The 57,671-nt window shown below is 71.7% G+C and carries 44 protein-coding genes (1 of these 44 cut by a window edge); 17 read left to right on the forward strand and 27 right to left on the reverse strand.

Annotation, left to right across the window (positions count from 1 at the left end):
• Positions 1–5: 5 nt before the first annotated feature.
• The 5 genes from argE to K8638_RS02160 all read right to left on the reverse strand — a co-directional run bounded on the left by argE (position 6) and on the right by K8638_RS02160 (position 6,279).
• Complete coding sequence (argE, locus tag K8638_RS02140) at positions 6–1,142, reverse strand: acetylornithine deacetylase (RefSeq protein WP_223752686.1); 1,137 nt, start codon at positions 1,140–1,142, stop codon at positions 6–8.
• A gap of 86 nt (positions 1,143–1,228) precedes the next feature.
• Positions 1,229–2,737 (reverse strand): hypothetical protein, encoded by a 1,509-nt coding sequence (locus tag K8638_RS02145; RefSeq protein WP_223752687.1) that lies wholly within the window; start codon positions 2,735–2,737, stop codon positions 1,229–1,231.
• A 79-nt stretch (positions 2,738–2,816) separates the two neighbouring features.
• Positions 2,817–4,205: a formimidoylglutamate deiminase gene (hutF, locus tag K8638_RS02150; RefSeq protein ID WP_223752688.1), complete on the reverse strand. Its 1,389-nt coding sequence runs from the start codon at positions 4,203–4,205 to the stop codon at positions 2,817–2,819.
• Between the two features lie 46 nt (positions 4,206–4,251).
• On the reverse strand, positions 4,252–5,721 hold the full coding sequence (locus tag K8638_RS02155; protein ID WP_223752689.1) for a hypothetical protein: 1,470 nt from the start codon (positions 5,719–5,721) through the stop codon (positions 4,252–4,254).
• Between the two features lie 72 nt (positions 5,722–5,793).
• The gene (locus K8638_RS02160; protein WP_223752690.1) at positions 5,794–6,279 is read right to left on the reverse strand and encodes a demethoxyubiquinone hydroxylase family protein; all 486 of its coding nucleotides are present in this window, start codon (positions 6,277–6,279) and stop codon (positions 5,794–5,796) included.
• A gap of 171 nt (positions 6,280–6,450) precedes the next feature.
• Here K8638_RS02160 and K8638_RS02165 point away from each other — a divergent pair, with 171 nt between their 5' ends.
• Positions 6,451–6,765: a hypothetical protein gene (locus K8638_RS02165; RefSeq protein WP_223752691.1), complete on the forward strand. Its 315-nt coding sequence runs from the start codon at positions 6,451–6,453 to the stop codon at positions 6,763–6,765.
• A gap of 60 nt (positions 6,766–6,825) precedes the next feature.
• Here K8638_RS02165 and K8638_RS02170 read toward each other — a convergent pair whose 3' ends face one another.
• The 7 genes from K8638_RS02170 to K8638_RS02200 all read right to left on the reverse strand — a co-directional run bounded on the left by K8638_RS02170 (position 6,826) and on the right by K8638_RS02200 (position 17,432).
• Positions 6,826–7,149 (reverse strand): hypothetical protein, encoded by a 324-nt coding sequence (locus K8638_RS02170; RefSeq protein ID WP_223752692.1) that lies wholly within the window; start codon positions 7,147–7,149, stop codon positions 6,826–6,828.
• A 348-nt stretch (positions 7,150–7,497) separates the two neighbouring features.
• Complete coding sequence (locus K8638_RS02175) at positions 7,498–7,911, reverse strand: hypothetical protein (protein WP_223752693.1); 414 nt, start codon at positions 7,909–7,911, stop codon at positions 7,498–7,500.
• Positions 7,912–7,985: 74 nt separating this feature from the next.
• A complete protein-coding gene (locus K8638_RS02180) occupies positions 7,986–11,717 on the reverse strand; it encodes a VCBS repeat-containing protein (protein WP_223752694.1) in 3,732 nt (1,243 codons plus the stop codon).
• Between the two features lie 35 nt (positions 11,718–11,752).
• The gene (locus K8638_RS02185) at positions 11,753–13,276 is read right to left on the reverse strand and encodes a hypothetical protein (protein WP_223752695.1); all 1,524 of its coding nucleotides are present in this window, start codon (positions 13,274–13,276) and stop codon (positions 11,753–11,755) included.
• Positions 13,277–13,288: 12 nt separating this feature from the next.
• Positions 13,289–14,695: a DUF1501 domain-containing protein gene (locus tag K8638_RS02190; protein WP_223752696.1), complete on the reverse strand. Its 1,407-nt coding sequence runs from the start codon at positions 14,693–14,695 to the stop codon at positions 13,289–13,291.
• Positions 14,696–14,712: 17 nt separating this feature from the next.
• Positions 14,713–15,405 carry a hypothetical protein gene (locus tag K8638_RS02195; RefSeq protein ID WP_223752697.1) on the reverse strand — a complete coding sequence of 231 codons (693 nt, stop codon included), beginning with the start codon at positions 15,403–15,405 and terminating at the stop codon, positions 14,713–14,715.
• A complete protein-coding gene (locus tag K8638_RS02200) occupies positions 15,405–17,432 on the reverse strand; it encodes a DUF1585 domain-containing protein (protein ID WP_223752698.1) in 2,028 nt (675 codons plus the stop codon). The genes K8638_RS02195 and K8638_RS02200 overlap by 1 nt, the downstream gene beginning before the upstream one ends.
• A 171-nt stretch (positions 17,433–17,603) precedes the next feature.
• On the opposite strand from K8638_RS02200, the gene K8638_RS02205 reads away from it, so the two are divergent.
• Entirely contained in the window at positions 17,604–18,167 is a 564-nt protein-coding gene (locus K8638_RS02205; RefSeq protein WP_223752699.1) for a DUF420 domain-containing protein, read from the forward strand.
• 9 nt (positions 18,168–18,176) lie between these two features.
• Here K8638_RS02205 and K8638_RS02210 read toward each other — a convergent pair whose 3' ends face one another.
• Genes K8638_RS02210 through K8638_RS02220 form a run of 4 tightly spaced genes read right to left on the reverse strand, consistent with a single transcriptional unit; the run spans position 18,177 to position 22,351 of the window.
• On the reverse strand, positions 18,177–19,373 hold the full coding sequence (locus K8638_RS02210; protein WP_223752700.1) for a hybrid sensor histidine kinase/response regulator: 1,197 nt from the start codon (positions 19,371–19,373) through the stop codon (positions 18,177–18,179).
• Positions 19,370–19,492 carry a hypothetical protein gene (locus tag K8638_RS44470; RefSeq protein WP_255662323.1) on the reverse strand — a complete coding sequence of 41 codons (123 nt, stop codon included), beginning with the start codon at positions 19,490–19,492 and terminating at the stop codon, positions 19,370–19,372. Before K8638_RS44470 ends, K8638_RS02210 begins: the two co-directional genes overlap by 4 nt.
• Entirely contained in the window at positions 19,492–21,762 is a 2,271-nt protein-coding gene (locus tag K8638_RS02215) for an ATP-binding protein (RefSeq protein ID WP_223752701.1), read from the reverse strand. Before K8638_RS02215 ends, K8638_RS44470 begins: the two co-directional genes overlap by 1 nt.
• Positions 21,743–22,351, reverse strand: coding sequence for a biliverdin-producing heme oxygenase (locus K8638_RS02220; protein WP_223752702.1), 609 nt, complete (start codon positions 22,349–22,351; stop codon positions 21,743–21,745). The genes K8638_RS02215 and K8638_RS02220 overlap by 20 nt, the downstream gene beginning before the upstream one ends.
• Positions 22,352–22,531: 180 nt before the next feature.
• On the opposite strand from K8638_RS02220, the gene K8638_RS02225 reads away from it, so the two are divergent.
• Positions 22,532–23,254, forward strand: a complete 723-nt coding sequence (locus K8638_RS02225) for a double-CXXCG motif protein (RefSeq protein WP_223752703.1) — start codon at positions 22,532–22,534, stop codon at positions 23,252–23,254.
• Between the two features lie 51 nt (positions 23,255–23,305).
• Here the strand turns inward: K8638_RS02225 and K8638_RS02230 are convergent, their stop codons facing one another.
• Positions 23,306–25,855, reverse strand: coding sequence for a S8 family peptidase (locus K8638_RS02230; RefSeq protein WP_223752704.1), 2,550 nt, complete (start codon positions 25,853–25,855; stop codon positions 23,306–23,308).
• Between the two features lie 71 nt (positions 25,856–25,926).
• Positions 25,927–30,279 (reverse strand): DEAD/DEAH box helicase, encoded by a 4,353-nt coding sequence (locus K8638_RS02235; protein WP_223752705.1) that lies wholly within the window; start codon positions 30,277–30,279, stop codon positions 25,927–25,929.
• Between the two features lie 212 nt (positions 30,280–30,491).
• Between K8638_RS02235 and K8638_RS02240 the strand changes: the two genes are divergently transcribed.
• From K8638_RS02240 to K8638_RS02255, 4 genes are all read left to right on the forward strand, one after another.
• Entirely contained in the window at positions 30,492–31,982 is a 1,491-nt protein-coding gene (locus K8638_RS02240; protein WP_223752706.1) for a PAS domain-containing protein, read from the forward strand.
• 604 nt (positions 31,983–32,586) lie between these two features.
• Positions 32,587–33,012, forward strand: coding sequence for a hypothetical protein (locus K8638_RS02245; RefSeq protein ID WP_223752707.1), 426 nt, complete (start codon positions 32,587–32,589; stop codon positions 33,010–33,012).
• Positions 33,009–33,896: a hypothetical protein gene (locus tag K8638_RS02250; RefSeq protein WP_223752708.1), complete on the forward strand. Its 888-nt coding sequence runs from the start codon at positions 33,009–33,011 to the stop codon at positions 33,894–33,896. Before K8638_RS02245 ends, K8638_RS02250 begins: the two co-directional genes overlap by 4 nt.
• Positions 33,893–35,407, forward strand: a complete 1,515-nt coding sequence (locus K8638_RS02255) for an AAA family ATPase (RefSeq protein ID WP_223752709.1) — start codon at positions 33,893–33,895, stop codon at positions 35,405–35,407. Before K8638_RS02250 ends, K8638_RS02255 begins: the two co-directional genes overlap by 4 nt.
• A 33-nt stretch (positions 35,408–35,440) precedes the next feature.
• Here the strand turns inward: K8638_RS02255 and K8638_RS02260 are convergent, their stop codons facing one another.
• Together K8638_RS02260 and K8638_RS02265 are read right to left on the reverse strand one after the other, a co-directional pair.
• On the reverse strand, positions 35,441–36,034 hold the full coding sequence (locus K8638_RS02260; RefSeq protein ID WP_223752710.1) for a DUF2378 family protein: 594 nt from the start codon (positions 36,032–36,034) through the stop codon (positions 35,441–35,443).
• Between the two features lie 66 nt (positions 36,035–36,100).
• The gene (locus K8638_RS02265) at positions 36,101–37,561 is read right to left on the reverse strand and encodes an ATP-binding protein (protein ID WP_223752711.1); all 1,461 of its coding nucleotides are present in this window, start codon (positions 37,559–37,561) and stop codon (positions 36,101–36,103) included.
• Positions 37,562–37,821: 260 nt separating this feature from the next.
• Between K8638_RS02265 and K8638_RS02270 the strand changes: the two genes are divergently transcribed.
• The 6 genes from K8638_RS02270 (at position 37,822) to K8638_RS02295 (ending at position 46,319) form a co-directional block, all read left to right on the forward strand.
• On the forward strand, positions 37,822–38,682 hold the full coding sequence (locus K8638_RS02270; protein WP_223752712.1) for an N-acetylmuramoyl-L-alanine amidase: 861 nt from the start codon (positions 37,822–37,824) through the stop codon (positions 38,680–38,682).
• Positions 38,683–38,808: 126 nt separating this feature from the next.
• Positions 38,809–39,123 carry a hypothetical protein gene (locus K8638_RS02275; protein WP_223752713.1) on the forward strand — a complete coding sequence of 105 codons (315 nt, stop codon included), beginning with the start codon at positions 38,809–38,811 and terminating at the stop codon, positions 39,121–39,123.
• A 107-nt stretch (positions 39,124–39,230) separates the two neighbouring features.
• Positions 39,231–40,460: a TolC family protein gene (locus tag K8638_RS02280; RefSeq protein WP_223752714.1), complete on the forward strand. Its 1,230-nt coding sequence runs from the start codon at positions 39,231–39,233 to the stop codon at positions 40,458–40,460.
• Complete coding sequence (locus tag K8638_RS02285; protein WP_223752715.1) at positions 40,457–41,659, forward strand: efflux RND transporter periplasmic adaptor subunit; 1,203 nt, start codon at positions 40,457–40,459, stop codon at positions 41,657–41,659. The genes K8638_RS02280 and K8638_RS02285 overlap by 4 nt, the downstream gene beginning before the upstream one ends.
• Positions 41,649–44,783, forward strand: a complete 3,135-nt coding sequence (locus K8638_RS02290; protein WP_223752716.1) for an efflux RND transporter permease subunit — start codon at positions 41,649–41,651, stop codon at positions 44,781–44,783. The genes K8638_RS02285 and K8638_RS02290 overlap by 11 nt, the downstream gene beginning before the upstream one ends.
• A 177-nt stretch (positions 44,784–44,960) precedes the next feature.
• Positions 44,961–46,319, forward strand: a complete 1,359-nt coding sequence (locus K8638_RS02295) for a hypothetical protein (protein WP_223752717.1) — start codon at positions 44,961–44,963, stop codon at positions 46,317–46,319.
• 279 nt (positions 46,320–46,598) lie between these two features.
• On the opposite strand, the gene K8638_RS02300 is transcribed toward K8638_RS02295, so the two are convergent.
• The 4 genes from K8638_RS02300 to K8638_RS02325 form a co-directional block, all read right to left on the reverse strand.
• Positions 46,599–47,216, reverse strand: coding sequence for a TetR/AcrR family transcriptional regulator (locus tag K8638_RS02300; RefSeq protein WP_223752718.1), 618 nt, complete (start codon positions 47,214–47,216; stop codon positions 46,599–46,601).
• 91 nt (positions 47,217–47,307) lie between these two features.
• Entirely contained in the window at positions 47,308–48,375 is a 1,068-nt protein-coding gene (locus K8638_RS44800; RefSeq protein ID WP_305071137.1) for an HlyD family secretion protein, read from the reverse strand.
• Positions 48,372–49,094 carry an ABC transporter ATP-binding protein gene (locus tag K8638_RS02320; RefSeq protein ID WP_223752720.1) on the reverse strand — a complete coding sequence of 241 codons (723 nt, stop codon included), beginning with the start codon at positions 49,092–49,094 and terminating at the stop codon, positions 48,372–48,374. Before K8638_RS02320 ends, K8638_RS44800 begins: the two co-directional genes overlap by 4 nt.
• A 4-nt stretch (positions 49,095–49,098) precedes the next feature.
• Positions 49,099–50,226: an ABC transporter permease gene (locus K8638_RS02325; protein ID WP_223752721.1), complete on the reverse strand. Its 1,128-nt coding sequence runs from the start codon at positions 50,224–50,226 to the stop codon at positions 49,099–49,101.
• Positions 50,227–50,540: 314 nt separating this feature from the next.
• On the opposite strand from K8638_RS02325, the gene K8638_RS44475 reads away from it, so the two are divergent.
• From K8638_RS44475 to K8638_RS02345, 4 genes are all read left to right on the forward strand, one after another.
• A complete protein-coding gene (locus tag K8638_RS44475; RefSeq protein ID WP_255662324.1) occupies positions 50,541–51,035 on the forward strand; it encodes a heavy metal-binding domain-containing protein in 495 nt (164 codons plus the stop codon).
• Positions 51,032–52,474 carry a TolC family protein gene (locus K8638_RS02335; RefSeq protein ID WP_223752722.1) on the forward strand — a complete coding sequence of 481 codons (1,443 nt, stop codon included), beginning with the start codon at positions 51,032–51,034 and terminating at the stop codon, positions 52,472–52,474. The genes K8638_RS44475 and K8638_RS02335 overlap by 4 nt, the downstream gene beginning before the upstream one ends.
• A 76-nt stretch (positions 52,475–52,550) precedes the next feature.
• A complete protein-coding gene (locus K8638_RS02340) occupies positions 52,551–53,951 on the forward strand; it encodes a multicopper oxidase family protein (RefSeq protein WP_370643905.1) in 1,401 nt (466 codons plus the stop codon).
• Positions 53,952–54,037: 86 nt separating this feature from the next.
• Entirely contained in the window at positions 54,038–54,262 is a 225-nt protein-coding gene (locus tag K8638_RS02345; RefSeq protein WP_223752723.1) for a heavy-metal-associated domain-containing protein, read from the forward strand.
• A gap of 248 nt (positions 54,263–54,510) precedes the next feature.
• Here the strand turns inward: K8638_RS02345 and K8638_RS02350 are convergent, their stop codons facing one another.
• The 3 genes in view from K8638_RS02350 to K8638_RS02360 are tightly spaced (at most 43 nt apart) and all read right to left on the reverse strand, a layout consistent with a single transcriptional unit that may run on beyond the window.
• Positions 54,511–55,833, reverse strand: coding sequence for a multicopper oxidase family protein (locus K8638_RS02350; RefSeq protein ID WP_223752724.1), 1,323 nt, complete (start codon positions 55,831–55,833; stop codon positions 54,511–54,513).
• 43 nt (positions 55,834–55,876) lie between these two features.
• Positions 55,877–57,334: a TolC family protein gene (locus K8638_RS02355; RefSeq protein WP_223752725.1), complete on the reverse strand. Its 1,458-nt coding sequence runs from the start codon at positions 57,332–57,334 to the stop codon at positions 55,877–55,879.
• Positions 57,335–57,368: 34 nt separating this feature from the next.
• Positions 57,369–57,671 carry the 3' portion of a hypothetical protein gene (locus K8638_RS02360; protein ID WP_223752726.1) on the reverse strand. Its footprint extends 159 nt past the window's final position, so 303 of the gene's 462 nt are visible here — the last part of the coding sequence; its start codon lies beyond the right edge, outside the window; its stop codon occupies positions 57,369–57,371.

Consider the following 57,671-nt stretch of genomic DNA (forward strand, 5'->3'; position numbering starts at 1 on the left):
CCGCCTCACCGCGCGCCGCAGAAGTGCGCCACGGCGCGCGACAGCACGGCCTCGCAGCGCACCAGGTCGTCCACGGGAACGTACTCCCCCGTCTGGTGCGCCACGCGGATGTCGCCGGGGCCGAACACCACCGCCTCGGCGCCCAGCTCCGTCATCTGCGGCGCCTCCGTGCCGAAGGACACCGTGGTGGGCGCGTTGCCGCTGGCCTCCGCCAGGAAGCGCACCACCTCCGCGTCCGCCTTCGTATTCACGCCCCGGTCCGTGCGGAGCACGCGGATGTGCGCCTCGTACGCCGGCTCGTCGCGCACCAGCTCCTGGCGGAGGGTCTCCAGCAGCTGTGGCACCCGCTCCGGCGGCTGACCGGGGATGGGGCGCCACTCCACGATGAAGCGGCACGCGCCGGGGATGATGTTCTTCGCCTTGCCGCCCTGGATGACGCCCACGTTCACCGTGGTGAAGGGCGGCTGGAAGCCCTCGTCGCGCTCGTCGCGCAGCACCGTGGTGGCCAGGTGCTCCAGGCGCTGGAGGAAGCGGCCCGCTCGGAAGATGGCCGACGCGCCCGACTCCGGATACGCGCTGTGCCCCTCCTTCCCCAGCACCTCCACCTCCGCCAGGCAGTAGCCCTTGTTGGCGCGCACCGGCGTCAGGCGCGTGGGCTCGCCGACAATCGCGTGCCGCGCGCGGCCCAGGCCCGCCTCCACCAGCTTCTTGGCGCCCACCAGGCCCACTTCCTCGTCCGCGGTGAGCACCACCATCAGCGGGGCCCGCACGCGCTCCGCCTTCAGGGCCGCGTGCAGCGCGCAGGCGATGAAGCCCTTGGTGTCACACGCGCCGCGCGCGTAGAGCTTCCCGTCCTTCTCCGTCAGCCGCAGCGCGTCCGTCCACGCCGGGTCATACGGCACGCAGTCGGTGTGGCCCACCAGCGCCAGCTCGGCGCGGCCGGAGCCGCCCTTCACCGCGACGAGGTTCACCTTCTCCACACCCGCGTCGTCGGTGTAGCGCTGGCGCTCGGCGGTGAAGCCCGCGGCCTCCAGCCTCGCCTGCGCGTAGTCGACCAGCGGGGCATTGGGACGGGCGGACGTGGTGTCCATCGCCACCAGCTCCGTCAGGGTGGCGCGCAGCGCGGGCAACGTGTCGCTCATGGGGACGACCTCCAGGGGCCGCGTCATGCCACCGCCGGGCACGCCGCGCCAGCCCCCTGGAGGCCCTTCCCGCGGGGCAGGCCCCCTCAGTGGACGGAAGCCACCGTGCGGCCCGACTCGCTCGGCGGGTGCACGGAGTTGTCATTCTCCCCCGGGCGCCCCAGCCCCTTGTGCACCGCGGGCGCCGACGCGTTCACCGGCCCCACGTAGAAGACACCGTGGAAGCCCTCATCATTCACCCCACCCCACGTGTGGACGAAGAAGCGGTCCCCGTTGTCCTTGCCCTTCGCCTCGCGCACGCCGCAGTCCAGCGTGTTCACCCGGCCCTTGCTGTCCACCGCGCAGATCCACGCCGAGCCGCTGTCGTACGCCATGTCCAGCGCCACCACGTCCTTGACGTGCTTGGACAGCAGCAGGCCCATGGGCTGGTACTTGCCGTCCCACGGCAGCCCCGCCTTCGTGCGCGGGTGGACGTTGCCGCTAATCACCAGGAAGAAGCGGTCGGGCGCGTGCTTCACGCGCGACATCACCGTGGCCGCCATCGCCTCCTCGCGGACCTGCCCCTGCAGCTTCGGGTGGTCGAAGACGAAGGCCTCCACGTCCAGCCCGCGAGCCCGGAGCTGCCGGAGCTGCTCCAGCATGTTCGCCATGGCCTCGCTGCTGCGCCCGTCCGGGTACGGGCTGCGCCAGAAGGGCGCGTCCATCAGCTTCAGCCAGTCCTCCTCCTTGCCCTCGCTGGTGAGGAAGGCCGCCATGCGCTCCTGGCTCTCCACCGGCAGCTCCAGGCCCACCGTCACGGGGATGCCGGCCACCACCGACTGACACGCGGCCTGCGCCACGAAGCGCGGCACCTCCTGCGTGCCGTGCAGCTCGCCCAGCAGCAGCACCCCACCCTTCTTCACCTGCTTGCCCAGGCCGACGATGGGCAGCCCGCACTCCATGGACACGGCGCTGGGGGCCGCCTTCGCCTCGGGCGCCCTGGCCACCACCTGCACGGGCTGGGGCGCGTTCTTCGCCAGCCGGGGCTCCACCGCGCGGAACACCCGCCACTCCATCGTCAGGTCGCGCGTCCCCTGCCCCGACTCCGCGAAGTAGGAGTTCTCCCCGCGCGGCGCGTCGAAGCGCGCCTCGAAGTCCTCGACGTCCAGGAACGGCTCTCCGTCCGTGTTGAAGGTGTTGCCATGATAGGTCGAGCCCCCCGAGCCATTCGTGCCGATGGTGCGAGTGACACCCCAGTCGATTTCCTTGCCGGCCTGGGACAGCGCCTTGTTGGCGCTCTTGGTGATGCGGATGACCCACAGCTTGCTCTGCGTGGGGGACTCGCGCTTGCCCAGCACCAGGTAGCGGTGCCAGTAGCCCGACACCTTCGAGCCGCCGAACTCCTCCCGCCACTCCGTCTGGAGCACCATGCTGCCCTTGTCCTCGCGGAAGGGCAGGTCGTTCTCCGTGAAGAACTGGCGCACCTCCGGCCAGACCTCCTCCAGGGGCCTGTCGTAGACGGCCTCCCGGTCCGGAATGTCCCAGGCCCCCTGCCGGGCCGCACAGCCCGCCAGGAAACACATCAACGTCACCACCGCGTAGACCTTCGAGCGCATCGGCCCTCCCACAAAGCAGCCCTGGGAGGAAACGAGGCGCCACCCGGCGGCATATCGAGCGGAACGAGAAAAAATCCGCTCAGGAATACAGCGTGCGAGAGAGCCCCTGGAAGGCGCGGCCGCTCTCCTCCGCCAGGGGGTGACGCCCGTCCCGCACCACCACGCGCCCGGCCACCGCCACCTCCCGCACCGCCCCCTTCTCCGAGCCGAGGACGATGGCGGCCAGCAGCGACTCGGGGCTGGCGCCGACGAGGGACGGGTGGTTCAGGTCCACCGTGAAGAAGTCCGCGGGCGCCCCCGGCTCCAGGCCCCCCGTGGACAGCCCCAGGCTGCGCGCGCCCTCCACCGTGGCCATCTCCAGCAGCCGCCCCGCCAGCCCGCTCATGTCGCCGCGCCCCGGGTCCAGCACCGCGCGCCGCAGCCGCGCCAGCCGCAGGTGGCCCTCGAGCTGGCGGGCCTCGTCCAGCAGGTCCACCGTGGCCTGGCTGTCCGAGCCCAGGCTGATGCGAGCCCCCGCGCGGACCAGCGCGTCCGCGGGGACGATGCCGTCGCCCAGGTTGCGCTCGGTGGACGGGCACGCGCATACCGTCGCCTTCGCCCCGCCCAGCAGCGACACCTCCGCGTCCGACAGGTGGACGCCGTGGACGGCGGTGAAGCCCGGCCCGAGCAGCCCCAGGTCCGCCAGCAGCGCCACCGGCCGCAGCCCGTGCTCGGCGAGGCAGGCCTCGATTTCCTTCGGCTGCTCCGCCACGTGCATGTGCACGGGCATGCTCCGCGCGGGGGAGCCGGCGAGCGCGGCCAGCCACTCCCGCGGCACCGCGCGCACGCTGTGCGGCGCCAGGCCCACGCTGACCGCCGCGTCGCCCCTCACCTCGCGGGCGAGCGACTCCGCCGAGGCGACGAAGGCGTCCACGTCCCTGTCGATGAAGCGGCGCTGGCGCGGGTTCTCCGGCACCTGGAAGCCGGCGCGCGCGTAGCCCACGCGCAGCAGGCAGATGCGCAGGCCCACGTCCCGCGCGGCGCGGATGACGGCGTGCGCCAGCGTGTTGCGGTCCGCGTACGGCGTGCCGTCCGGCTGGTGGTGCAGGTAGTGGAACTCGCCCACGGTGGTGATGCCGGCCAGGGCCATCTCCAGGAAGGCCTGCCGCGAGGCGGCGTACACGTCGTCCGGGCCCAGCGCCTCCGCGGCGCGGTACATGGCCTCGCGCCAGCTCCAGAAGTCGTCCGCTTCGCGGCCCGCCGCCACGTACTCCGTGCGCCCGCGAATGAGGCGCTGGAAGGCATGCGAGTGGCCGTTGACGAGCCCCGGCAGCAGGGCGCGCCCCGGCAGCCGGACGATGCGCGCTCCGGCGGGGATGGAGCCCTGTTGAAGGACCACTCCCTCCGCGCTCACGCCGAGGGAGTGCCCTTCGTGGAGCCGGCCCTTCACGTAGAGGAAGTCCGGCTGGTAGACGGTGATATCAGTCACGCCGGCAGCGTATGCCAGCGGACCGGAGGACGCAGCAGCGGCGGAGTCAGGGAACGGACGCGACTCTCGAGCCCTGCTCGGGCGCGGGGTGCACCGAGTTGTCGTCCGCCCCCGGCCGGCCCAGCCCCCTGTGCACCGCGGGCGCCGACGCGTTCACCGGGCCCACGTAGAAGACGCCGTTGTAGCCCGCCCTCACGCTGCTCCACTGGTGCATGAAGAAGCGGTCCCCGTTGTCCCGGCCCTTCGCGTCGCGGATGCCGCAGTCCAGCTTGTTGCGCACCCCCTTGCTGTCCACCGCGCAGATCCACGCCGAGCCGCTGTCATACGCCATGTCCAGCGCCACCACGCTGTCCAGCGCCCCCTTCAGCAGCAGGCCCATGGGCCGGTACTTCGCGTCCCACGGCAGCCCCTGCTCCGTGCGCGCGTGGATGTTGCCCGAGAGCACCACGTAGAAGCGCCCGGGCGCGGACTCCACCTGGTGCTTCACCGTGGCCGCCATCGCGTCCTCCCGAGCCTGCCCCTGCGCCTTCGGGTGGTCGAAGACGAAGGCCTCCACGTCCAGTCCGCGCGAGCGGAGCTGGCGCAGCTGCTCCAGCATGTTGGCCACCGCCTCGCTGCTGCGGCCATCCGGGTACGGGCTGCGCCAGAAGGGCGCCTCCATCAGCTTCAGCCAGTCGTCCTCGGTGCCCGCGCTCTCCAGGAAGGTGTCCACGCGCGTCTGGTTCTCCAGCGGCAGCTCCAGGCCCACCGTCACCGGGATGCCCGCCACCATCGCCTGGCACGCGGCCTGCGCCACGAAGCGCGGCACCTCCTGCGTCCCGTGCAGCTCCCCCAGCAGCAGCACCCCGCCCTTCTTCGCCTGCTTGCCCAGGCCGATGATGGGCAGCCCGCACTCCATGGACATGGCGCTCGGGGCCTCCTTCGCCTCCGGCGCCCTGGCCACCTGCACCGGCTTCGGCACGTTCTCCTCCCTGGCCAACCGGGGCGCCACCGCATTGAACACCCGCCACTCCATCACCAGGTCGCGCGAGCCCTGCCCGGACTCCACGTAGAAGGAGTTCTCCCCCTGCGGCTCGTCCAGGCGGTCCTCATAGTCCTCGGGACTGAGGCCCGGAGTATCCTCGGTCCCCCCCATCAGGTTCCTGTTGACGCCCCAGTCGATTTCCTTGCCCGCCAGGGAGAGCGTTTTGTTGGAGCTCTTGGTGATGCGGATGATCCACAGCTTGCTCTGGGTGGGGGACTCGCGCTTGCCCAGCACCATGTAACGGTGCCAGAAGCCCGAAATCTTCGAGCCGCCGAACTCCTGCCGCCAGTCGGTCTCCAGCACCATGCTGCCCTTGTCCTCGCGGAAGGGCAGGTTGTTCTCCGTGAAGAACTGGCGCACCTCCGGCCACATCTCCTCCAGGGGCCTGTCGTAGACGGCCTCCCGGTCGGGGATGTCCAGGTCCCCCATGCGGGCCGCGCAGCCCGTTACCATGCACGCCAGTACTACCGCCGCGTATGACCATGAACGCATTCGTCACCCCTCCGCGAGAGCAGGTCCCGGGTGCGAGAACGAAGGCTCGGTCCTGGCATATCGTGCGAAGCGTCAGGCCTGGACTTCGGACCCTTCGTGGGCGGCGGCGCGCTCGCGCTCCCAGGGACGGGTCCGGACGGCCTCACGGACCCACATGACGTGACGCCGCTCGTCCTCGCGGTGCTTCTCGATGAGGGTGCGCACCTCCGGGCGCCAGTCGAACCGGAGGGCCAGGTCGTAGGAGCGGTTGGTGTACTCCTCGTTGCCGAGCATCGCCACCAGCGCGGCCTCGGTGCCCATCAGGCTCGTCATCGCGGTCAGCCCCTTCATCGCGGCGCCCTTGAGGTCCGGGCGCAGCTCCACCGGCTGGCCTCCAAACTGGTGGATGAGGGTGTTGAGGTCCTGCACATGCCGCACGTGGTCGATGCGGAATTCGTTGAGCCGCTCACGAACCAGGGGCTCCTGGATGCGAGCGAGGGCGGCGTCGTACGCGCCCACCGCATCCGCGTCGAGCTGGGCCAGGCTGCGCAGCCGGGCGACTTCGGAGTTCTCGGCCATGGGGACCTCCTCTGACGGGGCCCGGCCAATGTGCGATGGCTCTTCCCGCCGGCCAACCCACCCTCCGGGAGCAACTCCCGCCCGGCCCGAGGGCAGGCAGGCAGGCCCCCGGGGGAGACCGGACGCGGCATGCGCACTTTTGACGCGCAACCCTTCCGCCGGAGGAACGACATGAAGAACGAGGACCTCGCCACCACCCGTTTCGAGAGCGCGACCAGGCACATCCCGTCCATCGGCCTGCTCGGGCTCGCGCTGGGCTCCGTGTTGGCCAGTGCGACGCTGATGGCGCTGGGCCGCAAGCAGGCGGCGCTCTTCGTGGGCCAGTGGGCTCCGACCGTGGTGGCGTTCGCCATCTACAACAAAATCGTGAAGACCTTCTCCGCGCCGTACGACGAGGAGCAGCGCGTGAAACACGGCGACCACGCCTCCGTCATCAAGTCCGCGGACGAGCTGCGCCGGCAGGAGAACCTGCGTCCGCTGAGCTGAAGTCCTCCCCCTCCCCTCTTCCTTCCGGAGGGGCGGGCGCCGCGCGGGAGAGCCGGGGCCTCACGCATGGGCGGGCTGGGCGGCCCCGGGGCCCCCGGCCCTCGAGCCCGACACCCCGCGCCGGCGCTCCGCTCGGCGGTGCTTGAAGACGATGAGGATGCCCAGGAAGGCACTCAGCAACAGCAGGGCGTTGGTCACCACGAAGACCCAGTTGCGGACCAGGAAGCTGTAGATGGTGAAGCCCGTGGAGGCCGTAATCTGCCCCACGAAGAGCCACTTGGACACGCCCTGGCTGGAGCCGGACTTCCACTGCTTGTGGACCTGCTTGCCGATGGTCAGCACCAGGACGAACGAGCTGAACCAGCCGATGGCTTCGGACCCCATGCACCCTCCGGGCAGAGACGATGCTCACGCGCGCGCCCGGGGGCAGCCGGCCTGCCCGCATCCCCTCCCGGCGGCCCCGGACGTGTGACATGCAATGCGCGACAGAGCCCCTACCCTTGAGAATGAGGGGTGTGCAGCAAGGCACAGACACGCGTCCCGAGCCCGGTCTCAGTGGGGCCCGGTTGGCTGGCGGCTCTCCGGACAGTGGGTGGGGGCCCGGGGCGCGTGCCTCTCATCCCTGCCTCCCAGCACGGGATTCGCCGGTGGCACGCTGGATGCCAGACGTTCAGGGGCCCTGCCGCTGGAGGAGCCGCGGCGCCCACGGGTGAAGCCAACGCGCGCTGAGCGTCAGCGGGAGCGCTCCGGATTCAAGGCGCGGTGCTGCGCAATCCACTCGCGGGCCTGCTCCGGCGAGTCCACGTACAACACGTCCAGCGGCTTCCCGCCGCTGAGGATGGAGCCCACCATCAGGCTCTTGGTGGACGCCTTCTGGTCCAGCCCCGCGCCGATGTAGACGATGCCGCGGAACCAGTCCGCCTTCGCGTGCTCCACGAGGTAGCGGCGCGACTCCGGGCTCAGGTGTGAGCCGGTGATTTCCGCCGCCAGGTAGAAGCGCCCGGCCTCGGACATCTCCCGGTAGACGCCGCAGGACCACTGCGACGTCTCCAGCGTGACGGCGCCCCGGAACCGCGCCCAGAGGATGTCCGGGAGCTCTACCCACGCCCGCTGCTCGCCGAACTCCCACTGTTTTTCCCGTGACATGGCACTCCTACGCTTGGAACGGAATGATGATAGGCCCGTTCCACCGCGGAGACCACCGAGTCACTCTCGCCCTGTTAGAAGCCGAGCGGCAGGGCGAAGGCCGTGCCGTTCTGCGTCCCGGTGCGGTAGCTGCGAGGCGCGCCGATGAGGAGCATGGGGAGCGAGCCTCCACTCCCGGACATCAGCGCCATGTCTTGTCCGAGAGCGCTGCGCTCCGTTCCATCTCCCACCACCATGAGGAATGGGGAAAGCGCGCCCTCCTGGCCGCGCCCCCCGGCATACAGGAAAACCGCGCCTCCGCCGTCCGAGGCCGCCGAGGCGCCCGGCGCGCCCACCAGCAGGTCCGGCACGCTGTCGCCCGTCAAATCCCGGCCGCCCGCCAGGGACGCGCCGAAGCTCACCGCGCGGGTGCGGTGGACCAGCGTCACCGGCTCCAGCCCATCACCGAGCGCGCCAATCACCAGCGGCTCTCCCGCCGTCTGCCGCTTCTGCATCTCCGCCAGCAGCTCGGCCTTGTCGAAGAGGAGCACCACCGGCTGCGTCACCCCGTTGAAGGGGAGGCTGGTGGCGCTGATGGCCACGAAGTCGCGCGTGTCGTTCAGGAACCGGCCGGCCCGGGCAATGGCCACGCCCAGGCCGAGGTTGCTCAGGTTCCGCTCGCTGTCCCCGGCCACCCGCAGCACGGTGCCCGTGGTGCGCCCGCCGCAGCGCGCGCCGCCCGTGTCGAAGCCGAAGAGGATGGCCACGCCGGAGCGGGTGCCCTCCGCGTAGCGCCACGCCACCTCGTCACAGCCGTCGCCGTTCAGGTCCTCCAGCGATGCGGGCACGGACGTCTGGATGTTCATCGACTCCCACGAGTAGGCGGGGTCGCAGCCCATGGTCAGCTTCGCCAGCGAGGCGTCCTCCGGCGCGCGGCCGAGGAACAGCTCGAAGCCGTCATCGCGCAGGACGCCGAGGTCCTCCTTCCCGTCGTTGTTGAAGTCGAAGCCGCCCACCAGCCCGCGGCCGATGACGGTGCGCTTGCACCGCGAGTCCGTCTCCGGCGTGCAGCCGGCAATCAGCGAGGGCGCCCACAGCCGGTACGCCGGCTTGAAGGTGCCGTCCGCCTGCCCCAGCGACACCAGCACGCCGCCCAGCGTCTGGTTGCCGCTGGTGACACACGCGGCGTTGACGCTGGCGTAGGTGTTGTTGAGCTCCGTGTTGGAGCTGGCCGTGCCCGTGCCCGGCACGTAGAAGGTCGTCGCCCCCACCGCCAGGTCCACCCGGCCGTCACCGTTGAAGTCCGTGAAGGCCACGTCCGCGCCCACGCCCCGTCCCGCGCGGCTGGGCGAAGGAGCGCCCTCCTCCACCACGCGGCCGGCGGCCGGCTGGGTGACGTCATACAGGTACGCGCGGCCAATGGAGAGCGCGTCGCCATCGTTGTTGCTTCCCATGCCGGACCAGCCCGGCGCGCCCACCGCCGTCACGGCGCGGCCCTGGGGCCCCAGGGCCACCGCCACCGTCTCGCCGTAGCGCTCCACGCTCGGCTTCGCCGGCACCATGACGCCCGTGCGCGTCCACTCCGCCAGAGACGCACCCGTGCGCTGGTAGAGCTCCACCCGTCCGGTGAAGGCCCCCTGCTCCGACGAGGCCCGGCCCGAGAAGGCCACCAGCGCCGTGCCCCCGGGCAGGTTCCACGCCGCCAGGCCCGCGCCCAGCGTGTCCGACTTCGCCGCCCCGTTCAGCGAGGCCAGCGGCTTGTTGATTTCGCTGCCCTTCGCCAGCGTCGCCAGCGGGTACACCAGCACCTTGCCAATCCAGCGCTGCGCGTTGTTGGGCGCCGTGCCCGACGCCCTCGGCGCGCCCAGCAGCAGCTCCGGCCCCGGCTGGCCGTCCACGTCCATCACCGCCCAGCTCCGGCCCGCGTTGATGAAGCCCGCGTCACCGTAGATGCGGGCGAAGGCCTGCTCCCGAGTCACCTGCGGGGGCGTGGCCGGCGGCTCGCCCGAGGGCTTCCGGTCGCTCAGGTCGAACAGCAGCGCGCCGCCCGAGTCGGTGCCGGACTGGACGCCCCCGCTGGAGCGCAGGTCCGGCGAGTTCAGCGCGTCCGCCACCGCCAGCAGCAGCGGCGGCCGCGAGCCCTCACCGGGAATGGCGCCCAGCCGCCACGTGCCCTCGGAGCTGTCCGCGAGGTTGGCGGGCAGCACGTACACGTCGGGCGAGGCGCGGAAGCGGGAGCCGTCCGCCCGCGCGAAGAAGACGGAGATGGCCACCTGCGAACCCGACACGCTGCCATCCGCCGCGTAGCGCGACACACGGCCGAGCGCCGCCAGGTCCACGCGGCCGTCCGCGTTGAAGTCCGCCGCCACCACCGCGCGCCCCAGGTCCGAGTTGCTGCGCGCCACCAGCGCGCCGTCCCGCGTCAGGTCCGAGCCGCCCAGCCGCATCGTCGGCAGGTCCGGCACCGGGCTGCTGGCCTCGGACAGGTAGATGTCCACCGTGCCGCGCCTGTTGATGGCCTGGGTGGGCGACAGGTCTCCGGCCGGCGCGCCCGCCACCAGGTCCAAGTCTCCATCCCCGTCGATGTCGACGATGGCCAGGCCCGCGCCGAACGCGGCCTCCCTCAAGAGGCCGGTGAGCTGCTGGCGCAGCGGGGCCGGCGTGCCGCCCTTGAAGGTGTAGAGGTACACCGCGCCCGCGTTGCTGACGGCCACGTCCGCGCCCGGCGAGGACACCACCAGCTCCGCGCGCCCGTCCCGGTCCAGGTCACCCGCCGCCAGCACGTCACCGAAGGCCGCGGTGTCCGTGCTGCCGGTGAGCACCCACGTGGGCTGCGCCGGCAGGCCGTCCGGGCCGCCCTTGAAGATGAAGACGGCGCCGCCGCTCGGCCGGGACAAATCACTCTCACGCTGGCCCACCGCCAGGTCCTGCGTCCCGTCTCCGTCGAAGTCGGCCGTCACCATGCTGGCCACGTCCGTGAGGCGGCCATGCGCCAGCACCGGGCGCGTCAGCTCGTCCAGCACGCGCACCGACACCTGCGCCATCTGCTTCGTGAAGGGGTCCGTCGCGCTCAGCACCGTCACCCCGGTGGCGCCCGGCTCCAGCGACAGGCGCCCGTCCGCCAGCGTTCCGGGGCCGGACACCTTGGTCCAGCTCACCCGGTCACTGCCGCCGCGCGTGGCCAGCGGCACCGAGGCGCCGGAGGGCACGGCGAGGAACGCCGGGTCGCCCGCCAGCCGCGTGCCCGCGCGGACCTGATACTCGAGCAGCGCCTCGTCGCCCGTCAGCGAGTCGCGCACGGTGACCAGGTCCACGCCGTCGCGCGAGCCGGCCGTGTAGACGCCCTCCGGCGTCAGCGTGGCCCCGGAGTCGCCCCGCGTCAGGGTGTACGTGGGCGAGCCCAGCAGCCCGTCCACGGCAATCTGGAAGGAGGTGCCCGGCGGCAGCTCGGCGCGCGCGGGCGCCACGTCGAAGGCGGCCACCACCGTCACGGTGGCGCGGGCGTCGCCGGGGCACTTCGCGTCCTCCACCACCAGCGTGTCGGTGGCCGGGGTGCGCCCCGCGACGAAGCGGTTGCCCACCACCTCTCCGGACGAGCCGCCCGGCTCCAGCAGGTAGCGGTAGTGGCCGCTGCCGCCGGAGGCCACCAGCGACACCGGGGCGGACACGCGCACGCGCGCGGGCTCGGCGGTGAGCGCCAGCGGGGGCAGGCCCGTGCACTGGTCCACCGTGGGGGGCAGCGGAACCACGCGCGCGGGCTCCAGCTCATCCGAGCAGGCCGCGGTGAGGAGCGCGAGGAGGGGGGCCGCGCGGGTCAGTCGAATCATGTCGGGTGCCTCGAAACGGAGTACGGCCAGGTGCTTCAGGGCCTCGCGCCGGACGCGGCCCAGCGCTGGATGCGGGTGATGAGCTGCGGGTCCATGGGCCCGTCGGCGGGCATGCGCTGGTCCCTCACGGCGGCGGTGATGAGCGCCGCGTTGGCCTTCCACAGCTCGTAGGTGTTGAGCGGCCGGCCCGGGGTGGTGGTGTGGCACTTCGCGCAGCGCGCCTCGTGGATGGGGCGGATGTCCGCCGCCCAGCTCAGCGGCTCCGTGTCGAGGGGCTGGTAGTCGAAGGGCACCGTGCGCGTCGCCTCGGTGCCGTCCTCGAAGCGGGCCACCACGGCCACCACATGACGCCCGGCGTCCAGGCCCGCGAAGGAGTACGCCTTGAGCGTGCCGTCCGCCTCCGCGCCGCCCAGGCTGTACTGGGGGCCGGTGGTGGGCACGTCCGTCCCGTCCACCTGGAAGAAGACGCTCTGGGGCGCGGTGCCCGGCGGAATCACCGCGCTCACCACCAGCCCGTCCTCCACCACCTGCATGCCCTGGTACAGCCCCTTCACGCGCGGCACCGGCGCGCGGCTCACCGCCACCGACTCACCACCGAGCTGCACCCACGCGCAGCCGCTCTCGTCCGCGGCGAGGAAGCGGAACTCGCGCGTGTCCAGGTCCGAGGCCACGCCCCACGTGTTCACGTCCGCGTCGTAGAGCAACAGCGCGTCGTCGGACTTCACCCAGAGGAAGCGGCCCGAGGCCAGCAGCTGCGTGGGCCGCGCGCCCAGGTCCACCTGGCGCCAGCCGTCCCGCGTCTGGCGCAGCAGCCGCTTGTTGGTGAGCAGCCACAGCTCGCCGGAGGTGCCCACCGCGGGGCCCAGGCCCGCCATCGACTCCACCACCTCGCCCGCGTCCAGCGGCGCGCTCGCCCCGCGCACCTGGTACGTGGTGGCGCTGGTGGCCACCGCCACGTTCAGCGTCCCCTCGCGCAGGAACCAGACGCCCGGCGCGCCATCCGCCGCCGGCGCCGCCGCCATCGCGGTGATGCCGACGAGGGGGCCACCGTTCACCTTCAGCGCGGCGAGCGTCCCCTCCTGCAGACGGTAGAGGCCGCTGGTGTGCGCCAGCCACACCGCGCCGTCCTCGGACTGCGCGGTGCCGATGACGCCCGTCCCCAGCGCGTCCCGCCACGGCGGGGCGATGACCCAGCCGGACTCCGCCAGGAAGAGGCCGTTCTCCGCCTCCACCAGCGCGCTGTGCGGCCCCAGCCGGAAGATGGCATTCACCCGGCCCGCGGCCACGGTGTTGCCCGGATGCGGCTCCAGCGCGCCCTTCGAGCCGTCCAGCCGCAGCCGGACGAGCCCTCCCGAGGCGCTGGCGAAGACACCACCGCCCGACTGGTCCGCGAAGCCCGGCGTGGAGGCCAGCTCCACGCTGGACGGGACCTCCGTGGGACGGAAGGCCGCGGGCTGCGGGCGGTCCAGCGGGAGCGAGTCCTCGCCGCACGCGCTGGACACCACGGCGGCGAGAAGCAGGGAGACGACGGAGGAGGCGGTCCTCGGATGCATGCTCATGCGGATGACGGCTCAGGCGAGGATGGGGCGCAGGGGGTCCACGCGGGTGATGCTGTAGTCGAGCCCCGCCGAGGCCAGCACCGTGGCGATGACGTGCTCGGGGAAGATGTTCTCACCGTTCGGGTCCGCCGCGCCGGTGCGCAGGTCGAACGTGCCCGGGGACATGCCGATGTCACCGCTCCTGCCGAAGACGTAGTTGTGCTTGATGCCCGCGCCGATGAGCAGGCACGAGTTGCACAGGTGGTGGTCCCGGCCTCCAGCGGCGTTGATGAGCGGCGTACGGGAGAACTCGGAGAACACCATGATGGTGGTGTGGTCGATGAACTTCCCGCCGGACGGGTGGTCGCTCTCGCGCAGGTCCGCCACCAGGTTGGCCAGCGCGTCGAAGCCGCGGCGCTGGTTGTTGGCGTGGGTGAGCTGGGTACCGAAGTGGGTGTCCAGGTTGCCCGTGAGGTTGATGGTGACGCACTGGGCGATGCCCTTCTTGAGCGCGGTGGCCACCAGCGCGGCGCGGCCCCGCTCACCGTCCACCGCGGCCTGGTTGTCCAGGCCGTAGCGCGCGCGGACGGCCGCCATCTCCGGGTTGGTGGTGCTCAGGAAGTTGAAGGCCTGGTCCAGCCCCTGGGACTGCACCAGCCGCATCTGCTCCTGGCTGTTGCCGTAGGTGGTACCCACGCCGCGCGCGCCGTATGCCGCCTCCTCGCAGGTAACCGGCTGCCCGCGGAAGTCGAGGAGCTGCTTCTCGATTTCGCTGTCCAGCTTGTCGTTGCTGGCCCTCAGCGTCAGGAGCAGGTCGTCGCGGCGGCTGACGCGCAGCGCGTTGGCGTAGCCCCCGTACCGGTCATTGTACGACTCGATGTTGTAGGCAATGGAGGCGATGGGCACGCGCGGCTTCATCTGCCCGACGATTTCGGTCGCCGTGGACGAGCCTCGCGCCGCGCTGCCGATGGGGAGCTTGCCCGTGAGGAAGTAGCGGTAGCCCACCTCGTGGCCCAGCGTGTTCATGTTGATGCCGCGGATGACGGTCATCAAATCGTAGTGGGCCGCCAGGCTGTCACCCACCGCGGGGCCGAACTCGATGTTGGAGCGGGGCTTGCCGGCCAGCTCCGCGGGGAGGATGGGCCGGTCGAGGAAGCGCGAGTCGTTGATGAGGTTGTAGCCCGGGAGGATTTTCGTCTCGGACGCGCGGTCGGCGGTGAACTCGGCCGGGTCCCTCGGGTCGAAGGCGAGGAGCTGGTCCCAGCCTCCGGCGAAGTAGACGAACACGAAGCAGCGGTCCGCGGGGGCCAGCTCCGCGGCCTGGGCGAAGGCGCGGAAGGGCAGCCCGCCCAGCAGGGTGGAGCCCATGAAGCCGGCGGCGGCCTTGAGGAAGGTGCGGCGCCCGGGGTTGGCAGTCTCGTCGTGGCGGTTCTTCTTCATCGCTGTCACTCCGAGCGTCAGTAGGTGATGAACCGCGAGTCGGTCAGCATGGCGATGCACACCACCGCCAGTGCCTGGTGCCGCGGCTTGGGGTTCGTGGTCACGGTCTCCACCCGGGCCGCGGCCTGGGTGAAGAGGTTCACCCACCTCGTCAGCTCGTCACCGGCCAGCGGCGAGCCCCAGAAGCGCGTGGAGTTGTAGACGAGGTACTCGCGCACCTGCGCGTCGGTCAGCTTGCGCAGGTCCCCCCACGTCCCGGGCAGGGTGCGGCTGAGCGTGCGCAGCGCCGGGTTGGTCTGCGCCACCTCGGCCTTCGCCTGCTCCAGGCACACGTAGCGCGCGCCGTCCTCCAGGAACTTGGCGAAGACGAGGTTGGGCTCGGTGTTCTCGCTGGCCACCAGCGCGTAGTCCGCGCGGCCCAGCGAGGTGGCGCGGGCGTCGATGCCGTCGCCACTGGGGGTGACCCAGCGGCGGCCCACCGCCTGGAAGATGGCGGCGTCGAGCTGGGACACGGTGAGGCGGCGCGGCTGGCGGCCCACGCTGCCGCCCTGGGCCTCCGGGTCCGGCAGGGGCTCGAAGTCACCGGGCTGGTGAGGGTTGGCGACGGGCTCGAGCTGACCGTCCAGCGGCGGAGGCGTGGCCTTCTCCTCCGACTTCATGCAGCCGGAGGCGAGCGCGAGCAGCGCGGCGGAAAGAACGAGGCGGCGCATCAGTCAATCCTCCGGTAGGCGTCCGTCATCACCACCCGCTCGATGAGCGCCTTGAGGCGGTGGCCGCTCTTCGCGAACTCCTGCGACAGCGGCGCCAGGTACATGCGCTGCTCCTCCGCCGTCATCGGCCGGCCGAGGAACTCGTTCCAGATGCGCTTCACCGTGCAGCGCTCCAGGTCGCCCGTCTGCAGCATGCGCTGGACGAGGAGCTGGGGGCCGGCCTCGATGTTCTGCTCCTCGTCCGGCGTGCGGTAGAGGTACGTCTTCAGCATGCCCAGGCTGCTGGCGCCGTCACCGTCGTACGCCTGCATGACGTACTGGCCGCACTCGCCGCCGCAGTTGGTGTCGCCGTTGAGGGCGCAGTCACGGCACTTGGGGTCGAAGCGGGGGAACTGCTCCGGGGACAGGAACTGGGCGCTGCGCTCGGCGTAGCGGCCCCAGTGCGCGCCGGTGGGCTCGATGGTGGCGTGGCAGTAGTTGCAGCCGCAGCGCACCGCGAGGTTGTTCTCCCGGTTGCACGAGTCCTCGGGCGCGGGCAGGGAGACATCCGCCGGCGGGGAGAACGTCTTGCAGAGGAAGGCCTCGTAGAAGTGGTTCACCCGCGCGCGCTGCGTGGGGAAGCGGTAGAGGAAGGCGGGCGTGGTGAGCACACCGGCGTGCTCCCCGTCGCGCGTGTACTCCTCCCACCTGCCGTTCTCCTCGTAGGGCACCGCGGGCACCGCCTCCATGGCCGAGGGGGTGGTCACGTTGAAGATGCCCACGCCCTGCCGGTTCCGGTAGAACTCGGACAGGGTGCCATTCACGTAGGAGCGGCGCGTGGTGAGGATGTTGAAGTAGGGCTCGTCCCGCTTCACCACCGACTCGGCGATGCGCAGCGGCTCCTCGTTGAAGGCGGCCACGCGCAGCTCATGCACGCCGCGGACGCCCTGCGCGGAGATGGCGTTGACCTCGCAGCGGCGGAAGCGGTCGCCACAGCCACAGCTCCGGTCCCCGGTGAAGCGGCCCGTCTCGCAGGACGCCAGGGTCCACGGGTTGTGGGTGCGGTTCTGCGCCTCAATCGCGCACACCTTGACGGGGTTGGGCGTGGTGGCCGTGGCCCAGAAGGGCTGGGTCTGCGCCATGACGTAGCCCTCGCGCTGGAGGCAGCCGCGCGTGGGCAGGTAGTCGCCCTTGACGCCATTGCGCCAGTCGGGGTCCAGCGTGCAGCGCTTCAGCTCGGTGAGGGTCGGCCGGGAGGCGGGGTTGGGGTGCTTGAAGGCCACGAGGCGGCCGTTGGCATCCAGCTCCTCCACCGTCAGCGCGGCCGTGGCCGTCCTGCCCGGGTCCGGCACGCAGATGAACGGCTCCCTGGCCGCCCCGCGCACGTCGCAGAAGAAGAGGTACTTGCCCCAGGCGGTGCTCGTCTTCAGCGCCTCGCACGTGGACACCGCGTTGGCGCCCGCCGTGAAGGTGGCCAGCGGCGTGCAGCGGTGGAGGTTGGTGTCATAGTCGAACGTGACGGGCATGGGGACGCCGTGGTCGTCCCGGCACTTCGTCACCCGCGTCCGGAGGGGCTCCGCGTGGCTGTCCGGCTGCGACGCGGTGAGGCAGGCGTCCTGCTCGATGGTGGCGTCGCAGGTGACGTTGTTGGCGCCGCGCAGCGCGCTGGCGGAGTTGCCGCTCAGCACGAGGGCGCTGTCAGCGGCGCCCGTGCCGCTCATCCGCGAGTTGCCGTTGTCGAAGACGCTGGCGGAGATGTTGGAGCGCAGCAGCGCCCGGTGGTACGCGCGGATGCGGGCGTAGAACTCGTCCTTCTCCATCAGCGCGCGGATGTCCTCCGCGCCAATGGAGCCCTTGGCCTGGATGGCCAGATACTCCTCATGGGTGGGCGGACGCCCGAGCAGGTCCAACGAGAGCTGACGGAGGTGACGCTCCAGGGGCACCTTCGCCACTGGCGCGCAGACGGCCGCTTCGTCCTGAGCGGCTGCTGGCTGAGCCAGGAGGAAGGCGGCGCCGGCCAGGGCGGCAAGGCAACGCACACGGTCCAAGGGGACCTCCGAGAGGGGGGGTCGGGGGTGACTGTTTCTGAGTATGCTGGATTTTCTGGTTGAATATCAAACGATGGCGCAACGATTGCTACTCCGACATGTGGGGTCGGGTCGCTGGTGCAAGGGGGTGGCGGTTGCAACGGGGGGCGTGCCGGGAGAGATAGGAGGGTCATGTCGAACGCCGCTCCCGCCCCGCTGCCGGCCCGGGTGAATGACCGGGCCTTCTACGTGTTCACCGCCGTGGTCTCCGCCGCCGCGCTGGCCTTCCTCGCGTGGATTCTGCTGGTGAGACGCGGAGGCCCGGTGGAGGGGGTGGACCTGCGCTTCCTGCCGGCGGTCAACGCGGGCCTCAACGCGACGGCGGCGGCGCTGCTCATCGCGGGGTGGGTGGCGGTGAAGCGCGGGGCGCGGCGGGCGCACCAGTACCTGATGGTGGCGGCCTTCGCGGCGTCGGCGCTCTTCCTGGTGTGCTACCTGGCCTACCACTTCGTGCACGGGGACACGCGCTACGTGGGTGACTGGCGCGGACTGTACCTGAGCATCCTGGCCAGCCACGTGCTGCTGTCCATGTCGGTGGTGCCGCTGGCGCTGGTGGCCTTCTACTTCGCGTGGAGGAAGGAGTTCACCCGGCACCGCAAGGTGACGCGGTGGCTGGCGCCCATCTGGGTATACGTGTCGGTGACGGGCGTGGTCATCTTCTTCATGCTCCGCGGCAGCATGCCGGCGGTGCCGTAGGGCCCGCGCTCACGGCGTGGGCGAGACAGGGGGAGCGCCGGACACGGAGCCCCTGGACTCCAGCTCCGGCAGGCCGCGCGGCAGGCGCACGATGAAGGTGCTGCCGCGGCCCTCCTGGCTCTCCACGTGGATGGTGCCTCCGTGCAGCTCCACCAGGCGGCGCGCGCTGGCCAGCCCCACGCCGCTGCCGGAGACGTCCGGGGACACGTTGCTCCCGCGGTGGAAGCGCTCGAAGACGAGGGGCAGGTCCCCGGCGGGGATGCCCACGCCCTCGTCCGACACCTCCAGCCGCACCTGGTCCACGGGACTGGCGGGCTCCACGGCCAGCATCACCGTGACGGTGGTGCCCGGGGCGCTGTACTTCACCGCGTTGCCCAGCAGGTTCTCCAGCACGCGCTCCAGGGCCTGGGCGTCCCAGTCCCCGGTGAAGTCACCGCCCTCGGCGTGCAGGACGAAGCGGTGCCGGGCGGAGGCCTCCATCGCGTGCACCTTGGAGTCCACCAGGGCGCGCAAATCCAACCGTTCGCGGCGCAGCGGCTGCATCTCGCTCCGCGTCACCTCCAGGAAGTGGTCGATGAGCTCGCTCATGCGGTGCGCGGCGCGGACGATGTGCTCCAGCCGCGACTCCTGCGCGGTGGTGAGGGTGCCCTGGGGGAGCTGGCGGCGCAGCAACTGGGCGTTGAGGGCCATGATTTGCAGCGGCCCCTTGAGGTCGTGCGTGGCCATGGCGAACAGCTCGTCGCGCACCGCCAGCGCCTCGACGGCGGCGCGCTCGGCCCGCTCGGCCCGCTCCCGGCGCGACTCCAGCTCGCGCGTCATGCGCACCGTGTCCACCGCGGCCAGCAGGCTGCGGCGCAGCCGGCCCGCGCTGTAGCTCTCCTTGACGAGATAGTCCTGGGCGCCCGCCTTCATCGCGTCCACCGCCACGCGCTCGTTGCCGCTGCCGGTGAGCATCACCACCGCGGGGACCGCGCCGGGGATGCGCGACTGGAGCTCGCGCAGCAACCCGAGCCCCGTCATGCCGGGCAGGTGGTAGTCCACCAGGACGACGTCCGGCGGCGCGGCGATGATGCGCGGCAGGGCCTCCTCCGCCGACGTGGCGGTGTCCAGCACCCAGCGCGACTCCTCGTCACGCTCCAGGGCGCGGCGCACGGCGAGCCGGTCCGCCGGGCTGTCGTCGACCATCAGCACGCGCAGGCCACTCATGACGGCGGCCCTCCGGTGCCGGGCCGCCGGGCCGCGGTGAGCCAGGAGGCCTGGAGCGCCCGCGCGGCGGCATCCGCGCCGCTGGCCTCCACCCGCAGCAGGGGGCGCTGCTCGCTCATCACGGTCCCCGCCCCAGCGTGAAGTAGAAGGTGGAGCCCTGCCCCGGCGCGGAGTCCACCCACAGGTCGCCGCCGTGCAGCCGCACCAGCCGGCGGGCAATCGCGAGCCCCGCGCCGGAGCCCCCGCCATAGGCCTGCGCGGGGTGCAGCCGCCGGAACATCTCGAAGATGGCCTCCTGGAATTGCGAAGGGATGCCAATGCCGGGGTCTCTCACGAAGAAAACGTAGGGCGCTCCCGGACGGTCCGCCGCCCCCGGGCGCGGCTCCCCCGGCCCGAAGTAGCCGAGCTCCACCCAGTGCGGCTCGGCTGCCTGGTACTTGGCCGCGTTGGAGAGGAGGTTCAACCAGACCTGGCGGATGCGCACGGCGTCACAGGCGACACGGGGCAGACGGCGGGGCAGGCGCACCTCGACACGCCCCTCCTCCAGCCGCGCGGAAAGGGTGGCGAGCACCTCCTCCACCACCTCCTGCATGTCCTCCTCCCGCCAGGCCAGCTCCAGGCGGCCCAGGCGGCTGAACTCGAAGAGGTCGTCCAGCATCCCCTGGGCGCGCCGGGCGAGCCACACCACGGACTGGAGGTGCTCGCGGCCCTCGGCGTCGAGCGAGCCGCCGTGGTCCTCCAGGAAGAAGGAGGTGTACTGCTGGATGCCGCGCAGCGGCTCCTTGAGGTCGTGCGCCACGGTGACGCTGAAGGACTCCAGCTCCGCGTTGGAGCGGGACAGGGCGCGCGACAGGCGGGACAGCTCCGCCGCCTGGCGCAGCACCACGCCCGCCAGCGCGCCCCGGAAGGACTCCGCCGCCTCCACGTCCGCGGCCGTCCAGGGCGCGCTCGCGCCGCGCACCTGCTCGCGCCACGCGTCGAAGGAGCCGCGAGGGTGCAACCGCGCGTGGCCCGGCTCCGGCCACGCCGGCTGGTGCGGGTTGCCCGCCCACGTCACGGTGCGCTCCACCTCAGGGCGGAACCAGAGGACGAAGCGCGGGGCCTCGGGAGCCAACCGCACCGCCAGCAGGCCCGCGGCCACGTCCGTGCTCGCGGCAAGCCGGGGGAAGCTCGCGCCCAGGCGCTCCGTCCGGAAGGTGGCGCCCATGCCAGACTCCGTGGCGAGCCACGCGGCCAGGGCCCGCACCTCGCCCTCGCCGGGCGTCTTCCCGGCGAGGAGGGGCGCCTCGTCCGCCCCGGCGTCGAGGGAATCCCCCAGCAGCAGCGCCGCGCCGGTGGCTCCGGTGAGTTCCAGCAGCAGCTCTTGGTGGGCCTCGAGCGCCACGGCGAGCGTGGGTCCTTCGCCCAGGCGGGTGACGAGCCGGCCCTGGAGGCCAGCGCGGCGGGCGCGCGCGGTGGCCTCGGCACCGCGCTCCTCGGCGGCGAGTTGAAGGGACAACAACCGCGCGAGCACCTCGCAGGCCTGGCGCCGCGCGGCGGACACGTGGCGCGGCGAGAGGTGGTGGCAGGCGATGAGGCCCCACAGCACGCCGTCCTTCAGGAGTGACACGGAGAAGGAGGCGCCCACGCCCATGTTGCGCAGGTATTCGAGGTGCACCTCGGACACGCTGCGCAGGGCGGCGCAGGACAGGTCCAGCGGGCGGTCCGAGCCCGGCAACACGGGAGGCACCAGCGCCACGGGCCGGGCGCCCACGTCCGCGATGAGGCGCAGCGGGTTGCGCGTGTAGAGGGCCCGGGCCTGGACGGGGATGTCGCTGGCCGGGAAGTGCATGCCCAGGAAACCGTCCACGCCCTCTGCGCGGCTCTCGGCCACCACCTCGCCGTGCCAGTCCGCGTGGAAGCGGTACACCATGACGCGGTCGAAGCCGGTGAGCGCTCGCACCGCGTCCGCGGTGGACTGGAGGAGCGAGGACGTCCCCCGGGCCCCGGACAGGGGCGACACCAGCCGGTGCACGGCGGCGAGGGCGTCCTCCTCGGCGCTCGTGTCGTCACCGGCGAGGGGCTCCAGCTCCAGCACGGACAGGCCGTCACTGTCATGCAGCAGCGCGGAGCAGGCGAGGCCGCCCACCGTGACTCGCACGGGCCCGGCGGCGGTGCCGGCACGCACGCGGCGCAGGCCCGGCGCGTCCAGCACCCGGGTGATGGGCTGGTCCAGCAGCGCCTGGGGTGGCAGGCCTGGCAGCGACTCCGTGTTGGCGCTCACCACCGTCACGGCGAGGTCCGGCTCGCGGAAGGCCAGCAGCACGCCGTGCGGCTGGACGCCGCCGAGCAGGTGGATGGGCTCCCGGTCACACTGGCTGAGGTCGAGCTCAGTCGCGGGGGGACGCATTCGCCGTCTCCCGCAGCAGCCAGGCCCCGAAGGCATCGAAGGTGTCCCGCGCGCCCTTCACCACGCGCGCGTCGAAGTCGCCGGAGGCAGCCTCGGCCGCGGCCTGGGTGAGGGCCTGGCCGAAGGCGCGCCACATGGGACCCACCTCCTCGCCGTAGGCGCTGAAGAAGGCGAACGGGCCCACGGGCAGGTCCGCGAAGCGGCTGCGCAGGTGGCGGAGGATGAGCTGGCCTCCAAGGGTAGAGCCCTCCAGTACGTAGAAGCAGCCCAGCGCCTCGGGCACGCCGGACAGCGATGGGAGCAGAGAGCAGCGGGACAGCCGCGCGAGCGAGGCCTCGTCGTGGCCGAGCGCCCGCAGGTCCGCCTCCAGCAGGGGCACCTTCCAGCGCTCGTGCGCGCGGAGGGCGGGCACGGACTCGGCCAGCCGGGTGGAGAGCTCCGCCTCCAACGGGACGTAGAAGCCGTGGAGGGCTTCGAGGTGGCGCCGGTAGCCGGCGGGCGTCAGGTTCGAGTCCATCAGCCGGACCGCGGCCTCGGTGCGCTCGTGATGGGAGCGCGTCTCGGTCTTCAATCGCCGCAACAGGGACAAAGTGGTTGGAAGATGCCCCCGGCCCCTCAGGGTGGGAACCCGGCTCTCTCCGCGAGTGTCCACCCGTCCACCCCTCTCCTGCCCTGGGGCCCTCCGTGTTCACTGGCGGGCGGAGATGGGTGGGACTGCGGGCGGCGGTATCGTCCGCGCATCATGCCGGCCGCCGCCGAGAGAGGAACCGTGAAGTTCTACGAAGCCACCGAAGACACGTCCCTGGGCTACACGGGCAATCTCGACGCCGTGCATCGCTGGGGGTTACCGGGCGTACAGCCTTGCCCGACGTGCCGCGCGGGTGGAGGCTCGCCGTCGCTCGCGTACCCATGTGTGGACCTGTGCAGCCTGCCCGAGAGCGAGCTCAAGAGGCTCTCCAATCCGTGGCCCGTCCCGCGCGAGGAGAGCGCCCGTCTGATCGAGCTGATACGGCCGTTCGCGCCTTCGTGGGCCGTGCTGAAACCCGGAGCGCAGTTCGGCCCGAGGACCGGCTCAGGCTCGGGCCGGTTCGGTCCGCTCTTCATGCAGAACTCCTGGTCGCTCTATCTTCGGCGTGAAGCACTGGAACAACTTCAGGCCGCCGGAATCCGCGGCCTCCAGGGCTGTCCCCTCAGCGTGCGCTTCCGTGGAAAGAACCCGCCGGAACTCCTGGAACTGCAACTGGAGCTGCACGGCCGGTTTCATCCCTCCTGCCTGCCACCGGACCGCAAGCCACCCTGCCCCACCTGCGGCAATGATCGACTCAAGGTCCCGGAGCCCATCGTCCTCGACGCCGCATCGCTGCCAGACAGCGTGGACGTGTTCCGCATGACCGACGCCTGGACGGTCATCCTCGTCACCGAGCGCTTCGTCGAAGCAGTGCAGCGCCTCGGCCTGGACGGCGTCACGTTCCGCGAGCTGGAGACCCGCTGACACGGGCTCCCGGCCTCACAAGGCCGGGAGCCGTGCTCACCCGTACCTCACTCAGCGGCAGAAGCCGTCCGCGGCGCAGGTGCTGCCCACGGCGCAGTTCAGGCCGGTACCGATACAGCTCGGCTGGCAGTACCCCGCCCCCGTGCTGTCCTCGTAGCAGACGTAATCGGGACGGCAGTCGCCCTGGCCCGTGCCCACCGCCTGCGTACACGTCGCCAGACACGCCGCCGTGCCCGACGAGAAGGTGTAGCACTTGGAGCCCACCGGACATGCCGAGTCGCTGCAGTCCTTCGTGCAGTACCCACCCGGGTAGTTCGTCAGACACACGCCCCCGGAGCAGTCGAGGTCGGAGAAGCACGCCGCGCCCACCTCCAGCTCCGGCTCATCCTCGATGGGCGCCAGCGGCAGCAGGTCGAAGCTCACGCCGCTGAGGGTCTCATCCTCCTCCAGCACCAGCGGCTCGAAGGTGTCCAGGTTGCGCCAGAAGCCGGTGCGCTCACCGTCCTCGAAGAGCTCGCCGTCCTGGTCCTCGTCGATGGTGGCCAGCGCGTAATACGTGCGCGGCTCCAGGTCGATGGAGTACGCGTAGTTCGCCGAAGCGCGAGCCACCGTGATGGCCTCCTCCGACGCCTGCCACTCGCCCCCCTCCTGCCACACGAAGGCGACGATGGCGTCCAGGCCGTCGGCGGCCCCCACGGCAATCTGCACCCCCACCGAGGCCGAGCCCGCCGCACCGGAGCCCGCCAGGTTCAGGGTCGCCGTGTAGTCCCCATCCGCCAGCCCCGCCGCGTCCACCGTCACATTCACATTGGCCGTGCCGAACGCCGGCACCGTCACCTGGCTCGGAGAGACGGAAACCCGCGAGGCCTGCGTCCCCGAGACACTCACCGACACCGTCAGGTCCCCGCCCTGGTTGCCACCCACGTTGCTCACCGTGAGCTGCTGCGTCCCGCTCCCCCGGAAGAAGAGCGAAGCGGTGGCGACACCGAGCTGAGGAGGCACGGTGCCCGGGTCCGTGTTGGCGACGCGCTGGAGCGCGGCATTCGCGTTGACAAGGCCCGAGCCACAGCCACCCGGGCACTGCGAGCCAGGGATGGCGGTGGCGGTGGCCTTCAGGATGCTCTCCGCCAGCGCGGGCGTGAGGTTCGCCTGCCCCGCCCGCGCCGCCATCAGCGCCACCACGCCGGCCACGTGCGGTGCGGCCATGCTGGTGCCCTGCGAGAAGGTGTACGCCGGCTGGTTGTTCTCGTCACGCGCGGTGGACAGCACCCCGTCCGGGTAGTCGTCGCCGTTGAGGTCCTCGACCATCTCGCCGCCGGAAGCCATGACGTCCACCGCCGACCCGTAGTTGGAGAAGCTGCTGCGCCGGCCCGACAGGCCGGTGGAGCCCACGCAGATGACGTTGTTCTGGTTGCACGGCGTGCTCCGGCTGGCCTCCATGTTCTCGTTGCCCGCGGCGATGACGAAGATGGCGCCGCGGCCGGTGCCGGCGTTGATGGCGTCCTGATAGGACTGCTGCGGCGGCGCCTCACCGCCCAGGCTCATGTTCACCACCTTGGCCGGATTCGGGTTGGCCGGCACGCCCGTCACGCCGCCCCCCGTGGCCCAGGTCATGCCCGCCACGATGTCGAAGGTGGTGCCACCCTCCTTGCCCAGCACGCGCACCGGGAGGATGCGCGCATTCCAGGCCACACCCGCCACGCCGCTGGTGTTGGTGTTCGTCTCCGCGGCGATGGTGCCCGACACGTGCGAGCCGTGCCACGAGGAGCCGCCGTTGGGCAGGTCGCCGCCCTGGTCCAGCGGGTTGTTGTCACGGCCGTTGCCGTCCCCCGCGTTGGCCGTGTCCGAAATCATGTCGTAGCCGGCCAGGCGGCGGTTATCGAGGTCCGGGTGCGGGACGATGCCCGTGTCCAGCACCGCCACCACCACGCCCGTCGCGTCCGACTCGATGTCCCACGCGGCCGGCAGGTTGAGCGTGGGGTAGTGCCACTGCGCGCTGTAGGCCCTGTCATTGGGCACCTTCAGCGGGTACATGCGCAGGTTGCTCTCCGTGAAGCGCACGCCCGGCACCTTCGCGAGCTGCGCCACCAGCCCGCGCGTCTCCTCCGCCGTCACCGCGTGGCCGTCCAGCGCCTCGAAGCCCACCAGGTGCAGATACTCGCTGGCGTAGCCCTTGTGCGTCGCGCGGTAGCCGGGGAGCTTCGCCGCCTCCAGCACGCGCTCGGGCAGCAGGCCCGCTTCCTCGAAGCGCAGGATGACGTCTCCCGGAATCGTGGGGTCCGTCTTCGGAATGCGCGCCAGCGGCGGCTCGCCCACCGGGGGCCGGACGATGGGCAGGCCCGGGTCCGTCACCACCGGGCCCGTCGTTCCCAACCCCTGCGCGCGCTGCCCACGCACCGCGGCCTTCACCTTCTCCAGGTCGGCCTTGCCGAACGGCGAGCGGATGGCGCGGGAGACCCCACCCTCCGCGGACTCGTTGTTGCTGCGGAAGGGCGTCAGCTCGCCACGGATGGTGCCCTTGCCGACGGACGGCCCATCACCATCACCATCATCACAGGCGGAGGACAGAACAAGCAGACCCAGGAGCAACAGGCGACGCATACGGTACAACCCCCTCGAAATACGGTCAGTGGGGGCACCCTAGCATTGCCAGTACGGGCGGAAATCGATTCTCAGCTCGCCATCACCTCGCCGCTTCCGCCGTCCGTGTCCTCGCCAACGTTGCCGTCGGGCTCATCCTCCAGCGCGTCGACGTCCCGTGGCACGCCGTCCACGTAGGTGACGACGTTGCCCGGCATGGCGGGCACGCGAGGCCCCGGAGTCACCACACCAGTGAGGTTGAGCGGGTCCACCCCGGAGAGCTGCACCCGCACGCCCGACGGAGCCTGGCGGCGCACGGCGCGCGCCATGTCCACCGCCTCCGGCAGCGCGAACTGCTCGCCCACGAAGCCCGCCACGAAGCGGCCGCCGCGCACCTCGCCGCGCGCCTCCATGCGCCGGTACACGAACAGCAACTCGCGCCAGGTGGGCGCCAGCGCCTCGCGCATGACGAGGTCCCTCCAGACGATGCCGTAGCGCTGGAGGAACAGGCGCGCCAGCGACTCCATCACCTCGTCCGCGGGCTTCGGCTCGGCCGGGGCCAGCAGGCTCCAGCGGCCCGGGCCGCCGCGCTGCAACAGCTTCTGCCGCTTGCGGTGCGCCGGGCTCTGGAGCACGCGCAGGTTCTGCACCGCGTCCGCCGTCACCAGCCCGCGCGCCACCAATTCCCACAGCGCGTCCTCCACCTCCGCGGGCAGCCGCCGCGCGCGCGTCACCAGGTCCTGGAAGAAGCACGCGCCGCGCCGCTCCAGCACCGCCACCACGTCCTTCGCGGCGGCGCTCAGGTCCGGCGGCGTCCACACGTCCCCGTCCGCCAGCACGGCGTGGGGCCGCGCCGACGTGAGCATCCACTCCAGGTCCTCGCGCAGCACGAAGGTCAGCGGCGCATTGCGCGTGGGCGATGCCCGCGAGCGCGGCGGCGGAGCGGCCTCGGGCTCCGGCGGTGTCACCGGCGCGCCCCGGCGCGGCCCCGGCGCGGGCTTCGCGTCCTTCATCGTCAGCCGGCCCCAGGCCACCTCGCCCGAGTAGCAGGCCCGCTCCAGCATGTCCGGCGTGTACCCGCGCATGCGCGCCGGCAGGAGGAAGCGCTCCCACGCGGAGGCCGGCGCCTCGTACCCCTGCAGCAGGCGCACCGCCTTGAGCAACCCCGTGGAGCCGCGCAGCGCGTCCACGTCCTCCAGGTGGTGCCACCGGAAGAGGAAGCGCATGAAGTCCTGCGCGCTCAGCGGCTCGATTTCCCTGCGCAGCCGCCCCACCGTCAGCCGGTGGATGCGCTGGAGCAGACGCCGGTCGCACCACTCCAGCGGCGGTGTCTCGCCCGGCGCCGGCGGCGACTCCAGCGGACGGAAGCGGCCGCGCAGCACGGAGCCCTGGGACTCCAGCGTGTGCAGGGCGATGTTCACCTCGCCCTCGTCCAGCACGGTGAGCCGGGCCAGCTCCTCCACGGTGGTGGGGCCCAGCATCTCCATGCGCCCGCGCACCACCTGGAGGACGGCGGCGTCGCGCTCCACCGGCCTGTCGTGCGCCAGCACCGGCAGCGGCGGCTGCGTCACCGCGTCCGGGAAGAGCGCCCGCAGCGCGCTGCCCCGCTCGGCGGACACCAGGAAGCGGCCGGCCGGCAGCTCCAGCCAGGCCACGCGCCCCTGCTCGAGCAGCGGCGCCTCCAGCCCGCGCGGCACCTCGTGGGCGTGCACCAGCACCCACTGCAACAGGACGTCGTGCAGCTCGTCCTCGTCGCGCAGGGGCGGCGCGGCGTCCTCCACCACCGTGGTGATGGCCGCCGCGTCCAGCGCGCCGAAGGCCGCCGCGTCCTCGGCGGGCATGGCGCGGCGCAGGGCCACGTTGCGCACGCGGCGCTCCTCGGCCGGCGCGTCGTCCAGGAAGGTGTACGGCTGGCTGTGAATCATCGCGTGCGAGAAGACGCTCGGCTCCGGCACGTCGCGCGCCTCCAGGCGGATGCGGCCGTCACGCATGCGCCGCAGCACCTCGCGCAGGCCCTCGATGTCCATCGCCTCGCGCAGGCAGTCGTCCATCGTCTGCTTCACCAGCGGGTGGTCCGGCAGCTCGAGGTCGGCGCCCCCGTGGTTGTCCTGGCAGCCCACCTGCGCGGGGAAGACGGCCGCCAGCAAGTCCTCGCTGCGCGCGCGCTGGAGGTTGGGCGCCACGCGCTTGCCGCCCATCATCCGGTGCAGCGCCAGCGCCCGCGTGGCCACCCACCGGAAGCGGGTGCCAAAAATCGGCGCCTGGAGCACCGCCTGCACCAGCACCTCCTCCACGTTGTCCGGGTGGAGGAAGTCGAAGATGTCCGCCAGCGGGAAGGAGTGCTGCTCGCCCAGCGACAGGAGGATGCCGTCCTCGGTGGCCGCCGCCTGCAGTTCGAAGTCGAAGGAGCGGCAGAAGCGCTTGCGCAGCGCCATGCCCCACGCGCGGTTGATGCGGCTGCCGAAGGGCGCGTGGATGATGAGCTGCATGCCGCCCGCCTCGTCGAAGAAGCGCTCGGCCACCACCGTGGTGTGGCTGGGCACCGCGCCGAGCATCTTCTGCCCCAGCCGCAGGTAGCCCATCAGCGCGTCCACCGCGGGCGGCGGCATGCGCAGCTCCTTCTCCAGGAAGCCCGCCGCGTCCTCGCGCTTCAGCAATTCCTCGCGCAGGCGGCCCACCTGGGCGGACAGCTCGTCCGTGCGGCCCGGCGCCTCGCCGCGCCAGAAGGGCACGTTGGGCGGCGCGCCCTTCGCGTCCTCCACCACCACCGTGCTGCCCATCACCCGCTGAATCCGCCACGCGGTGCTGCCCAGCAGGAAGATGTCCCCGGGCGAGGACTCCACCGCGAAGTCCTCGTCCAGCGTGCCCACCACCTTGCCCTCCGGCTCCGCGGTGACGCTGAAGGTGAAGGTGTCCGGAATGGCGCCGCCGTTGGTGAGCGCGGTGATGCGCACCCCGCGCCGGCCCTTGAGGCGCTGATTCACGCGGTCTCTGTGCAGGTGGATGCCCGCGCGGCCCCGCGCCGCGGCGATGCCCTCCGACAGCACCTCCAGCACCGACTGGTATTCCTCCCAGGTGAGGTCGCGGTACGGGTACGCGCGCTGGAAGAGACTGAAGAGGGCGCGCTCGTCCCACTCCTCGCAGGCGCACGCCGCGACAATCTGCTGGGCCAGCACGTCCAGCGGCTTCTGCGGGATGATGACCGTGTCCAGGTCGCCCTCGCGCACGGCGTTGAGGAGCGCGGCGCACTCCATCAGCTCGTCGCGCGTCATCGCGAAGAGGATGCCCTTGGAGATGCCGGCCTTGTGGTGGCCCGCGCGGCCCACGCGCTGGAGCAGCACGGAGATGGCGCGCGTGGTGCCGAGCTGCACCACCAGGTCCACGTTGCCCACGTCGATGCCCAGCTCCAGCGACGCGGTGGCCACCATGGCGCGCAGCTGCCCCGTCTTCAGCTTCTCCTCCGCCGCCAGCCGGATTTCGCGCGACATGCTGCCGTGGTGGGCCGCCACCAGCCCCTCCCCCAGCCGCTCGCCCAGATCATGCGCCACGCGCTCCGCCATCTTCCGCGTGTTGACGAAGATGAGCGTGGTGCGGTGCTGGCCCGTCAGCTCCACCAGCCTGTCGTAGACCTGCCCCCACATCTCGTGCGTGGCGAGCGACGACAGCTCCGCGTCCGGAATCTCCAGCGTCAAGTCCCATGGGCGCAGGTGGCCCACCTCCACGCGCCGGCACTCCCGGTGGGAGGCGCCGGTGAGGAAGGCGGAGATGGCGTCCAGCGGCTTCTGCGTGGCGGACAGGCCGATGAGCTGCGGGCGCACCTCGGTGAGCGCCTTGAGCCGCTCCATGGACAGGGCGAAGTGGCTGCCCCGCTTGTCGCGCGCCAGCGCGTGGATTTCGTCCACGATGACGGTGCGCACGCCGCGCAGCGTGGCGCGGGCGCGCTCCGCGGTGAGGTAGAGGTAGAAGGACTCCGGCGTGGTGATGAGGATGTGCGGCGGGCGGCGCACCATCTGCGAGCGCTCGGAGGCGGGCGTGTCCCCGCTGCGCACCTGCACGCGCAACTCCCTCGGCTGGTAGCCCTCCGCGCGGGCGCGGGCGAGCAATTCCTCCAGCGGCTGGAGCAGGTTCTTCTGCACGTCGTTGCCCAGCGCCTTGAGGGGCGACACGTAGAGCACCTGGGTGCGGTCCTCCAGCGTCCCCTCCAGCGCGAGCCGGAAGAGGGAGTCCAGCGCGGCGAGGAAGGCGGTGAGCGTCTTGCCGCTGCCCGTGGGCGCGGCGATGAGCACGTCGTGGCCGGCCTGGATGAGCGGCCAGCCCTCCACCTGCGGCCGGCTGGGCTCGCCCAGCCGCTCGGCGAACCAGCGCCGCACCACCGGGTGGAACGGGGCCAGCGCGGGATGCGCCGCGCACTCGGCGGCGAAGTCGAGGCTGATCTGCGGGGCCATGCGTACCTCTCCAGAAAGAGCCTGAACACAGGTGCAGCCCCGCGTCAACGCGTGCCCATCACCCCACGGACCTACGTACCAACCCCATCCCAAGCCCCCGCGAACCCTCGACACACATTCCCCGGTGTCACCTACTCTCCATGTACGGCGACGCGGTGCGGCGGCGCGCGGGCATCCAGCGCATTCTGTAGACGCCCCCTGCCCCCTCCGCCATGGACTCGACGCCCAGCCGATTCACGCTCGAAGCACTCAATCCGGATGGGTTCCTCGCCCTCCGTCCCCTCGGAGGCAGCGCCGAGGCGCCCGGCGACTTCCTCTGCGACTACGCGAACCCCGCCGCGGAGATGCTGCTGGGCCCCGGACTCACGGGCCAGCCGCTGCTGGCCACACGGCCCGCGCTGGCCGGCATGCACGCGCCGTGGACCGCCACCATGGCCACCGGCCAGCGCACCGAGCACGCCTTCTCCTGGGGCGGGGGTGAGGCGGCACGCCAGATGCGAGCACGGGCCGCGCGCATGGAGGACGGCCGCCTGGCCGTGTGGCTGGCGGACATCACCGAGGAGGCGCGCTTCGTCGTGGAGGCAGAGGCCTTCGAGGAGCGGATGAGCGCCTACGTGGAGTGCATGCCGGATGCCTTCCTCGCGCTGGATGGCGGCTTCCGGGTCCGCCACGCCAACCGCGCCGCGGAGAAGCTGCTGGGACAGAGCCGGGAGGAGCTGCTGGGCCGTGTGCTGTGGGACGCCTACGGCGACGAGCCCGAGTCCGCGCTGCGCCGCCAGCTCCAGCGCGCGCTGAGCACCGGGCGCACCGTGGAGTTCGAGGAGTGTCTCTCCACGCCCCAGCTCCACTTCCGCGTGACGGCGGTGCCCTCGCCCGGCGGGCTGCTGGTGTACCTGGCCGACATCACCCAGCGCCGGCGCTCCGAGGACTCCCTGCGGCGCACCAGCGCGCTCTTCAACGCCGTGCTCCAGGGCTGCACGGACGCCATCTACACGAAGGACCTGGCGGGCCGGTACACGCGCATCAACGCGGCCGGCGCGCGGCTGATGGGCAGGCCCGCGGAGGAGATGCTGGGCCACACGGACGCGGAGCTGTGGCCGGAGGAGGCGCGCACCACGGCCTCGCACGACCGCGAGGTGCTGGCCTTCCGGCAGACGTTCACCTACGAGGAGGTGCAGCAGCGAGGCCCCAAGCCGCGAGTGTGGCTGTCCACCAAGGGCGTGCTGAAGGACGACTCGGGCGCGGTGTTCGGCCTGTTCGGCATCAGCCGCGACATCACCGAGCGCAAGGCCATGGAGGAGGCGCTGCGGCGCAACGAGGCGCGGATGATTCAGGCGCTGTCCGCCGCGTCGCTGACGCTCTTCGACCTGCGGCTGCCGGAGGGGCTGCTGCACTGGGAGCGCAACGCGGCGACCCACTTCGGACAGGCGGAGCTGCCGGCGGAGGAGCCGCTGGGGACCTTCCTCTCCCGCGTGCACCCGGAGGACCGGCTGGGCGTGGCGGAGCGGCTGGCCCGCTGCACCGAGGCCCCGGGCGAGGTGGTGCTGGACTACCGCGTGGTGTTGGCCGGCGGGCAGGTGCGGCGGCACGCGCTGCGGGCCCGCTCTCGCGCGGAGGACGGGAGAATCGGCCGCGTCCTGGGCGTGCTGGCGGACATCACCCACCGGCAGCCCGGGCCCAGCGGCGTCATCCAGGCCGCGTGAGACACCGTCACGCGCCCGGGGGCGCGCCCCGGCTGAGCCTTGCTGAACCCAGCACGGCGTCATGCTGGTTTACTACCCTACACGTCATATCTCCAAACACCTCCGCTACCGCTTCGGGTAGAGTCGGGCCGTGGCCAAGAAACGTCCGAACCGGTCAGCCCGTCCTCGCACTTCGAAAACGAAGACTCCCGCCAAACGGCGGACGTCTTCCCGACGCCAGGCCATCTCTCCGGACACAGCCAGGCTCGCACGGCGCATCGCGGAGTCCGTTCCGTTCGTCCACTTTCCATCGCAGACCCTCTTCCCCACCTTCCTGCACTGGCAGAGGCTCAGGAGCAGGAAGGACCTGGGTGAGGCTCAACCCCTGGGAGACTTCGAGCAACTGCGCTGGGGGCACGTCTTCGCATACGCGGGGCCCTCCTGTTATCGGAGCAACGACAGCATTGGAGACGCGGCCGTTTATTTCCTGCCGTCACTCGACACCGTGCAGTCCGGAGCCATCGCGCCGTTCGACTCGGGCTCCCTCGAGGATCCCCACCCGAGACTCCAGCCCTGGGTCAGCCGGACGCTCAGGGCTCGCTGGCAGTTCGTGCAGAAATCCTCGATGCCTCTCTCCGGATGGCGCGTCAGGTTCGAGAAATGGCTCCTCCACTGCTACGTCATGCCGGACCGCTACCTGGACTCGTCGGCTGACCGCTACGCAGCGGGGGTTCCGGACCGGCTGCGTCCGCCCTCGCTCCTCCAGCACAACGGTCCTCGTGGACGCGCCACCTACGGAGAGGGCCAGTGCGGAGACCGGCGTGCCTGGACGTGGGAGGCACGCTTCGAGCAACCCGTGCCTTTTGTCCGGCTCCAGGCACTGCATCTGGCCCGGGACCGGGTCCGCGCCGCCGTGCTGGAGGTGAGCCGGTTGCGTTTTGACTCCCACCCCTCCATCACCATCAAGGCACTGCCCTGGGGGAAAGATGCCTCCGCTGATACCCTCTACGAGGACTCCGGCCGCGTTCTTCGCGAGTTGATTGGACTATGAGCAAGCCCTCATCCAACAAGCCGTACCCGGTGACGCTGTCTCATGAAGGCGAGATTCCGGGAGTCCAAGTCGTCGGATTTCATGGGGAGGTGGATGCCGGGGACACGCCTGCTCGGCGGGCCGCCATCCTGGTGGATGCGGAAGGCTGGCTCGTGCGGATACTCCCCTTCAGCGATGCACCCGAGCGGGAGCCCGGCGAGGAGCGACCCGCGCGAATCCGGCTCGAGCGCGGCCCGCTCCGAGTCGATGCCGAGGGCCCTCTTCCGGGAGTCGGCACACGCCTCGGCCCATGGCCGGCCCGCCTGGGGTACACGGTGGTGCTGCTGGGCCAGACCGAGCTGCGCGCGGCGGCGCGGCTCGCGGCCCACGCCCCCGCGGACGAGTCCGGCCCAACGCGGCTCATCCAGTGGCTGGCCCAGGGACGCCCCGCTCCTGCTCCGGAGTGGACCGCGCAACTGAACGGGCTGGTGGCCTGGTACTGCCCGGAAAGGGAGGCCCATGCACTCTGGCTGTCCATCCTCCGGGAGGCGAGGCTCGCGGCGCTCCAGTCCTTCGGTGGGAGCCCCCAGCTCCTGGAAGAGGCGGCATGGTGGCTCTCACGAACCGCGCTTTCCGATGATGACCTCTACCTCTCAGCGGCGTGCCTGAAACATGCGGGCTCGCCTCATGCGGAGGCCATGCTGCAGGCCATGATGGAAACGCCTCCCGCCCCAGGGGAGCTGCAGAAACGCATGACGGAACAGCTCCTGTTCCTGGATGCCGAGGCCAGGCTCGCCTCCCGTCCAGAAGAAGGAACGGGCCCCGGTGCCTCCCAGCCGCTTGACGTAGAACTGTCCCGCACGCGAAGCAGGGTCCGCCAGGGCGCCCTCATCCAGGCACGATGAACTCCCAGCTCATCACGGTCGACATCCCCGGATTGGACCTTGCGCTCGGCGGCGGCATCTGGGCCGTCCGCCGCATGCCCGAGGCGAACGCGAGCGCGACGTTGCTCCTCCGCGGCCCTCCTGGCTCCGGCAAGACGGCTTTCGGAACACAGCTCGCGGCGGCGCTGGGACTCGCGCTCGGGGGAGATGCCGCCTACGGGTGCGTGGAACTTCTCCCCGTCGAGCTCCAGGCCCAGTACGCCAACCTCCAGCTCGAAAGGGCTCGCGCGAAGGTCGTGATTCCCCCATTCCAGAAGGGGGCCCCTGCTGGAGACACCGGATGCCGCATCTTCGCCGGCTTGTTGGACCTGGGCGCTTCCGGCCAGGAGCAGACACGGCTCGGTCCAGCCATCCACGCCCTCCTCGATGAGGTCTCCCGAGCCGGGGGCCGCCCTCGGGTGCTGGTCATCGACTCGCTCTCGGAGGGGTACGGGCTTGGCGGTTCGGCACCGCGGCTGCTTGCCGATGCCCTGTCCAAGCTCGCCGCGGAACTGGGGCTGATACTCGTGCTCTTGGAAGAGGCCATCGACTCACGGCCCTCAACCTGGAGCTTCACGTCGGATGTGGTTCTGGAGCTGGCAAGTGGCGAGGAGGACCGCTCTCCCGGTTCACCCGCACCTTTCGAGCGCCGGGTGACCGTCACGAAGAATCGCTTCGGTCCTTCCGATGCGGGGCCCCATCGCTTCGAGTTCCTGCCCTCGGGACTGCGGCTCTTTCCCCGTCCCACCGCGTACCTGGCGACCTGGGCGGAAAGACTCCTGAAGCTCGAGGTGCTTCAGGAAGAGATAGCGCCGCAGAGTTGGGTGGCTGCGCCGGAAGTGCGCCAGCCCGACTGGCCAGACATCCGTGATTGCGTCATCGCAGTCCATGGTCCCGAGGCCCACGTTGTCCATCAAGTCTCTGGGATGTTGGGCAGTGAGGAGCCTGGAGGCAATCCCTACCCCGGCATCATTCTCTTCATTGATTTCTTGCGACAAATGGGCAGGAGGCGTGAGGAAGAATTTTACGATGAGGGGACGTGGGTCATCGGCGCTGGCAATCCCTACCTCAGCGGCCACCGGCTGCTCGCCATGGTTCGAGACAGCCTCGACAGGTTCCGAGGCAACGAGCCTGTCATCGGCAAGGTTCTCATAGGGGACCTGCGCTCTCTTCGCAGCTTCTGGAATCCCGAGGGGCTGCGACGCGCAATCGCGGTCATTACGGCCCTCTTCCGTCAGGCACGCATTCCAGTCGTACTCTTCGAAACAACCGCACCCCGGCAGATTGAGCAAATACAGCCAGTCGGCGACATCTTCTCCCAATCTCACATCGTGGAGACGGGCCATCCCGAGCCTCATGCCGTGGACTTCGCGGACATCGTGGTTGACCTGCTCCCCATGCGGCTATCGGGTCGCGTGACACCGCTGGCCCGTATCACCGATGTACGGACGGGACGCCAGCACGCATGGAACCCCTTCGCGGAAGATGAGTAGGAGCGTCCAAGCTGAAGCTCCGCACCCGCGAGCTCAGGCGCCATGGCCGGCCGCGGCGGGCGGGCTCCGCGCCGCGCCGCGCGCCCACGTGAGGCGGAAGGTGGCGGCGGTGCCGTCGAAGGCGATGGGCCGCACCTTCACCTGCCCCGCACCGGCGGAGCGCAGCGTCTCCGCGAGGAAGCCGGCGGCGAAGTACGGGTTGTCCGCCATGACGTCCTTCATCCACAGCGTGGCGGAGTCCTGCGTGGACTCCTCCACGCGCACCTCGTTGAAGTTGTTGCCGGCCCGCACGTTGTAGGGCACCCGCTCCAGCGTGCGGCGCGGCCCCAACTGGGTGACGAGCGCCATGCTGGCCCGGCCCACCGAGGTCTGCCGGAAGCCTTGCAGGTAGCGCGCGCCCAATTCGACGCAGGCCTCGTGCGCAGGCAGGTCCGTGTAGACGTCCCGCGCGGCCACACGCAGGAAGCCGCGCCACTGCTCCACCGTGTAGTGCGGGCGCAGCGGCTCCGACAGGTCCAGACCCGCGGCCTTCAGGGCCTGGCGGCCTTCACGGGTGAGGTGCGGCCCCAGGGCGCGCACGAAGAGGGCTTCCACGGACTGGGCGAAGATGAGCTTCTCGGACGGCATGACCGAAAGCTGGCAACACCACCGTCCAGCGGCGAGGGCCGACGCACCGCATCCGTCCGCTGGTCATCACCGCGGCAGGTGCACGGTGAACGTGGTGCCACCCGGAGCGCTGGAGGCGACCTCCACGTCGCCTCCGTGCCCCCGGACAATCTGATGGGTGATGTACAGACCCAGGCCCAGCCCCGAACCCGAGCCCCCTTCCGGCCGGGCGCGCTTGCCCCGCCTCCAGGCGCTGAAGACGTGGGGCAGCTCCTCGGCGGGGATGGGCGCCCCCTGGTTGTGCACGCGCAGCACCGCGCCCCGAGGGCCGCCCTCGGCGTGCACGTGCACGGCGGTGTCCGGCGGGCTGTACTTCAGCGCGTTGGCCAGCAGGTTGCCCAGGGCCTGCTCCAGCCGGTCCGCGTCCCAGTCGCCCCGGCCGTCTCCCCGCACCTCGAGCCGCACCTCCCGCCCGGGGTGGCTGGCGCGCAGCTCCTCCACGGTGCGGCGCACGGCATCGAACAAATCCCCCGGCGCGCGCATCACGGGGATGCCACCGCCCAGCCTCGCGCGCGCGAAGTCCAGGAGCTGACGAATCATCCGGTCCATCCGCTCCGCGCTGGTGAGGATGCGGGCGGTGAGGCTGGCCTGGCGCTCGTCCAGCCCGCCCCGGCGCTGGAGCTGCTGGGCGGAGATGGACAGGGCGTTGAGCGGGTTGCGCAGGTCATGCCCCAGCATGCCGATGAACTGCTCGCGGAACTCCTCCGCGCTGCGCTCCTCGGTGACGTCGCGCGAGGAGGCCATCACCGCCATCACCCGTCCGTCGGGCGCCACCGCGGGTGACACCACGAAGGCGTAGTGCCGGGGCCCCCGGTCCGAGGAGACGTTGATGCCGCCCCGCTGCACCTGGCCCGTGCGCAGCGCCACCTCCACGAGGCGGATGTAGGGCTCCATCGAGGGGTCCTCGGCGGCCATCTGCGCCAGCGTCTTCCCCACGCCGTGCACACCGTGGCTGCCGCGCGCCGCGCAGAGGGCCTGGTTGACGTAGATGACGCGCCCGGCGCCGTCATAGAGGGCGATGGGCTCCGCCGCGCTGGAGATGGCCAGCTCCAGCAGCCGGCGCTGATGCTCCACCTCGCGGGACAGCGCCTGGACCTCGCGCTCCGCCTTGCGCAGCCGCAGGAGCGCGTGCACCTGGGCGACCAGCTCCTGCGGGTCCACCGGGGCCACTAGGTAGCCGTCCGCGCCATGCTCCAGGCCCTGCGCCCGGTCGCCCGGCCCCACGGCCTGCGCGGACAGGTGCAGCACCAGCACGTTCTGGGTGCGCGGCGCGGCCTTCAGCCGCCGGCAGACCTCCAGCCCGCTGATGTCCGGCAGCCGCACGTCGAGGATGACCAGGTCCGTGAGCTCGTCCGCCAGCGCGAGCGCTTCATTCCCGGACGAGGCCTCCACCACGCGGAAGCCGGCCAGCCCCAGCACGCGCGAAGTCACGTACCGGCTGGCGACGTCGTCATTGACGTTGAGGATGACGGCGGGCTTGGAAGTCATGCGCAGGCCAAGAGATACCGGACAGCGAGTGTCCGCTTCCAGGGTAGACGGGCTATCAACAGCCCGGGAGGCCGCAAAAGTTCTCCACGGAGCGCATCCGGCCGAAGCCTGCTTCGCGCGGCGCGGCCTGAGCCACCCTCGGTGGAGCGAAGATGACGGAGGGTGCGCCCTGGCGCCCCTTCCGTGGCGCGCTCGCAACTTCCCGGGGGCGGAGCGGATAATCCGGACGGATTTCCCCCCTTCCGAGACAGGCCCCCATCATGAGTGTCCGGCTTCCCCCTTCCGTCACGACTCGCACCGCCCCGGCACAGCTCACGCGCGCCGCCGCGCCCGCGGCCGCCGTCACCGCGCCCCCGGCGGGCCTGCGCAAGGGTGACACCGGCCCCAAGGTGAAGCAGCTCCAGGACGCGCTGGTGAAGCTGGGCTACATGACGAAGGCCCAGGTGGCCACCGGCCCCGGCACCTTCGGCCCGAAGACGGAAGCGGCCGTGAAGAAGTTCCAGGCCGACAAGAAGCTGCCCACCACCGGCTACTACGGTGAGCTGACCCACGCGGCGCTGAAGAAGGCGCTCTCCAGCGGGAGCAAGCCGCCCGTGGACGGGCCGGCGAAGCCTCCGCCGACGAAGCCGGGCACCTTCACCAAGCCGCCCGTCATCAGCGCGCCCTCGCCCAACTACAACGAGCGCGGTGGCAAGGACATCGACACCATCGTCCTGCACCACACCGCGTCCAACAACGGCGCGGGCGACCTGGCGTGGATGCGCAACCCGAAGAGCCAGGTGTCCGCGCACTACATGCTGGACCGCGACGGGAAGATCTACCAACTCGTCGGCGACGAGAAGCGCGCGTGGCACGCGGGCAAGGGCGAGCTGCACGGTGTGCCCAGCGACATCAACGCCCGCTCCATCGGCATCGAAATCGTCAACGTGGGCGACGGCAAGACGCCCTTCACCGAGGCCCAGTACAAGGCCCTCACCCAGCTCACCGGCTACCTGAAGCAGAAGTACGACGTGCCCATGAAGAACATCGTCGGGCACGCAGACGTCGCGGTGCCCAAGGGCCGCAAGAACGACCCGGCGCCCAACTTCGACTGGAACCGGCTGCGCAAGGGCATCTCCTGAGCCTCCCCCCGGCGCTGCGTTGAACCGGCCCTTCCATTTTCAAGGGCCGCCGCTCCTCCGGCGCCCCACACCCTCCGTGAGGCCCCACCGCGCGTTCCGTCCGGAACCGTGGTAGGAGTGCCCCCGGTGCTTCGAATCTGGCTCTGCCTCAGCCTGCTGCTGTTCGCCCCGAGCATGGGGCGCCTGCTGCCCGTCCTGTCGGGCACGGTAGGTGAGGTGTGCACGCAGAGCTGCCCGGACGATGACGAGCGCGGGCAGTGCGCTCCCGACTGCACGGACTGCACCTGCTGCGGCCACGTGCGCACCGTGGCCGCGCCGCTCCCCGTGCCCTCGCTCGTGACGCACATGCCCGGACCGCCCCTCTTCGTGCACGAAGAGGACGAGCCGGCCTCCACGGACGCAGGCGACATCCTGCACCCCCCCATAGCCTTCCTCGCGTAGGCCCCCGTCCGTCTTCCGTCCGCACGCGTCCGCCAGGACGGGTGTGCCCCTGTCTCGCTCCGGGCATGCCCTCGCCTGACGCTCGCCGGCTTCGCGAGGTCCCTTCCATGTCCCATCGTCTCGCGATGGCGGCCCCATGGCTTGCCATCGCCCTGCTCCTGCCACGCCCCGGCGTGGCCCGAACGTCATCCGAGCTCACGCTCGAAGAAGCCCTGGTGCTGGCCCGCCAGCGAGCCCCCGCGTTGCTCGAAGCCGCGGGCCGTGTCGCGGAAGCCCGCGGGCCCGTGGCGGGTGCCTCGCCCCCGCTGCGGGACAACCCCACCCTCGAGTTGGAGGCCGGGCCGAGCTCCACCGCGGAGGGCAGGCGCGGCGTGGACGTGGCCGTGGGGCTCGTCCAGCCGCTCGAGCTGGGCGGCAAGCAGGGCGCCCGCCGGGAGTCCGCGCGCGCCGGGCTGGCCCGGGAGACGGCGGCCCGGCAAGACACCGAGCGCCGCGTGCTGGGCGAGGTGGCCGCCACCTTCCTCCGGGCCCTGCACGCCCGGGAGCGGACGAAGCTGGCGCGAGAGGCGGAAGCCACCGCCGTGAGCACCGCACAGTCCACGCAGCGGCGCTTCGAGGCGGGAGACGTGCCCGTGGTGGACGTCAACGTGGCGCGCGTGGCGCTCGCCCGGGCCCGCGCGGACGTGGCGGGCGCGGAGGGAGAGGAGGCGTCCCTCCTTTATATGTTGCGCGCGCTGCTGGGCGTCGGGCTCGCGCAGCCCCTCGGCGTGCGCGGCGAGCTGCGAGCCCTGGCCGTCGCCGGCCCGCCAGCGGCTTCGACGGGAGAGCGCCCGGACATCGTCGCCCTGGAGTCGGAGGTGGCGCAGGCCGAGGCCGACCTCCGGCTGGGCCGGCGCAGCGCGTGGCCCGACGTTGGCGTCGGCGTGCGCTACCAGCGCGAAGTCGATGAGACCGCCGTGCTCGGCACCCTCAGCGTACCGGTGCCCCTCTTCTCCTGGGGACAGGAGGCGCGCGTGACGGGCGAGGCCCGCGTGCGGCGCCTCCAGACGGCGCTGGAAGCCGCCCGCCGCGCGCGGGACGTCCAGGTGGAGGCCGCGCGCGTGCAGCACCGCAAGCGCCAGGAAGCGCTGGAGCTGCTGGAGCGCGAGGCCCTCCCGCTGCTCGCCGACAATGAGTCGCTCGCGCTCAAGTCGTACGAGGCCGGGGAGATGGGGCTCGCCGAGTTCCTCCTCGTCCGCCGGGACACCCTCGAAGCCCGTACCGCATACCTCGACAGCCTCCTCCAGGCCGCCCTCGCCCGCGTGCAGCTCGCCGTGGAGACAGGAGCCCTTCCATGAAGCCCGCCCGCATCCTCCTGCCCGCCCTGCTCCTGCTGGCCGCCCCGCCCTCCTGCAAGCCGGAGTCGCCAAGACACGACGACGCGCACGCGCATGAGGAGGGCGAAGGCGCGGAGGCCCATGGCGGCCACCCCGACGAGCCCCACGTCCGCGTCGCCTCCGAGATGCTGAGGGACTTGCGCGTCACCACCGCCCGCGTGGCCCAGCGTCCCGGCGGTGAGAGCGTCACCGTGCTGGGCGAGCTGACGTTCAGTGAGAATGCCTACGCCGAGGTGGCCTCGCCCATCTCCGCCCGGGTGGGCACCGTCTTCGTCACCACCGGCCAGGAGGTGAGGCAGGGAGACAAGCTCGCCGAGCTGCGCAGCCCCGAGCTGGGCAAGGCCCGCGCGGCGCTGCAAGCGGCCCAGGCCCGCGCCGCCACCGCGCGGCAGGCCGCCGAGCGCAAGCGCTCCCTCGCCGAGGAGCGCATCGTCGCACAGAAGGACGTGCAGGCCGCCGAAGCGGACGCGGCCGCCGCCGACGCGGAGGTTGCCGCGGCCCGCGCGGAGCTGACGTCCCTGGGCGCCAGCGAGGAGGAGCTGCGCGGTGGGCAGGGTGCGCCGGGCTTCGTCCTGCGCGCCCCTCTCTCCGGCACCGTCATCGAGCGCGACGCGCACGTGGGGCAGATGGCGGACCCGGCGCGGCCCCTCTTCCGCGTCGGCGACCTGTCGTCGCTGTGGCTCATCGTCCACGCCTTCGAGCGCGACGCCGTGCGCATCCAGCGAGGCGCATCGGCGCGCGTCACCTTCGCCGCCTTCCCGGGCCGGGAGTACACCGCGAAGGTGGGCCACGTGGGGCAGCGGGTGGACGCGGCCTCGCGCACCATCCCCGTGCGCCTGGAGCTGGACAACCGCGAGGGCCTGCTGCGGCCGGGCATGTCCGCGTCGGCGTCCTTCCCGCTGGGCGACCCCGGCGCCGCCATCACCACCGTCCCGGCGGCGGCCTTGCAGCGCCTGGAGGACGGCTGGGTCGCCTTCCTGCCCACGGACACGCGAGGCGTGTTCGAGCGGCGTGACGTGGGACGGGGCCGCACGCTCGGCGGCGAGGTGGAGGTGCTGTCGGGCCTGAAGGCCGGAGAGCTGGTGGTGGTGGACGGCGCCTTCCTCCTCAAGGCGGAGGTGGAGAAGCAGAGCGGCGGAGGAGAAGGCCATGCGCACTGAGACGGACGCCTCTTCCTCGGTGGTGGACCGCCTGCTGCGCGCGTCCTTCGCCCGGCCCGGCCTCACGGTGGTGCTGGCCCTGGCCCTGGCCGCCTTCGGCGCGGTGGCCCTCCAGGGCCTGCGCCGCGACGTGTTCCCGGACCTGTCCGCCCCCATCTTCAACGTCATCGTGCAGAACGCGGCCATGGGCGCGGAGGAGCTGGAAACGGCCGTGGCCATTCCGCTGGAGGTGGCGCTCGCGGGCCTGCCGGACGTGCGCCGCATCCGCTCCACCTCGCAGCTCGGCGTGACGCAGGTGACGGTGGAGTTCGAGCCGGATGCCGACTACTTCCGCAGCCGCCAGTACGTCGCGGAGCGCGTGGCCCAGGCGCAGGGCGAGCTGCCTCCCGGCACCGACGCGCCGCTCGTCTCCAGCCTCACCGGCCGGCTCAACGAGGTCTTCGAGTTCACCCTGGAGGCGGAGCCCGGCGCGGCGGACCTGATGGCGCTGAGGGATTTGGCCGAGTTCGAGGTGAAGAACCGACTGCTCGCCGTCCCCGGTGTCGCGGGCGTGGAGCGGCTGGGCGGCTACCTGCGGCAGTTCCAGGTGCAGCTCGACCCGGACCAGATGGTGGCGCGCGGCATCAGCCTGGACGCGGTGGAGCACGCGCTGGAGGGCGCCAACCTCAACGCCTCCGGCGGCTTCGTGGTGCAGGGGCCCATGGAGTGGACGGTGCGCGCCGTGGGCCGGGCGCAGACGGTGGAGGACCTGAGCGGCACCGTGGTGGCCCTGCGCGGCGGCACGCCCGTGCTGCTCGGGGACGTCGCCGACATCCGCGAGGCCCCCGCGCTCCGCCGCGGCATCGCCCACCGGCTGAAGGGCGAGGTGGTGAGCTGCCGGGTCATCAAGCAGTTCGGCGCGGACACGCAGCAGGTGGCCGCGGGCGTGCGCGCCGCCCTCACCGAGCTCCAGCAGGGACTGCCCCCGGGCGTGCACCTGCGCGTCGTGTATGACCAGTCACAGCTGGTGGACTCCGCGCTGGGTGGCGTGAGCCGGGCCATCCTGCTCGGGGCCTTCCTGGTGGTGCTCGTCCTCTTCGGGCTGCTGGGGGACTGGCGCGCGGCGCTCATCGTCACGCTCACCCTGCCCCTGTCGCTGGCACTGGCGGGCGTGCTGCTGAAGGCCACGGGCATCGGCATCAACACCATGACGCTGGGCGGGCTGGCCATCGCCGTGGGCCTGCTGGTGGACGCGGCCATCATCGTCACGGAGAACATCGTCCACGATTTGCGCGAGGGCGCGGGACGGAGACCCCGGCGCGAGGAGGCGCTCGCCGCGTCGCTGGAGGTGGGCCGGCCCATCGCCTTCGCCACCCTCATCGTGGTGTCCGTCTTCATTCCCCTGTTCGCGATGACGGGCATCGAGGGGCGCATGTACCAGCCGCTGGCGGCGGCCGTGGTGGCGTGCCTCACCGCGTCGCTGGGGCTGGCCCTCACGCTGGTGCCGGTGGCCTCCGGCCTCTTCCTCCGAGCGCCCCGGCAGGACGCGCCGGAGGACGTGTGGCTCGTGCGCAAGGTGAAGGCCGTCTACGCGCCGCTCCTGGAGTCCTGCATGCGCAGGGCGGGACGGGTGCGGTTGGTGGCGCTCGCCGTCACGGTGCCGGCGCTGGGGTTGGCCTTCGCCGTGGGCAGCGACTTCATGCCCCGGCTGGACGAGGGCGCGCTGCTGCTCCAGACGGTGCTGCCTCCGGAGGCGTCACTGGAGGAGGTGGACCGGCTCAACCACCTCGTGGAGGACGTGCTGCTCGAGTTCCCCGAGGTGGACGACGTGGTGCGCCGCACGGGCCGCGCCGAGCGCACCGAGGACCCGATGCCGCACACGCTCTCCGACGTGCTCGTCGTGCTCAAGCCGGAGCGGGGACGCTCGCTGGAGCGACTGGAGGCGGACATGCGCGAGGCCGTGGCGAAGGTGCCCGGCGTGTCCGCGCTGTTCACCACGCCCCTGGGCATGCGCATCGACGAGGGACTGGGCGGGAGCCCCGCGGACCTCTCCGTGCGCATCTTCGGCCCGGACCTGGAGGTGCTCGCCGGGCTGGCCGAGCGGGCCCGCGCCATCATGGCGAAGGTGGAGGGTGTGGAGGACCTGCGCGCGGAGAAGCTGAGCGGGCTGCCCCAGCTGCGCATCACCGTGAATCGCGCCGCCGTGGCCCGCGTGGGCCTGACACCCGGTGACGTCATCCGCGCGGTGCGCGTGGGACTGGTGGGACAGGAGTCGTCCCAGGTGTGGAAGGGCCAGCGGCGCCATGACCTGGTGCTGCGGCTGGCGGACCACCGCCGGGGAGATGCCAACGCCATCCGCAACCTCCTGGTGGATGGGCATGACGGCACCCGCATTCCGCTGAGCCAGCTCGCGGACATCGAGGAGACCTTCGGCGCGGGCAGCATCCGCCGCGAGGCGGGCAGCCGCCGCATCGCCGTGGAGGCCGGCGTCTCCGGGAGGGACCTGGGGAGCACCGCGGCCGAGGTGCGCGAGCGGCTGGCCGCGGACCTGAAGCTGCCCACCGGCTACTTCCTGGACGTGGGCGGCAAGGTGGAGAGCCAGGAGCGCGCCGCGCGGTCGCTGATGGCCGCCATCGCGGTGGCCATCCTCGCGGTGGTCATCCTGCTCTACCTCGCGCTGGGCTCCCTGTCGGAGGCGCTGGTCATCGTCGCGACCCTGCCGGATGCGTTCGTGGGCGGCATCCTCGCGCTGCTCATCGCCGGGGAGACGTGGAACGTGTCCAGCCTGGTGGGACTCATCGGGCTGTTCGGCATCGCCGTGCAGAACGGGCTGGTACTGGTGGCGCAGACGAAGCTCCTCATGGAGCGCGGCAAGCCCTTCGCCGAGGCCCTGCGCGAGGCGAGCATCGGCCGGGTGCGGCCCAAGCTGATGACGGCGTGCACGGCCATCCTCGGCCTGCTGCCCCTGCTGGTGCTGCCGCTGCACGGCACCGAGGTGGAGCGGCCCCTCGCCGTGGTGATGGTGGGCGGGCTCGTCACGTCCACCCTGTTCACCCTGCTGGTGCTGCCCACGTTCTATGCCTTCGTCCATGGGCTGCGGGAGCGCGTGAGGCGGCGGCTGGCGATGCGGCGCGCGGCCCCCTGAGCACGGAGAGTCGCACCATCGCTCCGGGGGGCCCATGCGCGGTCCCCTCGTCGACACAAAGCTCATACCCGGGGACACGTATACGGCACCGGGCGCTCGCCCTATCTCTCCACGCCGCGGCAAACGGGATTTCCTCACTTGCCGCCGCACCCCGCAGCCCCCGAGCGAGGCAGCTCAATGAGCCAGGAGCAGATCCCCATGCAGGAGCAGCAGATGTACGGCGAGGCCCTCAAGGCCCGCATCACCGACGCTGTTCGCGAGCGCGTCGTGCCGACTCTCGAGGAGCGCCTCGGCAATGAAATCCGTGAGCGTGTGGGCGAGGCGGTGCGCAGCGCGGTGAGCGAGCGCGGGGCGGGCATGCAGCAGGGCAATGCCCCCCAGTTTGGCCCCCAGTTCGACACGGAGCGCATTACCGACGCCATCCACAACCGCCTGGCGGATGCCCTCCGTGAGCGCATCAGCACCGGGGTGCAGGAGCGCGCGCGCGAGGTGCTCAGGGACCGGCTGGCGGAGACGCTGCGCACCGCCCTGGTCGAGAACTGGATGACCCTGCAGCAGGGCTACGGGCAGTTCGACCCCGAGCGCATCGCGGAGAGGGTCCGCGGCCGCCTCGAGGATGTGCTCTGGAGCCGTCTCCACACCGTCGTGCGCGAGCGCATCCGCGAGGTGCTGCGGGAGCGGCTGGCGGAGGGGCTGCGCGGCGCGGTGGGCGAGCGGCTCGCGGGGCCCCAGCAGGGCGCCGGCCAGTTCGACCCCGAGCGCATCGCGGAGGTGCTCCGCGTCCGGCTCGCCGACACCTTGCACGAGCGGCTCCACACCGTCGTGCGTGAGCGCGTCCGCGAGGCGCTGCGGGAGCGGCTGACGGAGGGACTGCGCACCGTCATCTCCGAGCAGCGGATGCAGGGCTTCGCGCAGTTCGACCCCGAGCGCATCGCCGACACCCTCCGCGAGCGCATCGTGGAAGGCATCCGGGAGCGGGTCCACGCCGGCCTGCGCGAGCGCGTCCGTGAAACGCTGCGGGAGCGGCTGGGAGAGGAGCTGCGCGGCGTGGTGAGCGCGCGGTCCATGGGCTTCCAGCCGCAGGGCTTCCAGCCGCAGGGCTTCCAGCCGCAGGGCGGCGGCCAGTTCAACCCCGAGCGCATCGCCGACGCCCTCCGCGGGCGCCTGGTCGATGCCCTCCACGAGCGGCTCTCCATCACCCTGCGTGAGCACCTGAACGAGGTGCTCCGGGAGCGGCTGACCGAGTCGATTCGCGAGGCGCTGGGCGGGACGATGGGCGGCGGCATGGGCTTCCAGCCGGGCATGGGCTTCCCGATGGGGATGGGTGTCCCGATGGGGATGGGCGCCCAGCCGGGCATGGGCTTCCCGCAGGGCGCCGGCCAGGTCGACACCGAGAGCATCGTGTCCGCCGTCCGCGAGCGCATCGGCGAGGAGATCCGCGAGCGCGTGGCGGACGTGGTCCGCGAGCGCGTCGGCGAGGCGGTGCGCAAGGAGCTGAAGACCACCGTCGCCGCCGCTCAGCCGCCGCTGTCCTGACGAGCGCCGGGTCCGGGCCCGGGTGACGGCCACGGACAGAGTGCCTGGATTGCCGTGTCAGCGGCGTCCAGGCACTCGGCGTTTGGGGGCTACTTCGCGAGGCCCTCCCAGTTGCCGTTGGCGCCGTGGCCGTAGTCCTCGCCGTCATCGCGGAACTGCACCGTGTGGTAGCTCCACCTGGCGAAGTTGCCCTCGCAGGCGCCGGAGCCCGTCGTCAGGCCGTTGCAGAACCAGTCGGAGGCAGTCCAGCGCGTCGCGGACCCGGCTCCGGCTCGAGCGCTACCGGCCGTGCCTGCCTGGAGTGGGTCGCGCCGGACGCGGCTCGAAGCCGCTCCACATGACGTCCACGAGGGACTGGATGCGGGCCTTCCGTCCCTCCCGGCGCGGCAGGCCGTTCAGCGTCTCGAACATGGCGATGCTGTGCACCGCCGCCAGGAAGTTCTGGGCCGCGGCGGCCGGCTCCACCTGCGAGATGCGTCCCTCCTCGCGCCACCGTGTCATCCGCGCGGTGAACTCCTCCAGGAGCCGCATGAAGGGCAGTCCCCGGTGCCACTTCACCAGCGTGGGCCGGTCCAGCGAGGGATGGGTGATGACGTGGAGGAGCGTCGGAAGCAGCTCCACGAAGTACTCCGCCACCCGCGTCGCGACCTCCTCCAGGTGGGCCTTCATGTCCTCGGGGGAGGGACTTCCCAACAACTTCTCCACGTCGACCGGGGGCGGCGTCATCGCCGCGAGGAAGAGGTCGTCCTTGGAGCCGAAGCGCTGGTACAGCACGGCCTCGGAGATGCCCACCTCCTGGGCCACCGTCCGCGTGGACACCGCATGGCCCTTCTCCCGGAAGAGCCGCTCCGCGATGCGGAGGATGGCTGCGTCATCAATCGTCTTCGTCCGGCCCACGTCCGCTCCCTGGCATCCCTCGGGCGGTCTGTCTCCGCCCTCCCTTCCGAGCATGGGCCCGGGGAGGAAGCGCGGCAAGGCCCGGGAATGCTCAGCCCCGCGCTGGCGCCGCCACCGGCTCCGTGTTCCCCGTGTGCCCCCACACCCGCTGTCCCGGAACCAGCGGCGCCGTGCCTTGAACCTCCACGAAGACCTCGCGGATGCGGACGTCCGCGCGAGTCGTCGGCGTCTCCGTGGCCAGCCCGCGACGTCCCAACAAGGGCGCGAGCCGCACCACCCGTCCCTCCGCCAGCCGTGCACCGCCATCCGTGTAGAGCGCGCAGGGCATGCCCACCTCCACCCGGGGCGCGTCGATTTCATCCACCTCCAGCCGCACCTGCATCCGGGTGGTGTCGCCCAGCACGAACAGGGCCTGCGCGCCCTGGGTGTAGAGCTCGCCCGGCTGGAAGCGCCCCCACAGCACCGTGCCGGTAAGCGGCGAGAGGACCTGACGCCGCGCCAGCGCCGCTTCGGCCTGGCGCAGCCTCGCACGCGCCGCCTGCAGCCGCTCCTGCGCCACCCTCCGGTCCTCCCGCCGGGGTCCCCGCTCGATGGCCTGGAGCCGCGCCTCGGCCGCGAGCGCCGCCGCCTCGAGGGCCCGGGACTCGGCGGTGGCCCGCTCCGCGTCGGCGGTGGGCAGCGTGCCGGCCTCCCGCAGCCGGCGGGCCCGCTCCGCATCCGCCACGGCCTGCCTCGCCCGCGACACGGCGGCCTCGTGCTCGGCCCGGGCCTGGGCCCGCTCCTCGACGGTGGCGCCATGCTGGTAGCGCTCGGCCACGGCCACGGCCTCGGCGACCTCGGCCCGCGCCAGGGAGATGGCGTGCCGCTGGGCCTCATCATCGAGCCGCGCGAGCACCTGCCCCTCGGTGACGGCCTGTCCCTCGCCGACCAGCACCTCCGCCACGCGCCCGGACTCCTGCGCGGCCAGTTCCACGGCCCCACCCCAGGGCTCGACGATGCCGGGGGCCACCACACGGAGACTGTCGATGGGCAGGACTCCAGCGCCCGAGGTCCCCGTCACCGAGCTCTTGCGCTCGACGGCCGGAGGCCCGTGGCAGCCCGACAGCCCCACGCCGAGTACCACCGATGCCATGACTCCCAGACGACGCTGCCGCTTCATGCGTGTACCTCCCGTACGACGGGGCTCGCCTTCTCGTGGACGCGCCCATCGACGACCTCGACGAGCCGGTCCGCGATGGAGAGCACCCGCTCGTCATGGGTGACGACCACGACGGCACGCCCCAGGTCCGTGGCGAGCGCCTTCAACGTGTTCAGGACGACCCGGCCCGTCGCCCCATCCAGCGAGGCCGTGGGCTCGTCGCACAAGATGACGGGCGCATCGGTGACCAGCGCGCGGGCAATGGCCACACGCTGCTGCTGGCCTCCTGACAGGAGCCGGGGCTTCGCCGCCTCGCGGTCTGACAGCCCCACGCGGGCCAGCGCCTCACGAGCGCGCGCCGTCCGCTCCCGGGCCGGTGTCCCCCGCAGGAGCAGCGGGAGCGCCACGTTGTCGAGCGCGCTCAGCCCCGGCATGAGGTTGAACTGCTGGAACACGAAGCCCACGCGGTCCCTCCGCAGGAGCGCCAGCGCGTCGGGGTTGCCTTCCGACACCACCTGCCCGTCGAGCACCACCTCGCCCTCCGTCGGCGAGAGGACGAGCCCGAGGAGGCTCAGCAGCGTCGTCTTGCCGCTCCCGGACGGGCCCATGACGACGAGCACCTCGCCACGGCGCACCTGGATGTCCGTGGGATGGAGGGCCCGCACGGCGAGCGCCCCCGTGCCGAACACCCGGCCGACACCGCGGCCTTCGAGGACCACCTGGGAAGAAGACGTGTGCATGGTGTCAGCCCCGGAAGACGATGGCGGGGTCGATGGCGAGCGCCCGGCGCACCGCCGCCAGTGATGCGAGCGTGCAGGAGAGGAAGGACGCCGCCACGACGCTTGCGAGCATCCACGGCGGAGCCAGCATGGGCGCCTGCGTGGCGTGCGCCTTCACGAAGAAGAAGGCCAGGAGCCCCACCGTGCAGCCCACGGCGAAGAACAGCCACGCCTGCGCCAGCAGCAGGCGGAAGAGGTCCCTCCGCGTGGCCCCCAGGGCCTTGAGCGTGCCGTAGTCGCGAAGGCGGTCGATGACCGAGGAGTAGAGCGTAATCGCGACGATGACGGAGCCGATGAACGCGGCCACCATCGTCCCCATGCCGAACACCATTCCCACCGGCGTGCGCCGGAGGAAGTGGCGGACCTCCATGGCGCTCAATTCATCACGCGTGACGGCGAGCGCGTCCGGAAGGCGGGCCTGGAGGCGCTGGCGCACGGCGATGGCGTCCTCGCCCGGGGCGACGCCCGCGGCCACGAAGGTGACGCGGTCCTGGGGAAACCCGGTGTACGCGCGCGCGTCGTCGAGGTTCGCGAAGACGTAGGAGTACGAGCTGTGCGGGTCGAGCTTGTCGAAGTAACCGGCCACGAAGGCCGTCTTCCCGTCGATTTCGAGCCGCTCGCCCCGGGGCGGGAAGGCGAAGACGGGCCGGGCCGTCCAGGAGAGGAAGACTCGCGCGGTGCCACGCAGCTCCTCGCGACGGGTGCCATCCACCAGCGTCCGGGCCAGCCCCGCGTAGCGCGGTGGCTCGACGCCCACCACCATCACCGGCTCGCGCACGCCGTCCGGGCGGGTGATGCGGCTCATTCCCTGGATGACGGGCGCGGCCCAGGCCACGCCCGGAGTGCTGGCGACTTCCGACACCCGCGTCGCGGGCAGCGAGCCGGTGAGCTCCGTGTTCTCCGTGGCCGCCGAGGCGACCCAGAGGTCCGCGTCCGTCCCATCCGCGAAGGCGGAGACGAGTCCCAGGATGCCCAGCAGGATGGAGAGCTGCTGGGACATGAGGAACACGGACACGACCACGCCCGCGAGCGTCCCCAGGCTCTTGGAGGGTGCGTCGAGCAGCATCTTCAGGGCGAGACCGAGCATCCGCATGAGTGGGCGCCGTGGGAGTGGGCTGGAACGTCGATGCCCGATAAATAAGCAAGCGCTTGCTTATTGTCAATGAAGTGGGACGCTCCCGGTCCTGGTGGAGGGGCGAGCCGGAGGGAGCACGCAACATGGGGTGGTGAACACCGCCCGCGCACCGGCACGTCACAGTGTGACGGCATCGGTTACATGAAGTGTTCATCCACCGCGCGTCCCGCGAGGGAGTTGCCCGTGAGCACGCACGGGCGGCCCGGCACATGGCTTGCTCACCGAAGTGTGCTTCTGGCGGCCGGCATGGCCCGCCACCCCCGAGGTCCGTCATGCACCGAACCTTCTGCGCTCTCGCGAGCCTCCTCGTGCTCGCGGCCTGCGCCTCCGCCGAGCCGAAGAGGCCACCCGCCACACTGGACCCGTCGAATCCGGATGCGCCCGAAGCCCCGCACGCCTCGCTGCCGGGCACGCTCACGGCTGCCCCTCCCTCCGCGCAGTCCCCCACCGAATCTCCCGAGGCTGGCCATGCACGTCACGGCGCGGCGGCTCCGGCTTCCACGCGGGACGCGGGCACCACCGCTCCGGGCCATGAACACCATGGCTCCGCATCCCAGCCCCCCGCGCGGGACGCTGGCACCGCCACTGTCTACACGTGCCCCATGCACCCGGAGGTGCGGTCCGAAACGCCCGGCACCTGCCCCATTTGCGGAATGAAGCTGGTGCCGGAGCAACCCCGGCCCGGAGGCCCCGCGGACGCGGGACAGCCCCGGCCCGCTCCGTCCGGACATGAACATCATGGCCACGGCCAGGGAGCGCATCCATGAGAGCAGCCGCCCCTGTCTGCATCGCACTGCTCGCGAGCGGCTGTGCCACCATCCAGAAGGACCTCGGCCACTCCGAGGTGGCGTCGCTCGTCGAGAAGCGGCTGGGCCGCAAGACGCGCTGGAACCAGGGGACGCCCGAGGACGCCGAGGTGGCGCGTCACCTCGACACACTCCTCGCGGGCGACCTCACCTCGGACCGCGCGGTGGAGGTGGCGCTGCTCAACAACCCCTCGCTCCAGTCCACGTACGAGGACCTGGGTGTCTCACAGGCCGACATGGTGCAGGCGGGGCTCATCAGCAATCCGACCTTCAGCGGCAGCATCGGCTTCCCCATCTCCGGAATCGGCGGCATCGAGCACGAGTTCTCCCTGGTGCAGGAGTTCGTGGACCTCTTCACGCTGCCGCTGCGCAAGCGCGTGGCCCAGGAGCAGTTCGTGGCCGACACGCTGCGTGTCGCGCACGAGGCGCTCGCCACCGCGGCCGAGGTGCGCAAGACCTTCAGCGAGGTGCAGGCGCGCCAGCAACTCGTGGAGCTGCGCCGCATGGTGCTGCACGCGGCGGAGGCCACGTCCGAGCTGGCGGCCCGCCAGTACGAAGCGGGCAACATCACCGAGCTGGAGCTGGCCGCCGAGCAGGCCGCCGCCGAGGAGGCTCGGCTCGTGCTGGCACAGGAGGAGCTGACGCTGGTGGAGGACCGGGAGCACCTCAACCGGCTGCTGGGCCTCTGGGGCCCTCGCACGCAGTGGACCGTCTCGGAGCGCCTCCCCTCGCTGCCCGAGCAGGAGTTGCCACTGGAGCGGCTGGAGTCGCTCGCCATCCGGCAGCGGCTGGACATCGACGCGGCCCGGAAGCAGGCCTCGCTCCTGTGGAACGCACTGGAGCTGGCGCGGAGCACGCGCTACTTCGGGCGCGTCGAGGTGGGCGTCCACACGCACAAGGACGCGGACGGCCCGCGCCTCTTCGGCCCCACCCTGTCGCTGGAGCTGCCCATCTTCGACCAGCGCCAGGCCCTCATCGCCCGGCTGGAGTCCCAGCACCGCCAGGGCGAGCGGCGGCTCACGGAGCTGTCCGTCAACGCCCGCTCGGAGGTCCGCGCCGCGCGGGCCCGGCTGCTGTCGCTCCGCATGGTGGCCGAGCGCTACCGGCGCGTCGTCCTCCCCCTGCGCGAGAAGGTCGTGGATCAGTCGCAGCTCCAGTACAACGGCATGCAGATTGGCCTCTACCAGCTGCTCGCCGCCAAGCGGGAGCAGGTGGAGGCGTATCGCTCGTACGTCGAAGCCGTCCGCGACTACTGGATGGCGCGCGCCGAGCTGGAGCGGCTCGTGGGCGGCCGGCTTCCCGGACGGACGACGCAGCCCACCCAACCCGAGACACAGCCCGAACACGGCCAGCACCGTGACGGCGGTACGGAGGCTCCTCATGAGCACGGACAACACTGACGCCGGGCAGGCTCCCGGTGCTTCACCGTCCGACACCTCCGAGACTCAGGAGCGCGCGGACAGCACCGGGGGCCCCCTGACGCGGCGGAGCATGCTGGCCACGACGGGCGCCACGCTCGCGGGCGGCGCGCTGCTGCTCAGGGGCGCCACGGCCCATGCGCAGTCGGACGTCCCGGGCGCTCGCAGGCCCCGGGAGGGCTCCGCCGCGGCGACTGGCCGGCGCCATGCGAGACAGGACTGGCTGCCCCCCGGGATGCCGAACCGCGACTACCGGCCCGTCGTCGTGCCCAACGGCTCGAAGCTGCCGTGGAAGGTGGTGGACGGCGTGAAGGTCTTCCACCTGGTGGCCGAGGAGGTGGAGCACGAGTTCGCGCCCGGCCTGAAGGCCTTCTGCTGGGGCTACAACGGCAAGGTGCATGGTCCCACCATCGAGGTGGTGGAGGGCGACCGGGTCCGTTTCTACGTCACCAACCGGCTGCCCGCGGCCACCACCGTGCACTGGCACGGCATCCTGCTGCCCAACGGCATGGACGGCGTGGGCGGCCTCAACCAGAAGTCCATCGCCCCGGGAGAGACGTTCCGCTACGAGTACACCGTGCGCCAGTCGGGCATGGGCATGTACCACTCGCACCATGACGAGATGACGCAGATGGCGCTCGGCATGGCGGGGCTGTTCGTCATCCACCCGCGCCGGCCCGTGGGCCCTCGCATCGACCGCGACTTCGCCATCCTCCTGCACGAGTGGCGCATCGACGCCGGCACCCGCCGGCCCAACCCCAACGAGATGACGGACTTCAACGTGCTCACCATGAACGCGAAGGCGTTCCCTGGCACGGAGCCGCTCGTGGTGCGCAAGGGCGAGCGGGTGCGCATCCGCCTGGGCAACCTGTCCGCGACGGACCACCACCCCATCCACCTGCACGGCTACCAGTTCCGCATCACCGAGACGGACGGAGGCCGCATCGCCGAGGCCGCGCAGTGGCCGGAGACGACGGTGCTGGTGCCGGTGGGCAGCACGCGCACCATCGAGTTCGTCGCGGACGAGCCCGGCGACTGGGCCATGCACTGCCACATGACGCACCACCTGATGAACCAGATGGGCCACGAGTTTCCCAACATGATTGGCGTGAAGCCGGGCGGGCTGGACGCGAAGGTGCGCACGCTGCTGCCGGGCTACATGACCATGGGCCAGACGGGCATGGCCGAGATGGCGGACATGGGGATGGCCGTGCCCGCCAACTCCATTCCCATGCTCGGAGCCCGCGGCAAGCACGACTCCATCACCATGGGCGGCATGTTCACCGTGCTCAAGGTGCGCGAGCGGCTGGAGAGCTACGAGGACCCGGGCTGGTACGACAACCCACCCGGCACGCTCGCGGAGGCGGCGGGCACGGACGAACTGCGCCGGGACGGCATCGACGTGAACGCCCCGTCCACCGCCGACCCGGGCTCACCCGGCGGTGGCCGCCGCGGATGAACGTCAGGGGCCAGTAAGAGCGCGCGCGGTGCCGCGTTTCCCTTCGCGAGCCGGCGATGAACGCCGGGCAGACGAGGAGCGACACCATGGCGAAGAATCAGGAAGTCGTACTGAACGTCGAGGGAATGACCTGCGGCTCGTGCATCCGCCACGTCAACAGCGCGCTGCGCAAGGTGGAGGGCGTGAAGGAGGTGGATGTCCAGCTCGCCAGCGGCCGCGTCATCGTGCGCCATGACTCCGGCACGCCGGACGTCGGCGAGATGATTGAAGCGCTGCGGGACGCCGGGTACCCGTCCTCCGCCGCGGCGTGAGTCCCCTCCTCGGCCAGTGGCTGAGCCCCGAGACGACCGCACCTCGCGGAACGAGGTGGCCCTCCGCTCCGGACATCCCGGGGACGGGCGGTCACCTCGTTCCGCTTTTCGCCGTTGGCCCCTGGAGCATGGCGTACAAAACGCGAAACCCCACCCGGCACGAGACAGCCTCCGTGGAGACGGAGGCCCGCCGCGTGAGCCAGGTGGGGAAGGCCTCGGGTGCCCGAGGCGGATGAAGCGCGGTGCCCTCAGCCGAAGCGAGCGTCCACGTCGATGCCGTCCGCGGCCAGCCGCGACGGGTCGGCCTTGTCGGCCACGGTGCCACGGGGGTGCACGTACCAGCCGCTCCCGTCCTCCGTCTCCGGGTTCTCCCGCACCTTGAGCAGGGTGAACATGCCGCCCATGTCGATGGAGCCGAAGGGCCCCTTGCCGCCCACCATGGGAATGCTGTTGGCGGGCATTGGCATTCCCATCTCCTCCATGCCGCCCATGCCCTGGTGCCCCATCGTCATGTAGCCCGGCACCAGCGACTGCACCCGCCGGTCGATGGCCCGCGCGTCGGCCCCCAGTGTCACCGGGGCCGCGTGGCCCATCTGGTTCATCACGTGGTGCGTCATGTGGCAGTGCATGGCCCAGTCGCCGGGCTCGTCCGCGACGAACTCGATGACACGCGTGCTGCCCACCGGCACCAGCACCGTCGTCTCCGGGTAGCGCGCGGACTCGGGGACGTAGCCCCCGTCCGTGGCCGTCATCTCGAACGACAGGCCGTGCAGGTGGATGGGGTGGTGGTCCATCGCGGACAGGTTGCCCAGGCGGATGCGCACCCGCTCCCCACGCCCGATGACGAGCGGCGCGGTGGCCGGGAAGGCCTTGGAGTTGAACGTGAGGACGTTGAAGTCACTCATCGCGCTGGGGTCCGGCCGGCGCATGCCCGGCAGCACCTTCCACTCGTGCGTCATCAGCGCGAAGTCTCGGTCCACGCGCGGGCCGCGCGGGCGCTTCGGGTGGACGATGAACATCCCCATCATCCCGAGCGCCATCTGCGTCATCTCGTCGTAGTGGGGGTGATACATGTACGTGCCCGGCCGGTTCAGCGTGAGCTCGTAGACGAAGGTCTCCCCCGGAGGAATGGGGCGCTGGTTGAGCCCGGACACGCCGTCCATGCCGTTGGGGACGATGAGCCCATGCCAGTGCACGGTGGTGGGCTCGGGCAGCCGGTTGGTGACGTAGATGCGGACCCGGTCCCCCTCCACCGCCTCGATGGTGGGGCCCGGCGTCGAGCCGTTGTAGCCCCACGCCTCCACCTCCAGCCCGGGAGCGAAGGTGTGCTTCACCGGCATCGCCACCAGGTGGCCCACCTTCACGCCACCCACGTTCTTCCACGGCAGCGTGGAGCCGTTGGGCGTGGTGACGGCCACCTGCCCTCCCGGAGCGATGATGCGCGGCTTTTCAGCGCGCGCGGTGACGGGCGCGAGCGGCGCGGGATGAGGCTGCCCCTCGGCGAGAGCGTGGCGGGCGAGCAGCGTGCCCCCGGCCAGTGCCCCCAGCTGCATGAATTCCCTGCGGTCCATGGTGTCGTGTCCTCTCGAAAGCGAAGTGCCGTGATGGCGAAGGTCAGTGCGCGTCCGCCGGAGCGGCGCCGCCGGAGCCGGGGGTTGCCGCCGAGACGCGAGTGGGCCCCAATTCCAGGCCCTGGTGGCGGCCCGCCAGGAGCTGCTCCAGCGCGGAGCGGGCGCGATGGTGTTCGAGCAGCGTCTCCACGTAGGTGCTGGCGGCATCCGTCACCGCGGCCTGGGCGCGCAGCACCTCGAAGACGCCGACCTGCATGGCGTTGTACTGGAGCACCGTCTCGTCGAGCGCCCTGCTGCGCGCGGGCAGGAGCACGTCCCGCACGTGCCGAGCCCGGCGCGCGGTGGACTCCACGCGCCCACGGGCCTGGCGCAGCGAGGCGCGGATGGCGGTGGCCGTGGCCTCGTACCGGGCCTTGAGGGACTCGCGCGAGGAGAGCGCGGACATGCGCTCGCCCTGCTTGCGGTCGAATAGCGGAAGCCCCACGGTGAGGTGGGCGCCCAGCTCCCACCGGTCCTCGTCCTTCTCGCCGTGGAGGCCACCGGACAGGTGGGGCAGGAAGCCCTCCGTCGCCGCGAGCCGGTGGCGCTGGTCCGCGGACTCCATGCGGCCCCGCAGCTCGGCCAGGTCGAGGCTCGCCTCGATGGCGCGCGCCTCCAGCCCCTCGCCCGGCCCCAGCTCTTCCGCCGGGTCGGCCAGCGGCGCGTCCAGCGTCCAGCGGGTGCTCGGACCGAAGAGGCCCAGCAACACGTTGAGCGCCTCGCGCGCGTCCAGCAGGGCGCTCTCCGCCTCGGCCACGGCCAGCCGCGCGGACTCCACGGCGGAGCGCTCGTTGGCCAGGGTGAGCGCGGAGACGTTGCCCACCTTCTCCAGCTCCACCGCCGTGCCATGGCCCGCCTGCGCGGTCTGCAGGGCCCGGTTGCGCAGGTCCAGTTGCTGCTGGCGCGCCTGGACCTCGAGGAAGGCCAGCCGCGTACGGTACGCCAGCTCCAGCACCGTTCCCGCCGTGCGGGCCCGCTCCGCCGAGCGCTCGGCCTGGGCCGCGCCGCGGCGGAGGGGCAGGAGGATGAGCTCGGACAGGTCGTACTCGAGCCCGATGTCCACCTGCATGGGGTCGTCGCCCTGGGTGGGCTTGCGCAGCTCCAGCTCCACCTCGGGGTTGGGCGGGAGGCTGGCCTGCACGAGGTTGCCGGTGGCCACGCCCAGGTCGTGCATGGCGGCGCGCAGCTCGCGGTTGTTCAGCAGGGCGATGCTGACGGCGCTATCGGCGGTGAGCGGCCGGGCCAGCAGCGCCTGCACGTCCACGTCCGTGTCCGTCCGCGAGGCCTCACCCGAGAGCGCATTCACCGGGACACCCGGCGTCCAGCGAGAGCCTAGCGTCGCGTGCACGTCGCGCGCGTCGCTGGCCAGGGGGACGGTGACGCATCCACCCAGGACGAGCGTGGAGGCCAGGAGGGCGCCGGCGGCGGGTCTCTTCCAGCGTGAGGGTGACCAGGTCTTCATGGTGCGTGTTTCCGTCGCGAGTGGCTACGAATGGCTAGTGGTGGTGACCGTGGGCGGGAGCGGGCGTGCCGGCGTCCGGGGCGGGAGCGGAGGGGCCGTCATGCGCGCCCTGCTTCTGTGCGCCGTGGCCCGCGTGCGCATCGGAGGTCCTGCCCTTGTCGTGGCTCGTGTGCTGACCGTGCCCCGCGTGCTGACCGTGCCCGCCATGGCCCGCGTGTCCGGTCCCCACCCCTTCCGCGGCGTCCTGCCGCGCCGCTCCTCCGTGGCTCCCGTGATGGCCGGCATGACCTCCGCCCGTGGCCGCGGCTCCGGAGGCAAGGCCCGAGGGAGCGAGCAG

This window comes from Myxococcus sp. RHSTA-1-4 (assembly GCF_020037125.1).
Lineage (GTDB): Bacteria > Myxococcota > Myxococcia > Myxococcales > Myxococcaceae > Myxococcus.

Coding starts and splice junctions, on each gene's coding strand:
- K8638_RS02195 (WP_223752697.1), bottom strand. CDS start 15,405: ATGCGCCGCCTCGTTCTTTCCGCCGCGCTGCTCGCGCTCGCCTCCGGC.
- K8638_RS02335 (WP_223752722.1), top strand. CDS start 51,032: ATGAGAGCAGCCGCCCCTGTCTGCATCGCACTGCTCGCGAGCGGCTGT.
- K8638_RS02260 (WP_223752710.1), bottom strand. CDS start 36,034: ATGCCGTCCGAGAAGCTCATCTTCGCCCAGTCCGTGGAAGCCCTCTTC.
- K8638_RS02255 (WP_223752709.1), top strand. CDS start 33,893: ATGAACTCCCAGCTCATCACGGTCGACATCCCCGGATTGGACCTTGCG.
- K8638_RS02215 (WP_223752701.1), bottom strand. CDS start 21,762: ATGCGTCCCCCCGCGACTGAGCTCGACCTCAGCCAGTGTGACCGGGAG.
- K8638_RS02240 (WP_223752706.1), top strand. CDS start 30,492: ATGGACTCGACGCCCAGCCGATTCACGCTCGAAGCACTCAATCCGGAT.
- K8638_RS02355 (WP_223752725.1), bottom strand. CDS start 57,334: ATGAAGACCTGGTCACCCTCACGCTGGAAGAGACCCGCCGCCGGCGCC.
- K8638_RS02185 (WP_223752695.1), bottom strand. CDS start 13,276: ATGAGCATGCATCCGAGGACCGCCTCCTCCGTCGTCTCCCTGCTTCTC.
- K8638_RS44475 (WP_255662324.1), top strand. CDS start 50,541: ATGCACCGAACCTTCTGCGCTCTCGCGAGCCTCCTCGTGCTCGCGGCC.
- K8638_RS02235 (WP_223752705.1), bottom strand. CDS start 30,279: ATGGCCCCGCAGATCAGCCTCGACTTCGCCGCCGAGTGCGCGGCGCAT.
- K8638_RS02175 (WP_223752693.1), bottom strand. CDS start 7,911: ATGTCACGGGAAAAACAGTGGGAGTTCGGCGAGCAGCGGGCGTGGGTA.
- K8638_RS02180 (WP_223752694.1), bottom strand. CDS start 11,717: ATGATTCGACTGACCCGCGCGGCCCCCCTCCTCGCGCTCCTCACCGCG.
- K8638_RS02190 (WP_223752696.1), bottom strand. CDS start 14,695: ATGAAGAAGAACCGCCACGACGAGACTGCCAACCCCGGGCGCCGCACC.
- K8638_RS02250 (WP_223752708.1), top strand. CDS start 33,009: ATGAGCAAGCCCTCATCCAACAAGCCGTACCCGGTGACGCTGTCTCAT.
- K8638_RS02145 (WP_223752687.1), bottom strand. CDS start 2,737: ATGCGCTCGAAGGTCTACGCGGTGGTGACGTTGATGTGTTTCCTGGCG.
- K8638_RS02160 (WP_223752690.1), bottom strand. CDS start 6,279: ATGGCCGAGAACTCCGAAGTCGCCCGGCTGCGCAGCCTGGCCCAGCTC.
- K8638_RS02325 (WP_223752721.1), bottom strand. CDS start 50,226: ATGCGGATGCTCGGTCTCGCCCTGAAGATGCTGCTCGACGCACCCTCC.
- K8638_RS02290 (WP_223752716.1), top strand. CDS start 41,649: ATGCGCACTGAGACGGACGCCTCTTCCTCGGTGGTGGACCGCCTGCTG.
- K8638_RS02165 (WP_223752691.1), top strand. CDS start 6,451: ATGAAGAACGAGGACCTCGCCACCACCCGTTTCGAGAGCGCGACCAGG.
- K8638_RS44800 (WP_305071137.1), bottom strand. CDS start 48,375: ATGAAGCGGCAGCGTCGTCTGGGAGTCATGGCATCGGTGGTACTCGGC.
- K8638_RS02170 (WP_223752692.1), bottom strand. CDS start 7,149: ATGGGGTCCGAAGCCATCGGCTGGTTCAGCTCGTTCGTCCTGGTGCTG.
- K8638_RS02265 (WP_223752711.1), bottom strand. CDS start 37,561: ATGACTTCCAAGCCCGCCGTCATCCTCAACGTCAATGACGACGTCGCC.
- K8638_RS02285 (WP_223752715.1), top strand. CDS start 40,457: ATGAAGCCCGCCCGCATCCTCCTGCCCGCCCTGCTCCTGCTGGCCGCC.
- K8638_RS02350 (WP_223752724.1), bottom strand. CDS start 55,833: ATGGACCGCAGGGAATTCATGCAGCTGGGGGCACTGGCCGGGGGCACG.
- K8638_RS02245 (WP_223752707.1), top strand. CDS start 32,587: ATGCCTCTCTCCGGATGGCGCGTCAGGTTCGAGAAATGGCTCCTCCAC.
- K8638_RS44470 (WP_255662323.1), bottom strand. CDS start 19,492: ATGAGCGAGCAGCGCCCCCTGCTGCGGGTGGAGGCCAGCGGCGCGGAT.
- K8638_RS02345 (WP_223752723.1), top strand. CDS start 54,038: ATGGCGAAGAATCAGGAAGTCGTACTGAACGTCGAGGGAATGACCTGC.
- K8638_RS02295 (WP_223752717.1), top strand. CDS start 44,961: ATGAGCCAGGAGCAGATCCCCATGCAGGAGCAGCAGATGTACGGCGAG.
- K8638_RS02155 (WP_223752689.1), bottom strand. CDS start 5,721: ATGCGTTCATGGTCATACGCGGCGGTAGTACTGGCGTGCATGGTAACG.
- K8638_RS02320 (WP_223752720.1), bottom strand. CDS start 49,094: ATGCACACGTCTTCTTCCCAGGTGGTCCTCGAAGGCCGCGGTGTCGGC.
- K8638_RS02280 (WP_223752714.1), top strand. CDS start 39,231: ATGTCCCATCGTCTCGCGATGGCGGCCCCATGGCTTGCCATCGCCCTG.
- K8638_RS02205 (WP_223752699.1), top strand. CDS start 17,604: ATGTCGAACGCCGCTCCCGCCCCGCTGCCGGCCCGGGTGAATGACCGG.
- K8638_RS02270 (WP_223752712.1), top strand. CDS start 37,822: ATGAGTGTCCGGCTTCCCCCTTCCGTCACGACTCGCACCGCCCCGGCA.
- K8638_RS02230 (WP_223752704.1), bottom strand. CDS start 25,855: ATGCGTCGCCTGTTGCTCCTGGGTCTGCTTGTTCTGTCCTCCGCCTGT.
- argE (WP_223752686.1), bottom strand. CDS start 1,142: ATGAGCGACACGTTGCCCGCGCTGCGCGCCACCCTGACGGAGCTGGTG.
- K8638_RS02210 (WP_223752700.1), bottom strand. CDS start 19,373: ATGAGTGGCCTGCGCGTGCTGATGGTCGACGACAGCCCGGCGGACCGG.